The organism is Lentzea rhizosphaerae (genome assembly GCF_042649515.1).
In the GTDB taxonomy this organism is placed as follows: Bacteria; Actinomycetota; Actinomycetes; order Mycobacteriales; family Pseudonocardiaceae; genus Lentzea; species Lentzea aerocolonigenes.
Window position 1 is genome coordinate 99,605 of record NZ_JBHRZI010000044.1, and the last position, 56,431, is coordinate 156,035.

The 56,431-nt window shown below is 70.1% G+C and carries 52 protein-coding genes (1 of these 52 only partly in view); 25 read left to right on the forward strand and 27 right to left on the reverse strand.

The genetic code is table 11. The features are described from left to right. Positions 1 to 16: 16 nt before the first annotated feature. From ACFOWZ_RS41175 to ACFOWZ_RS41185, 3 genes are all read right to left on the reverse strand, one after another. Entirely contained in the window at positions 17 to 1,297 is a 1,281-nt protein-coding gene (locus ACFOWZ_RS41175) for an ABC transporter substrate-binding protein (protein ID WP_382379415.1), read from the reverse strand. Between the two features lie 515 nt (positions 1,298 to 1,812). Beyond that, entirely contained in the window at positions 1,813 to 2,835 is a 1,023-nt protein-coding gene (locus ACFOWZ_RS41180; RefSeq protein WP_382379416.1) for a LacI family DNA-binding transcriptional regulator, read from the reverse strand. Between the two features lie 181 nt (positions 2,836 to 3,016). Beyond that, complete coding sequence (locus ACFOWZ_RS41185) at positions 3,017 to 5,659, reverse strand: glycoside hydrolase family 9 protein (protein ID WP_382379417.1); 2,643 nt, start codon at positions 5,657 to 5,659, stop codon at positions 3,017 to 3,019. 307 nt (positions 5,660 to 5,966) lie between these two features. Between ACFOWZ_RS41185 and ACFOWZ_RS41190 the strand changes: the two genes are divergently transcribed. After that, complete coding sequence (locus ACFOWZ_RS41190) at positions 5,967 to 8,021, forward strand: cellulase family glycosylhydrolase (RefSeq protein ID WP_382379418.1); 2,055 nt, start codon at positions 5,967 to 5,969, stop codon at positions 8,019 to 8,021. Positions 8,022 to 8,031: 10 nt separating this feature from the next. After that, a complete protein-coding gene (mmuM, locus tag ACFOWZ_RS41195; protein WP_382379419.1) occupies positions 8,032 to 8,931 on the forward strand; it encodes a homocysteine S-methyltransferase in 900 nt (299 codons plus the stop codon). A 188-nt stretch (positions 8,932 to 9,119) separates the two neighbouring features. On the opposite strand, the gene ACFOWZ_RS41200 is transcribed toward mmuM, so the two are convergent. Continuing rightward, positions 9,120 to 10,310 (reverse strand): glycoside hydrolase family 5 protein, encoded by a 1,191-nt coding sequence (locus ACFOWZ_RS41200; protein ID WP_382379420.1) that lies wholly within the window; start codon positions 10,308 to 10,310, stop codon positions 9,120 to 9,122. A 185-nt stretch (positions 10,311 to 10,495) separates the two neighbouring features. After that, positions 10,496 to 11,440, reverse strand: a complete 945-nt coding sequence (locus ACFOWZ_RS41205; RefSeq protein WP_382379421.1) for an alpha/beta hydrolase — start codon at positions 11,438 to 11,440, stop codon at positions 10,496 to 10,498. 97 nt (positions 11,441 to 11,537) lie between these two features. Between ACFOWZ_RS41205 and ACFOWZ_RS41210 the strand changes: the two genes are divergently transcribed. Continuing rightward, entirely contained in the window at positions 11,538 to 12,527 is a 990-nt protein-coding gene (locus ACFOWZ_RS41210; RefSeq protein WP_382379422.1) for a helix-turn-helix domain-containing protein, read from the forward strand. Here ACFOWZ_RS41210 and ACFOWZ_RS41215 read toward each other — a convergent pair. From ACFOWZ_RS41215 to ACFOWZ_RS41230, 4 genes are read right to left on the reverse strand one after another with little or no spacing between them, the layout of a single operon-like run. Beyond that, positions 12,475 to 13,623, reverse strand: a complete 1,149-nt coding sequence (locus ACFOWZ_RS41215) for an NAD(P)/FAD-dependent oxidoreductase (protein ID WP_382379423.1) — start codon at positions 13,621 to 13,623, stop codon at positions 12,475 to 12,477. The genes ACFOWZ_RS41210 and ACFOWZ_RS41215 overlap by 53 nt on opposite strands. Beyond that, the gene (locus tag ACFOWZ_RS41220) at positions 13,620 to 13,814 is read right to left on the reverse strand and encodes a ferredoxin (protein ID WP_030468645.1); all 195 of its coding nucleotides are present in this window, start codon (positions 13,812 to 13,814) and stop codon (positions 13,620 to 13,622) included. Before ACFOWZ_RS41220 ends, ACFOWZ_RS41215 begins: the two co-directional genes overlap by 4 nt. 14 nt (positions 13,815 to 13,828) lie before the next feature. Further along, positions 13,829 to 14,488, reverse strand: a complete 660-nt coding sequence (locus ACFOWZ_RS41225; protein WP_382379424.1) for a TetR/AcrR family transcriptional regulator — start codon at positions 14,486 to 14,488, stop codon at positions 13,829 to 13,831. Positions 14,489 to 14,492: 4 nt separating this feature from the next. Next, the gene (locus tag ACFOWZ_RS41230) at positions 14,493 to 15,695 is read right to left on the reverse strand and encodes a cytochrome P450 (RefSeq protein WP_382379425.1); all 1,203 of its coding nucleotides are present in this window, start codon (positions 15,693 to 15,695) and stop codon (positions 14,493 to 14,495) included. Between the two features lie 91 nt (positions 15,696 to 15,786). On the opposite strand from ACFOWZ_RS41230, the gene ACFOWZ_RS41235 reads away from it, so the two are divergent. Then, positions 15,787 to 16,740, forward strand: coding sequence for an MFS transporter (locus tag ACFOWZ_RS41235; RefSeq protein ID WP_382379426.1), 954 nt, complete (start codon positions 15,787 to 15,789; stop codon positions 16,738 to 16,740). Next, complete coding sequence (locus ACFOWZ_RS41240; RefSeq protein ID WP_382379469.1) at positions 16,713 to 17,153, forward strand: MFS transporter; 441 nt, start codon at positions 16,713 to 16,715, stop codon at positions 17,151 to 17,153. The genes ACFOWZ_RS41235 and ACFOWZ_RS41240 overlap by 28 nt, the downstream gene beginning before the upstream one ends. Here the strand turns inward: ACFOWZ_RS41240 and ACFOWZ_RS41245 are convergent. From ACFOWZ_RS41245 to ACFOWZ_RS41260, 4 genes are all read right to left on the reverse strand, one after another. Next, positions 17,134 to 18,075 carry an alpha/beta fold hydrolase gene (locus tag ACFOWZ_RS41245; protein ID WP_382379428.1) on the reverse strand — a complete coding sequence of 314 codons (942 nt, stop codon included), beginning with the start codon at positions 18,073 to 18,075 and terminating at the stop codon, positions 17,134 to 17,136. The two genes, ACFOWZ_RS41240 and ACFOWZ_RS41245, sit on opposite strands and share 20 nt — an antisense overlap. 67 nt (positions 18,076 to 18,142) lie before the next feature. Further along, positions 18,143 to 18,616: a GNAT family N-acetyltransferase gene (locus tag ACFOWZ_RS41250; RefSeq protein WP_382379429.1), complete on the reverse strand. Its 474-nt coding sequence runs from the start codon at positions 18,614 to 18,616 to the stop codon at positions 18,143 to 18,145. Beyond that, entirely contained in the window at positions 18,613 to 19,464 is an 852-nt protein-coding gene (locus tag ACFOWZ_RS41255; RefSeq protein WP_382379430.1) for an NAD(+)/NADH kinase, read from the reverse strand. Before ACFOWZ_RS41255 ends, ACFOWZ_RS41250 begins: the two co-directional genes overlap by 4 nt. 21 nt (positions 19,465 to 19,485) lie before the next feature. After that, positions 19,486 to 20,280 (reverse strand): MBL fold metallo-hydrolase, encoded by a 795-nt coding sequence (locus ACFOWZ_RS41260; protein WP_382379431.1) that lies wholly within the window; start codon positions 20,278 to 20,280, stop codon positions 19,486 to 19,488. 144 nt (positions 20,281 to 20,424) lie between these two features. Here ACFOWZ_RS41260 and ACFOWZ_RS41265 point away from each other — a divergent pair, with 144 nt between their 5' ends. From ACFOWZ_RS41265 to ACFOWZ_RS41280, 4 genes are read left to right on the forward strand one after another with little or no spacing between them, the layout of a single operon-like run. Continuing rightward, positions 20,425 to 21,042, forward strand: a complete 618-nt coding sequence (locus ACFOWZ_RS41265) for a M15 family metallopeptidase (RefSeq protein WP_382379432.1) — start codon at positions 20,425 to 20,427, stop codon at positions 21,040 to 21,042. Then, a complete protein-coding gene (gene alr, locus ACFOWZ_RS41270) occupies positions 21,027 to 22,136 on the forward strand; it encodes an alanine racemase (RefSeq protein WP_382379433.1) in 1,110 nt (369 codons plus the stop codon). The genes ACFOWZ_RS41265 and alr overlap by 16 nt, the downstream gene beginning before the upstream one ends. Before the next feature lie 55 nt (positions 22,137 to 22,191). Next, the gene (locus tag ACFOWZ_RS41275) at positions 22,192 to 23,145 is read left to right on the forward strand and encodes a D-alanine--D-alanine ligase family protein (protein ID WP_382379434.1); all 954 of its coding nucleotides are present in this window, start codon (positions 22,192 to 22,194) and stop codon (positions 23,143 to 23,145) included. Then, on the forward strand, positions 23,142 to 24,134 hold the full coding sequence (locus ACFOWZ_RS41280) for an acyltransferase family protein (protein ID WP_382379435.1): 993 nt from the start codon (positions 23,142 to 23,144) through the stop codon (positions 24,132 to 24,134). The genes ACFOWZ_RS41275 and ACFOWZ_RS41280 overlap by 4 nt, the downstream gene beginning before the upstream one ends. Here ACFOWZ_RS41280 and ACFOWZ_RS41285 read toward each other — a convergent pair. Next, a complete protein-coding gene (locus ACFOWZ_RS41285) occupies positions 24,088 to 25,083 on the reverse strand; it encodes a glycoside hydrolase family 5 protein (protein WP_382379436.1) in 996 nt (331 codons plus the stop codon). The two genes, ACFOWZ_RS41280 and ACFOWZ_RS41285, sit on opposite strands and share 47 nt — an antisense overlap. A 144-nt stretch (positions 25,084 to 25,227) precedes the next feature. Here ACFOWZ_RS41285 and ACFOWZ_RS41290 point away from each other — a divergent pair, with 144 nt between their 5' ends. From ACFOWZ_RS41290 to ACFOWZ_RS41315, 6 genes are all read left to right on the forward strand, one after another. Then, on the forward strand, positions 25,228 to 25,602 hold the full coding sequence (locus ACFOWZ_RS41290) for a MerR family transcriptional regulator (protein ID WP_382379437.1): 375 nt from the start codon (positions 25,228 to 25,230) through the stop codon (positions 25,600 to 25,602). 10 nt (positions 25,603 to 25,612) lie between these two features. After that, complete coding sequence (locus tag ACFOWZ_RS41295) at positions 25,613 to 25,843, forward strand: hypothetical protein (RefSeq protein ID WP_382379438.1); 231 nt, start codon at positions 25,613 to 25,615, stop codon at positions 25,841 to 25,843. A 58-nt stretch (positions 25,844 to 25,901) separates the two neighbouring features. Continuing rightward, on the forward strand, positions 25,902 to 26,288 hold the full coding sequence (locus ACFOWZ_RS41300; RefSeq protein WP_382379439.1) for a hypothetical protein: 387 nt from the start codon (positions 25,902 to 25,904) through the stop codon (positions 26,286 to 26,288). After that, positions 26,281 to 26,751, forward strand: a complete 471-nt coding sequence (locus tag ACFOWZ_RS41305) for a DUF6653 family protein (RefSeq protein ID WP_382379440.1) — start codon at positions 26,281 to 26,283, stop codon at positions 26,749 to 26,751. The genes ACFOWZ_RS41300 and ACFOWZ_RS41305 overlap by 8 nt, the downstream gene beginning before the upstream one ends. Positions 26,752 to 26,808: 57 nt before the next feature. After that, positions 26,809 to 28,803, forward strand: a complete 1,995-nt coding sequence (gene ligA, locus ACFOWZ_RS41310; protein WP_382379441.1) for an NAD-dependent DNA ligase LigA — start codon at positions 26,809 to 26,811, stop codon at positions 28,801 to 28,803. Between the two features lie 1,185 nt (positions 28,804 to 29,988). After that, positions 29,989 to 30,930, forward strand: coding sequence for a glycoside hydrolase family 88/105 protein (locus tag ACFOWZ_RS41315; protein WP_382379442.1), 942 nt, complete (start codon positions 29,989 to 29,991; stop codon positions 30,928 to 30,930). Positions 30,931 to 31,103: 173 nt separating this feature from the next. On the opposite strand, the gene ACFOWZ_RS41320 is transcribed toward ACFOWZ_RS41315, so the two are convergent. Together ACFOWZ_RS41320 and ACFOWZ_RS41325 are read right to left on the reverse strand one after the other, a co-directional pair. Next, positions 31,104 to 33,695: a LuxR C-terminal-related transcriptional regulator gene (locus ACFOWZ_RS41320; protein WP_382379443.1), complete on the reverse strand. Its 2,592-nt coding sequence runs from the start codon at positions 33,693 to 33,695 to the stop codon at positions 31,104 to 31,106. A gap of 22 nt (positions 33,696 to 33,717) precedes the next feature. After that, entirely contained in the window at positions 33,718 to 33,942 is a 225-nt protein-coding gene (locus ACFOWZ_RS41325; protein WP_382379444.1) for a hypothetical protein, read from the reverse strand. 135 nt (positions 33,943 to 34,077) lie between these two features. On the opposite strand from ACFOWZ_RS41325, the gene ACFOWZ_RS41330 reads away from it, so the two are divergent. From ACFOWZ_RS41330 to ACFOWZ_RS41340, 3 genes are all read left to right on the forward strand, one after another. Then, on the forward strand, positions 34,078 to 35,079 hold the full coding sequence (locus tag ACFOWZ_RS41330) for a hypothetical protein (RefSeq protein WP_382379445.1): 1,002 nt from the start codon (positions 34,078 to 34,080) through the stop codon (positions 35,077 to 35,079). Further along, complete coding sequence (locus tag ACFOWZ_RS41335; RefSeq protein WP_382379446.1) at positions 35,076 to 35,780, forward strand: hypothetical protein; 705 nt, start codon at positions 35,076 to 35,078, stop codon at positions 35,778 to 35,780. Before ACFOWZ_RS41330 ends, ACFOWZ_RS41335 begins: the two co-directional genes overlap by 4 nt. Positions 35,781 to 35,886: 106 nt before the next feature. Then, the gene (locus ACFOWZ_RS41340; RefSeq protein ID WP_382379447.1) at positions 35,887 to 37,176 is read left to right on the forward strand and encodes an MFS transporter; all 1,290 of its coding nucleotides are present in this window, start codon (positions 35,887 to 35,889) and stop codon (positions 37,174 to 37,176) included. Here the strand turns inward: ACFOWZ_RS41340 and ACFOWZ_RS41345 are convergent. The 3 genes from ACFOWZ_RS41345 to ACFOWZ_RS41355 are packed head-to-tail and all read right to left on the reverse strand — an operon-like array spanning position 37,142 to position 39,954. Beyond that, complete coding sequence (locus tag ACFOWZ_RS41345; RefSeq protein ID WP_382379448.1) at positions 37,142 to 37,615, reverse strand: potassium channel family protein; 474 nt, start codon at positions 37,613 to 37,615, stop codon at positions 37,142 to 37,144. The two genes, ACFOWZ_RS41340 and ACFOWZ_RS41345, sit on opposite strands and share 35 nt — an antisense overlap. Continuing rightward, positions 37,612 to 38,097 (reverse strand): DUF1269 domain-containing protein, encoded by a 486-nt coding sequence (locus ACFOWZ_RS41350; protein WP_030468670.1) that lies wholly within the window; start codon positions 38,095 to 38,097, stop codon positions 37,612 to 37,614. The genes ACFOWZ_RS41345 and ACFOWZ_RS41350 overlap by 4 nt, the downstream gene beginning before the upstream one ends. 36 nt (positions 38,098 to 38,133) lie before the next feature. Then, on the reverse strand, positions 38,134 to 39,954 hold the full coding sequence (locus ACFOWZ_RS41355) for a glycoside hydrolase family 15 protein (RefSeq protein ID WP_382379449.1): 1,821 nt from the start codon (positions 39,952 to 39,954) through the stop codon (positions 38,134 to 38,136). A gap of 112 nt (positions 39,955 to 40,066) precedes the next feature. On the opposite strand from ACFOWZ_RS41355, the gene ACFOWZ_RS41360 reads away from it, so the two are divergent. Next, positions 40,067 to 40,519, forward strand: a complete 453-nt coding sequence (locus tag ACFOWZ_RS41360; protein WP_382379450.1) for a DUF7144 family membrane protein — start codon at positions 40,067 to 40,069, stop codon at positions 40,517 to 40,519. Further along, positions 40,519 to 41,529 (forward strand): AI-2E family transporter, encoded by a 1,011-nt coding sequence (locus ACFOWZ_RS41365; protein ID WP_382379451.1) that lies wholly within the window; start codon positions 40,519 to 40,521, stop codon positions 41,527 to 41,529. Before ACFOWZ_RS41360 ends, ACFOWZ_RS41365 begins: the two co-directional genes overlap by 1 nt. On the opposite strand, the gene ACFOWZ_RS41370 is transcribed toward ACFOWZ_RS41365, so the two are convergent. Both ACFOWZ_RS41370 and ACFOWZ_RS41375 read right to left on the reverse strand, forming a co-directional pair. Beyond that, positions 41,471 to 42,853 carry an alpha-amylase family glycosyl hydrolase gene (locus ACFOWZ_RS41370; protein WP_382379452.1) on the reverse strand — a complete coding sequence of 461 codons (1,383 nt, stop codon included), beginning with the start codon at positions 42,851 to 42,853 and terminating at the stop codon, positions 41,471 to 41,473. The two genes, ACFOWZ_RS41365 and ACFOWZ_RS41370, sit on opposite strands and share 59 nt — an antisense overlap. After that, the gene (locus ACFOWZ_RS41375) at positions 42,850 to 45,405 is read right to left on the reverse strand and encodes an MGH1-like glycoside hydrolase domain-containing protein (protein WP_382379453.1); all 2,556 of its coding nucleotides are present in this window, start codon (positions 45,403 to 45,405) and stop codon (positions 42,850 to 42,852) included. Before ACFOWZ_RS41375 ends, ACFOWZ_RS41370 begins: the two co-directional genes overlap by 4 nt. 146 nt (positions 45,406 to 45,551) lie before the next feature. On the opposite strand from ACFOWZ_RS41375, the gene ACFOWZ_RS41380 reads away from it, so the two are divergent. Next, the gene (locus tag ACFOWZ_RS41380; RefSeq protein WP_382379454.1) at positions 45,552 to 46,397 is read left to right on the forward strand and encodes a patatin-like phospholipase family protein; all 846 of its coding nucleotides are present in this window, start codon (positions 45,552 to 45,554) and stop codon (positions 46,395 to 46,397) included. Here ACFOWZ_RS41380 and ACFOWZ_RS41385 read toward each other — a convergent pair. Continuing rightward, positions 46,361 to 47,017, reverse strand: coding sequence for a response regulator (locus ACFOWZ_RS41385; RefSeq protein WP_382379455.1), 657 nt, complete (start codon positions 47,015 to 47,017; stop codon positions 46,361 to 46,363). The two genes, ACFOWZ_RS41380 and ACFOWZ_RS41385, sit on opposite strands and share 37 nt — an antisense overlap. Beyond that, the gene (locus ACFOWZ_RS41390) at positions 47,014 to 48,096 is read right to left on the reverse strand and encodes a sensor histidine kinase (protein ID WP_382379456.1); all 1,083 of its coding nucleotides are present in this window, start codon (positions 48,094 to 48,096) and stop codon (positions 47,014 to 47,016) included. Before ACFOWZ_RS41390 ends, ACFOWZ_RS41385 begins: the two co-directional genes overlap by 4 nt. A gap of 132 nt (positions 48,097 to 48,228) precedes the next feature. Between ACFOWZ_RS41390 and ACFOWZ_RS41395 the strand changes: the two genes are divergently transcribed. After that, positions 48,229 to 48,546, forward strand: a complete 318-nt coding sequence (locus tag ACFOWZ_RS41395; RefSeq protein WP_382379457.1) for a DUF6223 family protein — start codon at positions 48,229 to 48,231, stop codon at positions 48,544 to 48,546. Here the strand turns inward: ACFOWZ_RS41395 and ACFOWZ_RS41400 are convergent. From ACFOWZ_RS41400 to ACFOWZ_RS41415, 4 genes are all read right to left on the reverse strand, one after another. Beyond that, a complete protein-coding gene (locus ACFOWZ_RS41400) occupies positions 48,503 to 49,642 on the reverse strand; it encodes an ROK family protein (RefSeq protein WP_382379458.1) in 1,140 nt (379 codons plus the stop codon). The two genes, ACFOWZ_RS41395 and ACFOWZ_RS41400, sit on opposite strands and share 44 nt — an antisense overlap. A gap of 130 nt (positions 49,643 to 49,772) precedes the next feature. Further along, a complete protein-coding gene (gene xylB, locus ACFOWZ_RS41405; protein ID WP_382379459.1) occupies positions 49,773 to 51,155 on the reverse strand; it encodes a xylulokinase in 1,383 nt (460 codons plus the stop codon). A 1-nt stretch (position 51,156) separates the two neighbouring features. Then, a complete protein-coding gene (gene xylA / locus ACFOWZ_RS41410) occupies positions 51,157 to 52,305 on the reverse strand; it encodes a xylose isomerase (RefSeq protein ID WP_382379460.1) in 1,149 nt (382 codons plus the stop codon). 71 nt (positions 52,306 to 52,376) lie between these two features. Further along, positions 52,377 to 52,964: an SGNH/GDSL hydrolase family protein gene (locus ACFOWZ_RS41415; RefSeq protein WP_382379461.1), complete on the reverse strand. Its 588-nt coding sequence runs from the start codon at positions 52,962 to 52,964 to the stop codon at positions 52,377 to 52,379. A 51-nt stretch (positions 52,965 to 53,015) separates the two neighbouring features. Between ACFOWZ_RS41415 and ACFOWZ_RS41420 the strand changes: the two genes are divergently transcribed. The 3 genes from ACFOWZ_RS41420 to ACFOWZ_RS41430 all read left to right on the forward strand — a co-directional run. Beyond that, the gene (locus ACFOWZ_RS41420; RefSeq protein WP_382379462.1) at positions 53,016 to 53,642 is read left to right on the forward strand and encodes a hypothetical protein; all 627 of its coding nucleotides are present in this window, start codon (positions 53,016 to 53,018) and stop codon (positions 53,640 to 53,642) included. A 240-nt stretch (positions 53,643 to 53,882) separates the two neighbouring features. Next, positions 53,883 to 55,868, forward strand: coding sequence for an elongation factor G (fusA, locus tag ACFOWZ_RS41425; protein ID WP_382379463.1), 1,986 nt, complete (start codon positions 53,883 to 53,885; stop codon positions 55,866 to 55,868). Between the two features lie 60 nt (positions 55,869 to 55,928). Then, positions 55,929 to 56,431: the 5' portion of an endonuclease/exonuclease/phosphatase family protein gene (locus ACFOWZ_RS41430; RefSeq protein ID WP_382379464.1), read on the forward strand. 262 nt of this gene lie beyond the right edge of the window; only the first 503 of its 765 coding nucleotides appear in the window; it begins with the start codon at positions 55,929 to 55,931; its stop codon lies off the right edge, out of view.

Here is a 56,431-nt window from a genome sequence, read left to right on the forward strand (position 1 = left end):
GGAAGAACGGCGGTCACTACTTGGCCGCCTTCTGAGCGCCTTCGACGGCGGTCTTCCAGGCCTCGTCGGCGGTCTTGCCCTGCTCGACCGACTGCAGCGCCGGGCTGAACACCGTCTCCTGGATCTGGCCGTCGGCCGGGCCCTTGTACTGCGCGGACGTGACCTTCTTGGCCTGCGTGGCGAACAGCGCGCCGGCCTTGACGTCACCGAAGTAGGCGTTGGTCTGCTCCAGCAGGGCCGGGTCGCTCAGAGCCTTGACCTGGCTCGGGAACGTGCCCTTGGCCTTGAACGCCTTGATCTGCTGCTCCGGAGCCGTCAGCCACGCCGCGAGCTCTGCGGCCTTCTTGGCGTTCTTGCTCTGCTTCGGCACGCTCAGGTACGAGCCACCCCAGTTGCCGCCACCGTTCGGGAACGCGTCGGTGACCGCCCACTTGCCCTTGTTCTCGGGGCCCGCCTGCGACTCGACCACGCCCAGCATCCACGACGGGCAGGTCTTGGTGGCGAACTTGCCGAGCTTGAAGCCGGTGTTCCACTCGGGGCTGAACGCCGCGAGCCGGGCCGACTGCCCCTTCGAGACAGCGGTGGTCACCGCGGTCCAGTCGGCCTTGATGTCGGGGTTGGTGTCCACGACGAGCTTGTCGGACTTGTCGTAGTAGCCGACCTCGTGCTGGTTGTGCATCGCGTTGAAGACCTGGGCGGCGCTGTCGAACCAGGCGACACCCGGAACCTTGGCGATGAACTGGTCACCGGCCGCGAAGTACGCGTCCCACGTGGAGAAGAGCGCCTTCACGCCCTCCGGGTCCGACGGCAGACCGGCCTGCGCGAACAGGTCCTTGCGGTAGCACATCGCGAGCGGGCCGATGTCCGTGCCGTAGCCGATCAGCTTGCCGTCCTTGGTGGTGACGGCCTCGGTCTTCCACTTCAGCCAGCGGTCGGCCTCGACCGCCGGGCCGATCTCCTTGAGATCGTTGAACTGGCTGGACTTCGACATCACCTGGCTGAGGTAGCCCTCCTCGATCGCCTCGATGTCGGCGAGTCCGGAGCCGGCGCCCAGCTTGGTGAACAGGTTCTGGTGGTGCGGCTGACCCTGTCCGGTCTTGCGCTGAGTGATCTTGACGTCCGGGTGGGCCGCCTCGTACTCCTTGAACAGGTCCTCGTAGCCGAACTCGTTGAACGTGGCGATCGTGAGTTCGGTTTTTCCGTCCCCGGACTGACTGGCCCCGCCCGACCCGCACGCAGTGGTGGCGGCGGCGGACACGGCGGCACAGATCAGCACGCTGACCCAACGGTGTCGCACGGGAGAACTCCTCTGGTCTCGGCGGGCGGGTTCTGGGAGCGCTCCCAGATGCGGCAGAGTGTCGCCCTGGATTCAAACGTGTGTCAAGCCACACTCCTGGCGACACCAGGCAGTTTCGGGCCTGGACACCCGGATGACCTCGCCATTCATGGCTCAGGTCACAGTTGGGACAACTGGGAGCGTTCCCGGAAGTGTGTCCGATGGGTTAACACTGAGTGCTTCTTCAGGTACGCACCGCGTCAGTGACGTGTGGTCCAGGCAGCCGAAGGACGGTGTGGACGCACGGACCAACGGGTGACGGCGGCGCTCAGGCCGGCGCGTGGTTCGCCTCGGCGCATGCAGCAACAGTGCCGCGCCGTTCGGCCGCGGCGAGTGCTCCGGGTCGACCTGCGCGCAACCCGGACAGCAGTCTGGTCGCTACGCGACCTCAGGTTGATGAACGGCGCTTTTGTCCACCTCAGGTGGACAAAAGCGCCGTTCATCCACGTCGGGGTCTGGGCCGGCGAGGGTGGAGGTCAGGCGCTCGCGCGACGCACCAAAGAGGTCGGCAGCAACAGCGACGGAGGCAGGCCTTGCTCGCCGGCGAGCTCGCCCAGCAGCCGCCACGTCATCGTGCGGCCGAGCTGTTCGACGTCCTGCCGCACCGTGGTGAGCGGCGGCGTCGCGGTCGAGGCGAGCAGCGAGTCGTCGAACCCGACCACCGCCACGTCCTCCGGCACCCGCCTGCCGCGGGCGTGCAGCACCTGCAACGCGCCCAGCGCGATGATGTCCGCCGCGACGAAGACGGCGTCGATGTCGGGCGCGCGGTCGAGCAGCTCGGTCATCGCCTGGGCGCCGCTCTCCGGCGTGAAGTCGGCCTCCACCACGAGGTCCGCGGAGAGCTTCGCCTCGCCGAGGCCCCGGCGCCAGCCGCTGAGCCGGTCGAGGCCCGCCGCCATGTCGCGCGGGCCGGCGACGGTCGCGATCCTGTTGCGGCCCAGGGACACCAGGTGGCGCACGGCGTCCAGGCCGCCGGTGAAGTTGTCGGAGTCCACGAACGGCACGGAGGCGGCGCCGAGCGGGCGGCCGCCGACGACGACCGGCAGGCCGATCTCGTGCAGCAGGTTCGGCAACGGGTCGTCGCCGTGCAGGCTCACCAGCAGCGCTCCGTCGACGTGACCGCCCGCCAGGTAGCCGAGGAGGTCGTCGTGGTCCTCCGGCCGGCTGAGCATCAGCAGCAGCTGGATGCGCCGCCCGGAGAGCTCCGCGTGCACGCCGCGCAGCACCCCCGCGAAGAACGGGTCGCCGAGCACCCTGCTGCCCTGCTCGGACACGATCAGCGCGATGGCGTTCGCCTTGCTGCCCGCGAGGGACCGGGCGGCGTGGTTCGGGCTGTACTTGAGCCGGGTGATCGCCGTGTGCACGGCGTCGCGGGCCTTGGCGCTCACGTACTGCTCGTCGTTGATCACCCTGGAGACCGTCGACTTGGACACACCGGCCAGCCGGGCGACCTCATCGATCCGCGGGCCGGGTCGTCGCTGCCGGTCAATCTCCGTCATGCCGCACATCGTAGGAGTCAGCGGTCGTCAGTTCGAACTCGACCGAACCTGCCGCGTGTCGGCCGTGAGAGCGCGTCCCCGGTACGCCGCTGTACCGGGGACGCGGGAGGGCCGGCCAGGGGCCGGGGTTGGGCTCGGCGCGGGACGCCTGGGCGCGCAGAACGCCCCGCTCCGAAGATCGTCAGGGCTCGGCACCCCACGCGAGGGCACCGCCGGTGTGCGCGGTGACCCGGTCGAAGTCCGTGAGCCCGTTGCTGATCCGGTAGCTGTGGTCGTCGGACTGGGTGAAACCGGACCAGTCGGACTTCGCGACCCGCACCTGGATCTCGCCCGTGCTCGCACCGGCGGCGAGGCTGCCCGCGGTGAAGGACACCTCGAGGTACGCGTCGGCTCCCGGACGGGCGGTCGAGAGCTTGACCACGCGTGCCTGGACGCCCGCACATCCCATCTGTGCCCAGTCGCACCACACTTGGTAACTCGGGGACGGTGCGTCGCCGGTGAACCAGTACCGCAGCGTCGTCGTGGCGAGGCCGACCGGTGCGGTGCCGCGGTTGGTCAGCTGGAGCGTGGCGGTGATCTGGTTCGACGTGGCCGCGCCGGTGCCCCTGTGCTGCGCCGTCAGCGTGCTTCTCACGCCCGGCAACGTGCGTGTGGTGACCGGTGTGCTCGCGGCCGAGACGTTGCCCGACGCGTCCTTCGCCCGCACGGCGAACGTGTACTGCGTGTCGGGCGTGAGACCGGTGACCTGGAGGCTGGTCGTGGCCGACTGGCCGACGACCGTGGTGCCGGTGAGGACCTCGTACCCCGTGACGCCGATGTTGTCGGTCGACGCGGTCCAGCTCAGCGTGACGCTGGAGCTCGCGGCGTTCGAGGCGGTCAGTCCGGTGGGGACGGTCGGCGGGTCGTTGTCGGTCACGCCGCCGCCGGGCTCGGTGCCCCACACCGTCCTGCCGTCCTGGCGCAGCACGACCCTGTCGGTCTGGACGACCGTGTTGCCGCTGCCCAGCCCGACGTAGGACCAGTCGTTGGCCGGATCCCACGTCCCGGTGCTGGTGATGCGGAACTGGACTTCCTTGCGGTACGCGGACTGCCCGGCCGGAGCCACGCCGGAGCACGGGATCTCGACGTAGTAGATCGAGCCGCGGTGTTGCACGGGTGAGCTTGCCGCGCCGCACTGGTTGTAGTTCGTGGTGACGCTGATCTGGCTCGGCGTGGTGGTTCCGTCGAGCGTGAAGTAGTAGCGCAGGGTGCCGTTGAACGTCCTCGCCGGCCAGGCGGTCCTGTTCAGCACGAACGCCTTCACCTCGGTGAACTGGGTGGCGCTCTGGTTCACCGACGCCTGCACGGTGAGCTCCGGCCCGTCCGGCGTCTCGGCGACCGGGAAGGTCGCGAGCGGGGTGCCGCCGAACTCCTTGTACAGCCGGGCGAGCGCACCGGTGAAGCCCGCGTTGTAGTCGAGCGCGACCTCGTTCATCACGTAGTCGCTGCGGCTGTCGGTGTAGGCGTCGTTGTTGGTGCTGGGGCCGCCGACCAGTGCGCCGTAGAGCACGTGCCTGCTCGTGACGGGTTCCTGGATGCTGTCGGCCCACGACCCGTGCGCGGTGCGGTGGTGCGGGTTGCGCGGCGGGTTCGTGCCGAATCCGACCACGTAGCTGGAGTTGCGTGGGTTGTCGCCGAGCGCGTAGTTGATCTGCCGCACGCCGAAGTCGTGGTAGGTCCTTGCCCTCGCACTGTCGCGTGTGGACAGCCAGTCCGAGTAGGTGAGCGCGGCGAACGCGGTGTTGGCCGCGTAGCGCAGTGAGCCCCAGCTGTCGAGGACCGCCTGGCCGCCGGGGGAGTAGCGGACCTTGTTGCCGTTGTACCCGGTGGTCCAGAAGTCCAGCCAGCGGTTGGCGTCGGTGACGTAGGTCTGCTCGCCGGTGAGCTTGGCCATCAGCACGTAGGCGCCGTAGGACTTGTCGTCCCACGCGATGGTCCACCGGTAGGAGCGTTCCGAGCTCTGCGGTTCGGTGCCGAGCTTCTGGTACTCCGCCCTGGCCTTGGTCAGGTAGCCCGCGTCACCGGTCGCGCGGTGCAGCCAGATCGCACCCCACACGAGCTCGTCCTGGTAGCCGCTCCAGGAGTTGTAGAAGTTCGCGGCGTCGGTGATGCACGAGCTGTACTTGCCGCGGTAGGTGTCGGCGAACGAGTAGAGCTGCTTGGCGTGGGTGAGGAGTGTGGCCGCGTAGGACGGATCGGTGTCCTTGAAGACCATCGACGCCGACGCCATCGCGGCCGCGTACTCGCCGGCGAGGTCGGAGCCGGGGCACGAGGTGTCCACTTTGTACGACGGCCGTGCCATCGGCATGACCTCCGCCGATCCCCACCAGGCGTGGTCGGGGTTGCCCGCACCGACCTGCCCGTAGACGACGTTGGGGGACGGGTGCGCCTTGATGATCCAGTCCGTGCCGTGCCTGAGGTTCGCCATCAGGTGCTGGAGCTGGCCGGAACTCGCGTAGGCGTCCCGGTTCTCGACGGCTCCCCAGGCGAGCATGGACACGCTGAACGCGAAGGGCAGCCCGAACTTCACGTGGTCGCCCGCGTCGTAGAAACCGCCGGACAGGTCGAGTCCGGCGTCCGAGCCGTCGCGCAGCGCCGAGTCCGCGCGCCAGCTCACCCTGTTGTCCGGTGACAGCTTTCCTGACCGCTGCGCGTCGTAGAACCAGATCGACTTCTGCAGCGCCTCGGCGTAGTTGAACGCGGGCGCGGCGGCCGATGGTGACGCGAGTGGACCGGCCAGCCCCGCGACCAGCACGAGGAGGACGGCTGTCACAGCTCTCGACATGCGACTCTGCACGTGAGCCTCCGATGACAGGAGTTCGAAGCGCTGCCTGGGAGCGCTCCCAGGTCCGGGACTGTAACGGTCACGAAAGCGTTCCGACAGGGGGTGGAGCTGAAATGCCGTCATGATTTTTTCCGGTTTCCCACCGGAATGTCGTACGTGTTCGACAATTCGACTCGAATGCCGCTGAACTGCATGGCGAGGTTCGCCCGCTGTTCGACCACAATTCGACGCGCTCTTCCCCGGTTCTCGGTCGTGTCGTTACAGTCCGCCTCATCTGGGAGCGCTCCCAGATTTCGGGAGGTGTCTGATGACCGGACGGCGCAGCGTCGCGCTGGCGGCGGCTTTCGTCTCGGTGGCCGTGACCGTCGGCCTGGCGGTGGTGGCCCCTGCCGCCGCCGCACCGGGCTGCCGGGTGGACTACGCGGTGGCGAGCCAGTGGCAGAACGGCTTCACCGCGAACGTCGCCGTGACCAACGTCGGCGACCGCGTCAACGGCTGGCGGCTGACCTGGACGTGGCCGTCCGGCCAGCAGGTGACGCAGGCCTGGAACGCCACCGTCACGTCGTCCGGCAGTCAGGTCACGGCGACCGACGCGGGCCACAACGCGGTGATCGAGCCGAACGCCACGGTGTCGTTCGGGTTCAACGGCAGCTGGTCGGGCACGAACACAGCGCCGCAGTCGTTCGCCCTCAACGGGGTCACGTGCACCGGCAGCCCCGGCACACCTCCGACGACCACCACGACCACGGGAAATCCGGTGCCGCCGGGCGACGCGATGGCGCGGGTGGCGGCGATGCAGCCGGGCTGGAACCTGGGCAACACGCTGGACTCGACCGGCAGCGACGAGACGTCGTGGGGCAACCCGCGCGTCACGGAAGCGTTGCTGGACAACGTGAAGGCGCAGGGCTTCAAGAGCATCCGCATCCCGGTCACGTGGGGCCAGCACCAGGGACCGGCACCGGGCTACACGATCGAGGCGGCGTACCTGAACCGCGTCAAGGAGGTCGTCGGCTGGGCGCTCGCCGACGGTTTCCAGGTGATGATCAACATCCACCACGACTCCTGGCAGTGGATCGCGGCCATGCCGTCCGACCGGACCGGCGTGCTCGCCCGCTACAACGCGATCTGGACCCAGCTGTCGGCGGCCTTCAAGGACTCCCCGGCGGCACTCGTGTTCGAGAGCGTGAACGAACCGCAGTTCACCGGCAGCTCGGGCGACGCGCAGAACGCGCAGCTGCTGCACGAGCTGAACGCGTCGTTCCGCGACATCGTGCGCCGCTCGGGCGGCACCAACGCGAACCGCTTGCTCGTGCTGCCGACCCTGCACACCTCGTCCGAACAGGCACGGCTCGACGAGCTCGCGACCTCGATCCGCGGCTTCAACGACCCGAACCTGATCGCGACGGTGCACTACTACGGCTACTGGCCGTTCAGCGTGAACGTGGCCGGCGGGACGCGCTTCGACGCGACCGCGCAGAAGGACCTGACCGACTCGTTCGACCGCGTGTACAACACCTTCGTCGCCCGCGGCGTCCCCGTGATCCTGGGGGAGTACGGCCTGCTGGGCTTCGACCGGCACACGGGCACGATCGAGCAGGGCGAGAAGCTGAAGTTCTTCGAGTACTTCGGCCACTACGCGCGCACGAAGAAGATCACGACGATGCTGTGGGACAACGGCCAGCACTTCGGCCGAACGTCCTTCCAGTGGAGCGACCCCGAGCTGATCGCGCAGATCAAGTCGAGCTGGACGACCCGTTCCGGCACGGCGTCGAGCGACCTGGTGTTCAACGCCCGGTCGAGTGCCGTGAGCTCGAAGACGATCACGTTGAACACCAACGGAACCGCGTTCACCTCCCTGCGCCACGGCACGACGGAACTGGTGCGCGGCACCGACTACACGATCTCCGGCGACCAGCTCACCCTGACGGCCTCGGCGCTGACCCGGCTGAGCGGCTCGCGGAACTACGGTGTCAACGCGGTGCTCTCGGCCCACTTCTCCCAGGGCGTGCCGTGGCGGATCAACGTCATCACCTACGACACACCGGTGCTGTCGGCCGCGACCGGCACGACGAGTTCGTTCGCGATCCCGACGGCCTTCCGCGGCGACCAGCTCGCCACGATGGAGGCGAAGTACGCGGACGGCTCGAACGCGGGCCCGCACAACTGGACTTCCTTCAAGGAGTTCGACCGGACCTTCGCCCCGAACTACACCACCGGCGTCACCACGCTCACGCCGGAGTTCTTCGCCGAGGTCAACGACAACGCGCGGGTGACGCTCACGTTCCACTACTGGAGTGGCGCTGTCGTCACCTACTACGTGACTCGCTCGGGCAGTTCGGTGACCGGGAGCTCGGGCTCGTAGGATCGTCCACGTGGAACTGAAGGACGCACTGGCGGACCGGGTCGTCGTGCTCGACGGCGGAATGTCGACGGCACTGGAGCTGGCCGGGCACGACCTGTCCGACGCGCTGTGGTCGGGCAGGCTGCTGCTCACCGACCCCGACGCCGTGCGCGACGCCCACCTGGCGTTCTACCGCGCGGGCGCCGAGGTGGCCATCACGGCGAGCTACCAGGTGACCTTCGAGGGCTTCGCCAAGCAGGGCATCGGTTCCGCGGAGACCGCCCGCCTGCTCCACGCGAGCGTCGCGCTGGCCCGTTCCGCCGCCTCCTCAGTGGACGGACAACGCTGGGTAGCGGCGTCGGTGGGCCCGTACGGCGCCATGCTCGCGGACGGCTCGGAGTACCGCGGCCGCTACGGCCTGAGCGTGGCGGAGCTGGTGGACTTCCACCGCCCCCGCATCGAGACGCTGGTGGAGGCCGCCCCGGACGTGCTGGCCGTCGAGACGATCCCGGACGTCGACGAGGCAGCGGCCGTGCTGGAGGTGGTCAGGGGCAGCGGCGTGCCGGTCTGGCTCTCCTACAGCATCCGCGGCGACCGCACGTGCGCCGGCCAGCCGCTGGAGGAGGCGTTCGCGGTGGCCGCGGGCGTCGACGAGGTGATCGCGGTCGGCGTGAACTGCTGTCCGCCGGAGGACGTCGCCCACGCGGTGTCGGTGGCGTCGGCGACGGGGTTGCCGGTGGTGGTGTACCCGAACAGTGGTGAGGAGTGGGACGCGGCGGAGCGGGCTTGGACCGGGGACGGGACGGGGTTCGCTGGGCTGGCCGGGGAGTGGACGGGGCACGGGGCGCGGTTGGTTGGTGGGTGTTGCCGGACCGGGCCGGACGCGATCGGGGTGCTCGCGGGCGCGTTGGCGGGTGAGCGGAAGGCGTAGTCGCTGTTGTCCGGGGAGCTTCATAGTGATGGCCGTCTCGGACGCGCGACTGTACTGAGGTCGAACGGTCAGGACGCACACGGCGTGTCGCCGGCGTGTCGCCCTCGGCTGTTTGGCGCGAAAAGCACGTCCGGGCCGATAGATGGCCCGAACGTGCTTTTCGCGCCAAACGCGTTCGAGTCGAACGATCACGCGACTCCGCTCAGAATGGCGTTGATCATGCCCTGCTGTGTAACGGTGACGGACGCCCGGTTGAACAACCCGAACCCGTACTGGCCGTTGTAACCGTTGTCCCAGTAGACGGGAGCCGCACCGTACTTCTTGGCCGTGGCCGCGACGGCACGCACGTAGTCCGCGCGGTACCGGGGGTTCGAGGAGTCGGCGAAGGCCTTGTCGATCGCGCCGTACTCACCGACGACCGCCGGGTAGCCCTTGGTGACGAACTTGTCGTAGACCTTCTTCATCTGCGCGTCCAGGAAGTCCTCCTGGCCCCACGTGGACTTCTTGGCCGGATTCGTCGACCCGCGTCCCCACTGCGTGATCTTGGTGCTCTCCTCGCCCGTGAAGTCCCACGGGTCGTAGTAGTGCACGGAGATCATGAGCCGTTGCTCGTTGCTCGGGATCGAAGGCGAGCGGTACCGGTCGGTCGGCAGCACGAAGCCGTAGTTGCCCGTCGTGTAGTCGATGTTCGTGTTCCAGCCCGGCACGAGCAGCCACCGCGAGCTGTTGTTCCCGCCGGTCCTGCGCACGGTGTCCACGAAGATCTGGTTGTAGGCGTTGATGTTCGAGTAGCACGGCTGGGTCGGCGCGCCCCACTGCCCGTCGAAGTTCTCGTTCATCGACTCGAGGATCAGGCGCTGGTCGTAGCTCGCGAACCTGGTCGCGATCTGTTGCCAGACCTTCTGGTACTTGTCCTTGATCGCCGTCTGGTTGCCCGCGTCGCAGATGAGCCACGCGCCGTTGACGGTCTTGTACCCGTCGCCGTGCATGTTGATGAGCACGTGCAGGCCGCGGTTGTAGGCGTAGTTCACGACCTGCTGGATCCGGTTCAGCCACGCGGCGTCGATCGTGTAGTTCGGGCCGGGCCCGATCTTGTTCAGGTAGGACACCGGGATTCGGATCGTCTTGAATCCGGCGGCTTTCACCTTGTCGACGAGTGCCTGCGTGATGACGGGCTGGCCCCACGCCGTCTCGCTCGGAACTCCGTTCGAACTGGCCTCCATCTGGTTGCCCAGGTTCCAGCCCGCCCCCATGTCGGAGACGATCTGTGCCGCGTTGAGCTGCACGTCCGCCGATGCGGGATTCGTCAGCCCGGATCCGGCGATCGCCAGTGCCGCGGCCAGAAGAGCGACTTTGATCTTCCGTGCCTTCGAGACCATGGGTGTTTCTCCCCGGGAATTGGAAAGCGCTTTCCGAAACCGTAGGGCGGTGTTCAGCAGGTCGTCAACATTTCACCAACAATTTCGACCACGGTGTCGCGGAAATCGCGAAACTGGTTCGACGAATCGACTGTCGAACAAAAAGAACCCGCGCGCCCGAAGAGGGCGCGCGGGTACGTGCGAGGTCAGACGCGAAGACCCCGGCGCAACGCCTCCACCTCGTCGGCGAACATCCGGCGGGTGATCGCCGCGCTCTCGATGAACGAGGAACCGTGGAACGTGGCGGGGTAGTGGCGGAGCTCGGTCGGCACGCCGGCGTGCGCGAGGCGGCGGGCGTACTCGATGCCCTCGTCGCGCAGCGGGTCGTACTGGCAGGTCGTCACGAAGGCGGGCGGCAGGCCGGCGAGGTCGGTGGCACGGGCGGGAGCGGCGTAGGGGGAGACGTCACCGGGCTCGGCGCCGAGGTAGCTGGCCCAGCTGAAGATCGCGTTGGGGCGGTTCCACAGCGGGGTGTCGACGTAGTCGCGCATCGACTCCGTGTCGAGGCGGTCGTCCAGCTCGGGGATGCCGAGGTACTGGAAGCACAGCTCGGGGCCGCCGCGGTCGCGCGCCAGCAGCACGGTTCCCGCGGTGAGGCCGCCACCGGCGCTCTCGCCGCCGACGCCGATCCGCGCCGGATCGATGCCGAGCTCCTCCGCCTTGGCCGCGACCCACTTCAGTGCCGCGTAGCAGTCCTCGACGGGTGCCGGGAACGGGTGTTCGGGCGCGAGCCGGTAGTCCACCGACACGATGACGATGCCGAGCTCGTCGGCGAGCCGCAGCACGTGCGCGTGGAACATGTCCAGGTCGCCGAGCACGAACCCGCCGCCGTGGATGTACACCAGGCCCGGCACGGGTGCCTCGAGGTTCGCCGGTGTGTAGATCCGGACCGGCACGTCGGGGGCATCGGACGGACCGGGGACCGTCGTGTCGCGGACGTCGATCGGGTTCGCCGGCTCGTAGGACGGCATCACATCGCTCAGCTGGGCCTGCCCTGCGCGAGCGGTCAGGAGAGCGTCGTAGTCCTCCAGGACCACCCCCGGCAGCATGTCGAGCCAGGGGAGCAGTTCGGGGTCGATGGCGTAGCTCATGAAGCGATCCTCGGCTCTGGACGGCGGGGCGGGCAGCCGACACGTGGCGGGCGTTCGGGGCACCTCACCAGCCACCTGTCGGGGTTATGGTGACGGGATGAGAGGCCTGTTGCTGAGGTTGTCCGGGCTGGACGCCGACGCGGAGAACGCGGTGCGGGTGATCGGGTTCTTCGATCGCCTCATCACCGAGCGCGCGGGCCTCGACACCCTGGTGCGCAGCACGTCCGAGCTCGCCGGCTGCCCGGTCGGCCTGCACGCGCCGGGACAGGGACTGTGCCTGCGGGCCGACGCGGGTGGTGCCGTCACGACGGGGCCGGTGCCGGCGCGCGCGGCGGTGCGGCCGTTGGAGGGCGGCGTCGAGGTCTGGGTCGCGCGCGCGGGCTCGCCGGCACCGCTGGACGACATGCTGCTCGAACGGTTCGCGATCGCCGCCGCCGTCCTGCTGGAGCACTCGAGCGTTCCGCTGCCGGAGCTCGGCGATCCCGCGCTCGTCGAACTCGTTCTCTCCGAGGGCGTCGGCACCGCGGAACGGTCGCGCGCCCTGCACCTGCTCGGCATCGGCGCCACGGCACCGTTGCGGGTGCTCGCGACGACCGGTGAGGTGGCCGGGCGGTCGGTGCAGCTGGGTTCGGTCAGAGCGGTGCTCACGACGGAGGTGCCGGACGTGACCGGGCGCCTCGGCATCGGCCCGCTGCTGCCCGCGATCGACGCCGCGAAGTCGTGGCAGGCCGCGCGCACCGCGCTGCAGTACACATCGGACGGTGAGCCGGTCGTGTGGTGGGAACGGCTCGGCAGCCTCGCCCTGATCGCCGAGCGGGTCGACCGCGCGGACATCGCCGCACTTCCGGACGTCCGCGCGCTCGACGGGCTGGCCGCGGAACCAGGCATGATCACCGTGCTCGACGCGCTCTGCGTCACCGGCTCGGTGCGACAGGCCGCGGTCGCGTTGCACCGCCACCACAGCACGATGACGGCACGCCTGGCCCGCGCCGAGTCGGCACTCGGGTTCGAGCTCGACTCGGCGCCGGGACGGTTCAGGCTCCACCTGGCGTTGATGCTGCGACGGGTGCGCGACAACTCGGAGTGATCTCCTGGCGGTGCAGCCTGGCTTGCTTGGGCATGTTCCAGCCCAGCACGCCGACCACCTCGCCGCCGCGGTGGTACCGCACCACGAAACGACGTTCGGCCAGGCTTCCCTCCACAACGGACGCTCCCGGCGCGACGAACCCGTGGACGTGGATCTTCGCGTCGAACTGGTCGGTCCAGAAGTACGGCACGGGTGTGTAGGGCTGGTCGGCGCCGAGGACGTTGCCGGCGACGGCGATGGCCTGCTCGGTGGCGTTCGTCCGGTTCTCCAGCCGCACCAGCCTGCCGAGCGTCTCGTGGTGCCAGCGGGCGACGTCGCCGACGGCCCAGATGCCGTCGGCGGCACGGCAACGGGAGTCGCACACGACGCCGTTGCCGAGCACGAGTCCGCTGTCCTGCAACCAGTCCGTCGCCGGAGCGGAGCCGAACGCCACCACGACGAGGTCGGCGGGCAGCACCTCGCCGGTCTCCAGCAGCACGCCGTCGTCCTCGACCCCGGTGACGGCGGCGCCGAGCCTGAGGTCGACCCCGTGCGCGGTGTGCAGTTCGGCGAGCAGTTCGGCGACCACGGGCCCGAGCTGGAGCGCCATCGGCGCCTGCTGCGGGCCCGCCAGCGTCACCGCGACGCCCATCTGCCGTGCGGTCGCGGCGATCTCCGCCCCCAGCACACCGTCACCGACGACGACCGCGCGCTTGGCTTTCAGCAGGTCTGCGCGCAACGCCACCGCGTCGTCGAGCGTCCGGAGCGTGCGTTGGCCCGGCAACGTGCGCGGACGCAGACCCGTTGCCAACACGACGTTTTCGGCCTTGAGCACGCGCCCGGAAGCCGTGTGCACCGCCCGCTCGGCGACGTCGAGGTGTACCGCCGGGTCACCGAGCACGAACTCGGCGTCCAGGGCGGCGAGCGCTTCGGCCGGCCGGAGCTGGGCCTTCGCGGGCTCCCACGTGCCGGACAGGACCTGTTTGGACAGCGGCGGCCGGTCGTACGGCAGGTGCGGCTCGGCGCCGAGGATCGTCAGACGGCCGGTGTACCCCTTGCGGCGCAACGCCTCGGCGGTCGCGAGACCGGCGGCCGAGGCGCCGACGATCAGCGTCATTCGCTCACCGCGATGGCGGAGGCCGGGCACACGCTCGCGGCCTCATGCACGAGCGCGTGCAGCCCGGCCGGTGGCTGGGAGTCGAGCAGCACCACGATGCCGTCCTCGTCGCGCTGGTCGAAAACGTCAGGGGCGAGCAGCACGCACGTTCCGGCGCCGCAGCACTTGTCCTGGTCGACGGTGATCTTCACGTTCGATGTTCCTTCTACGAGTCGTTGGTGACCGGCGCGAGCCACATCCCGACGAGGGCGTCGACGAGGCCGGTCGCGGCGTCGTGCCAGCTGGCACGCGGCGTGGGGGTGTTCTCGGCGAGGGCGCGCTCGCGTTCGGCGATCATGTGCACGAGCAGCTGCCGGGACATGTCGAACCGCTCGGCCCGCACGTCGTCCGGCAGGTGCCGCAGGCAGGTCTCCAGGCCCGCCAGGACCCGCACCATCGACGGCGACGACTGCGTCTCGTCGACGATGATCGGCCGCAGCGTCGGATCCGTCATGACCTGCGCGCCGAACCGGGCGAACCAGGTGGGGCTGCCCACCTCCGCCAGGTGGTCCGTGACCGGCCGCACCAGGCAGGACAGCCAGTCGCGGACGTCCGTGCTGTCACCGATCTGAGCGAGCACCTGCTGCCGGCGCTCCTCGATCTGCGCCAGGTGCTTGCGGGCGATGGCGCGCACGAGGTCGGCCTTGGTGCCGAAGTGGTAGCCGACGGCCGTGTTGTTGCCCTGCCCGGCGGCCTCGCTGACCTGCCGGTTCGAGACAGCCAGCACCCCGTGCTCGGCGAACAGGCGTTCGGCCGCGGTCAGGATCAGCTCACGCGTGGCGTGCGCCCGCTCCGCCCTCGACGGGTTGTCGTCGACCTTGTTCATCACGTCACCATCGCACCGGTAGTTCCACGAGCCCGCCGACGACGAGCCCCTCGACTCGACGCAGATCATCCACTCCGACGGCCAGGTCGAGCGACGGGAGCTTGCGGAGCAGCACCTCGAGCACCACCTGGAGCTCGGTGCGCGCCAGCGGCTGACCGAGGCACGCGTGGGCGCCGGCGCCGAACGCCAGGTGCTGGTTGGGCGTGCGGGCCAGGTCCATTTCGGACGCCCGCTCGAACGCGTCCTCGTCCCGGTTCGCCGCGGCCATGCTGCACATCGCGGTGGTACCGCGCGGCAGGACCGTGCCGCCGATCTCGACGTCCTCGGTGATGTAGCGGGCCATGCCGAGACCGGCGTTGGCGTCCATGCGCATCGACTCCTCGACGGCGGTGCGCACCAGCGCCGGGTCGGCGAGCAGCGACTCCCACCGGCTGCGGTCCTCCAGCAGCATCGCGACCATCTTCGTGATCATGTTCGCGGTCGTCTCGTGGCCCGCGACCAGCAGTCCGATACCGGTGGCGATCAGCGTGACGTCGGACATCGGCTCCGGGTCCGCGATCAGTGCGCTGAGCAGGTCGTCGCCGGGGTTCTCCCGCTTCGCCGCGATGTGCGCGGCCATGTACATCCCGAACTCCAGCTCCGCGGCCTTCATCTCCTCCGCGGAGAAGCGGGTCATGCTGAGCATCGCGTCCGACCAGTGCGAGAACCGGTCGCGGTCGGCGTCGGGCACGCCGAGCATGTCGCAGATGACCCAGACGGGCAGCGGGAAACCGAGGCTCGCCTTGAGGTCCGCGGGCGCGCCCTTGGCGACCATGTCGTCGATCAGCTGCTCGGCCATCGCCGCGATGCCGGGGCGCAGCGCGTTCATCCGCTTGGCGGTGAACCACTTGCCGATGCTGCGGCGCCACGCCAGGTGCGCCTCGCCGTGCTGGGGGATCACCGCCGACATCTCGCTGTTGAAGATGCCGCCTTCCTCGGTGTCGGTCATGCGCGCGGCGTCGTCGCCGCGGGTCGGCCTGGTGAACCGCGGGTCCGACAGGATCGTCTTGACGTCCGCGTGCCGGGTGATCAGCGCCGCCTCGTCACCGCTGGCGAGTTGCACGTGCGCCACCGGACATTTCGCGCGCAGCTCGGCCCACTCGGCGGGCGGCTCCAGCGCGGCGTCGACGGGAAACGGGAACCGGGGCAGTTCGTCTACTTCGGACATTCGGGAGTTCCTTCGTGGTGGGAGCTGTCTCTCTTCTTCCAATCTGCCGACGCAGGTGAATTAAGTCAAGCGACTGACTTAGACTGGTGACGTGCTCCTCGAAGAAACGCGTCCGGTGACGCGCCCCAACGTGGTCGTGGCCGTGCTCGCGATGGGCGGCATCGTGGTGTCGCTGATGCAGACGCTGGTCATCCCGCTGCTGCCGCGGTTTCCGCAGCTCCTGGGCTCGTCGCCGGGGGACACGACCTGGCTGATCACCGCGACGCTGCTGGCCAGCGCGGTGGCGACACCCGTGGTCGGCCGGCTCGGCGACATGTACGGCAAGCGCCGCATGCTCCTCGTCAGCCTGGTCATGCTGGTGACGGGCTCGGTGATCGCGGCGCTGAGCCACTCGCTCGTCCCGCTGATCGCCGGGCGCGTCGTGCAGGGGCTCGCGGTGGGCGTCATCCCGCTCGGCATCAGCATCATGCGCGACGAGCTGCCTGCCCAACGACTCGCGTCGGCGACCGCCCTGATGAGCGCCTCACTGGGCGTCGGCGGCGCCCTCGGCCTGCCCGCGGCGGCGTTCCTGGCCGAGCGGAGCGACTGGCACCTGCTGTTCTGGACCTCGGCCGCGGCCGGCGTGATCGTGCTGACGGCGGTCCTGATCTGCGTGCCGGAGTCGGCGGTGCGCAGCGGAGGCCGCTTCGACCTCGTGGGCGCGTTGGGTCTCTCCGTCGCGTTGGTCTGCTTGCTCTTGGGCGTGTCCAAGGCCTCGACGTGGAGCGGGGCCGCCACAGCAGGGTTGTTCGTCGGCGCGGCGGTGGCGCTGGGGTGGTGGGGCTGGTGGGAGCTGCGATCGGCCCAGCCGCTCGTCGACCTGCGCACCACGGCCCGTCGTCAGGTGCTGCTGACCAACGTCGCGTCGGCGGTGTTCGCGTTCTCGATGTTCGCCAGTCACTGGTGCTGCCGCAGATCCTCCAGCTCCCGGCGTTCACGGGCCACGGACTCGGCCAGTCGCTGCTGGTCACGGGCCTGGTGCTCGTCCCGTCCGGCCTGGTCATGATGGCGATGGCACCAGTGTCCGCGCGGATCACGACGGCCCGCGGCCCGCGCGCCACGCTGATGCTCGGCACAGTCGTGGTGGCGCTGGGCTACGGCACGGGCGTGGTCCTGATGTCCGCGGTGTGGCAGCTCGTCGTCGTGTCGGCGGTGATCGGCGCCGGCATCGGCTTGGCGTACGGCGCGATGCCCGCGCTGATCATGGCGGCTGTGCCGACGTCGGAGACCGCCGCCGCGAACAGCCTGAACACGCTGATGCGCGCGATCGGCACCTCGGTGTCCAGCGCGGTGGCGGGCGTGGTGCTGACGCAGGTGACGGTTCCGTTCAGCTTCAAGCTGATCATGGGGCTGGGTGCCGCGACCGCGCTGGTCGCGTGCGCGGTCGCGGCCTTCATCCCTAGGAGAAGAACTGCGTGAGCTCACGGGCCACGGCGTCGGGTTGCTCCTCAGCGAGCCAGTGCCCGGCGCCGTCGATCTGCACGGCCTTGAAGTCGATCGCCAGGTTCGGCAGCGCCGCCTTGAACTGCTCGAAGGACAGCACCGAAGCCAGCCCCAGCACCGGCGGCGTCAGCTTGGCGTAGGTCTTGCCGTCGGCGATGTCCTGGTGGAACGCCTGGTACCACCCGTTGCTCGCGCGGATGGCGTCCGGCGAGTTGTAGGCCCGCGCGTAGATCTGGCGCGACCGCTCGTCGATCGCGTCCGGGTTGAACGCGGTGTTCGCGAACAGCCAGTCGATCAGGTAGCGGAACCGTCCGGTCAGCAGCTGTTCGGGCAGCGTCTGGATCTGGTTGAACGCGAACCACCAGAGGCTGAACTGGCCGGGCGGCGGCAGCAGCGGGATCTGGTAGTAGCCCTCGTCGGGGTGCAGCACGTCCATGAACGCGACCTTGCGCGTGGCGGTCGGGTGGTTGGCCGCGAAGCTGAACGCGACCTGGCTGCCGATGTCGTGCCCGGCGATGCCGACCTTCTCGTACCCCAGGTGCTTCACGAGCGCGTGGATGTCGGCCGCCATCGTCTTCTTGTCGTAGCCGCCCGCCGGCTTCTCGGACCCGCCCATGCCACGCAGGTCGACCGCGATCACCCGGAACCTCGTGGCGAGCGCGGGCATGATCTGGTGGTACTCCCACCACGTCTGCGGCCAGCCCGGCAGCAGCACGAGAGGCTCGCCGCGCCCGCCCGTGACGTAGTGCAGGCGCACACCGTTGACCTGCGCGTGGTTGTGCTTGAAACCGGGCAGCTCCGCCTCGCGGTTCGTGTCGGCGGCGGCGACACCGGTGCCTGCTCCGAGTGCGACGCCCGCGCCCAGCGCGAACACACCGCGTCTGCTCAACTCTGACATTCTCAGACCCCCATCTGACGCCCGGCGCTCGCCGGGCAGGGGTGCAGCCTAGGTCGAGAAGCCCACCTCAACGAGTGAGTTGGTAGGCCACAGTTGGCCAGACGGCTCCCTTGATCTCCCGGTCCTGATCGCGTGCGGGATCACGGACGAACCCGGCGCGTTCGGCCACCTTGCGCGAGCCCGCGTTGTCGCGGTGGGTCCACAGCCGCAGCTCGGTCACGTCGTGGTTGGCGAAGATCCACGCCACGAACTCGGTGAGCGCCTTGGTGGCCAGCCCTCTTCCGCGTGCGTGCGCGGAGACCAGGTACGACACGTGGCCGATGCCGTCCTCGACGTCGACCGCCACGTTGCCGCAGCGCTCACCGGCGTCCTCGATGCAGAACGACGCCATACCCGGATTGCCTGGCAGCGCCGCGATCGCCTGGGCGACCTGTTCCTCGGTGATCGTGGGCGGGTCGCTGGTGTAGCGCTGCACCTCGGGGTCCTTCGTGACCTCGGCGTACCAGGCCGCGTCGTCGACGGTCCACTCGCGCAGCCTCACGTCAGCTCCGCCGAGTCCGTGAGCTGCAGCTTGCGCCGCGCCCGCTGGTAGAACGTCGTCATCCCCAGCCGCACCACACGGGCGGCGGCGGGGCGGGCGCGCAACGACACGCGGTCGCCCGGTGAGACGTAGCCAGCGACCATGCCGTCCACCTCGACCGCCAACCGGCCGCTGGACGGCAGGAGGTCGAGCTCCACGTCATCGCGCACGGACAGGACGACGCCCCGGCTGTAGGCCGAGTGCGGAGCGGCGGGCGTGACCAGCAGGGCCTCGACGGACGGGCTCGTGATCGGGCCGCCCGCGGAGAAGCTGTACGCGGTCGAGCCGGTCGGGGTCGCGACGATGACCGCGTCCGCGGCGTAGCTGACGAACGGCTGGCCTGCCACGCGGACGGCGACCCGTGCGCTGCCCTCGCCGGGGATGCGGACGACGGCGATGTCGTTGAACGCCGTCACCTTCTCGTCGCCGAAGATCGCGTCGACGGCCAGGCGCGGTTCGACGGTGAAGTCGTGGGCGTCGATCGCACTCAGAGCGGCAGGCAGGTCCGGGACGTCGACCTCGGCCAGGAAGCCGAGTTTGCCCAGGTTGACGCCCAGGACCGGCGCTCGTTCGCCGTCGGCCAGGCGCATGGCGCGCAGCATCGTGCCGTCGCCGCCGAGGCTCACGACCAGGTCGGCGCGTCGGCCCAGTTCCTCCGCCGAGACCGGGGTGGCCTCGCAGCGGAGTCGCTGGATCTCGTCGGAGATGCCGAGGATCTCGACACCGCGGTTCGTCGCCCAGCCGAGCACGGCCTCGACGGCGGCGGCGGAGTCTCGTTGCGGGTGCAGCACCAGGCCGGCGGCGTGCACGTCAGTTCGTCCTCTGTCGAGTCACGACGCCAGTCTGCCGAATTCCCACGGGTCGTGTGCGCTGAAGATCGTCACCTCGCTCGCGTGGTCGCGGGCCAGCGCCCTCAGCCGGTCCTGGGTGCTCACGCGCTGGTCGTGGTCGACTTCGGACCCGGTCTGCACGATGTCGAGAATCGGGTGCGGTTCGGGGTTTTCGTCCAGTTCGCGGTGGTAGTAGTAGGCGTCGCCGCAGTGCAACAACCAGCGCGAGCCGTCGTGCACGGCAACGCCGGTGTGGCCCGCTGTGTGGCCGGCCATCGGGACGAGCTTGATGTTCTCGGGCAGGCCGTCGAGCCGGATCGACGGGAAGCCGAACCACTCGCCGTCGGTGGATTCGTAGGTGCGCCACTGTGGACCGTGCGCCCAGTGCGCCGGGCGGTAGCGGCGGCTCGGTGCCTCCGCGATCGCCGCGCGCAGTTCGGCGGCCAGCACGTGGACCCTGGCGTGCGGAAAGTCCGGGAGACCGCCGCAGTGGTCGACGTCGAGGTGCGTGACGATCACGTCGCGGACGTCGGCGGGGTCGTACCCGAGCCGTTCGATCTGGCGGATCGCGGTCTCCTGCTCGTCCAGCACCGGCTGGGCCATCTCCACCCAGGCCGCGCCGAGGGTGTCGTCCGGGGTGCGGACGTCGTCGAGGCCGAGTCCTGTCTCGACGAGCACGAGTCCGCTGTCCGTGTGCACGAGCAGGCAGTGGTTCACGGCGTGTGCACTCGGCAGGCCTTCGTAGGTGGGGTCGATCTGGCGCACGGAACCGCAGTTCAGGTGGTGGATCTTCATGTGCGGAGGATGCGACTTGAATCGCGGTTCAAGTCAAGCCCTCAGCCGAACGGCCGATGTGGACGCCGCCGAACCGGCCGTTCGGCGTCAGGGGGTGGCCGCGAGGACGAGTTCGCCGTGGCCGCGCGTTCCTAGTTTGGCCACATGACCATCCTGCTCGCAGATCCGGTCGTGCGCGCCGTCCGCGTGCTCGACAACGGGGATCCGTTGGTACCACTGGACTTCGCGCCCGGCGTGCTGGTGCGCGAGTGCGTTGCGCGGCGGCTCGACGTGGCACGTGCGCTGCTTCCGTCCGGTGTGGACCTGCGCGTGATCGAGGGACACCGCAGCAGCGCCGACCAGAGCGCGATCATCGAGCGGTACACGGCGGAGCTGCGTGAGCTCCACCCCGCGGCCGACGCGGTCGAGCTGGATCGGCTCTCCAGCCGGTTCGTGGCGCCGTTGGCCGTCGCCCCGCACGTCGCCGGTGCGGCGGTCGACCTCACGCTCGTCACCACGTCCGGTGCCGAGCTGTGGATGGGTACGGCGGTCGACGCCACGCCCGAGGAGAGCGACGGCGCGTGCTTCTTCGCCGCGCCGGTGGACGCCGAGGCGCGGCGCAACCGGACGGTGCTCGCGGACGCGTTGAGCAGCGCCGGCCTGGTCAACTACCCGACCGAGTGGTGGCACTGGTCCTACGGCGACCGCTACTGGGCGTTGCTGAGCGGCGCTGACAACGCTGTCTACGGACCGGTGGAGGTGCCTGCGTGGGCGCGCTCGTGACGCGCCTGCACCAGGCGTCGGCGTCACCCTCGCTCTCCGTCGATCTCGCTGCGGTGGCGGACAACACCCGCCGGTTCGTGGCGCTGGCTCGCGGCGAGGTCATGGCCGTGGTGAAGGCGGACGGGTTCGGGCACGGTCTCGGCGACGTGGCCCGCACGGCGGTCGCCGCCGGCGCCACGTGGATCGGCGTCACGTCGCTGGCCGAGGCGGTGGCGGTGCGGGAGTCCGGTGTGGACGTTCCGGTGCTCAGCTGGCTCAATCCGGTCGACGTCGACGTCCGCCAGGCGGTGCGGTACGGGATCGACCTCAGCGTGCCGGGCCTCGAGCACCTGGCCGCGGTCGAACGGTCCGGTCCGGTGCGTGTGCACCTGCAGCTGGACACCGGGATGGCGCGTGACGGCGCCGCGCCGGAGGAGTGGCTGGCGTTGATGTCGGCCGCTCGTCGTGCGGAACTGGCCGGGAACGTCTCGGTCGTCGGAGTGATGGGACATCTGCCGTGCGCCGACACGCTTGGAGCGAATGAGCCCGGGAAGCGCGCGTTGCTGCGTGGCGTCGAGATGGCGCGCCAGGCCGGGTTGCGGCCGTCGGTGCGGCACCTGGCAGCCACGAGCGCGGCGCTGACGGACCCCGGAACACACCTGGACGTCGTCCGGATCGGGGCCGGGCTGGTGGGGATCGACCCGTCCGGGACCACCCCGCTGCGTTCGGCGTTGCGGTTCACGGCGCCGGTGGTCCAGGTGCGGCGCGTGGCCGCGGGCACCGGCGTCGGCTACGGACATGCGCACGTCACGGACCGTGCGACGACGTTGGCGCTGTTGCCCGTGGGGTACGCGGACGGGCTGTCGCGGGCGGCTTCGGGGGCGGCGGAGGTGTGGCTCGCGGGACGGCGCCGGCCGGTCGTCGGGGTGATCTCGATGGACCAGGTCGTGGTGGACGTCGGGGACGACGCCGTGGCGCCGGGGGACGAGGCCGTGGTGTTCGGGCCGGGGGAGCAGGGCGAACCGACGGTCGCGGACTGGGCCCGGTGGGCGGCGACCATCCCGCACGAGGTCGTGACCGGCATCGGCCCGCGGGTGCGGCGGTCGGTCGGATGATTGGCTCTATCACTTCAGTGTTGACCGAAATCAAACCTGAATCCGGGGTGCAGCTGTGAGGGGAATCCGCGTTGCCGTGATCGGCGGCGGACGGAACTGCGAGCACGACGTGTCCGTGGCGTCGGCGGCGTCGGTGCGGGCCGCGCTCGATCCGGCGAGGTACGAGGCCGTGGCGCTCACGATCGGCCGCGACGGCCGCTGGTACGGCCAGAACGGGCAGGTGCTGGACACCCTGGCGTCCGGCAGCCTCGCCGCCGCGCTCGACGTGCTGGCGAGCTGCGACGTGGTGTTGCCGCTGGTCCACGGGCCGTTGGGGGAGGACGGCACGCTGGCGGGGTTGTGCGAGCTGGCGGGGATTCCGTATGTGGGATCGCCGTTGCGGGCCGGTGCGCTCGCGATGGACAAGTGGGCCACCAAGCTCGTCGCCGAGGCCGTCGGGGTGCGGACGGCGCGGGGCAGGCTGGTGACCAGCGCGTCCACTGTGGACTTCACCGGCCCTGTCGTGGTGAAGCCGGTGGCGGCGGGGTCGAGCTTCGGAGTGCGGCTCGTGGAGCACGAGGGAGAGCTCGAGCCCGCCGTCCGCCAGGCGTTGGAGCTCGACGACCGGGTGCTCGTCGAGGAGGTGCTCGAAGGCCGGGAGATCGACATCGCGGTGCTCGACGACCCGGACCAGGGGCGCAGGACGGGGCCACCGCTGGAGATCCGGGTTCCCGGTCTCTTCGACACCACCGTGAAGTACGACGGCAGTGCCGAGTTCCTCATCCCGGCGCCGTTGGCGGACACCGAACTGAAGGCCCTGGAGGACGCCGCGCTCAAGGTCTACGAGGCGCTCGGGTGCCGCGGGCTGGCGCGCGTCGACTTCTTCCTCACCGACGACGGCCTGGTGCTCAACGAGGTCAACACCATGCCGGGCATGACGGCGGAGTCGCAGGTGCCCAAGATGTTCGCGGCCGCCGGACTGTCCTATCCGGACCTGCTGGACAAGCTCATCAGGGGAGCGGTGCGGTGAGGCGCATCGCCGGGCTGGACGTGCTGCGCGGCGTCGCGATTCTGCTCGTGATGCTGCGGCACGCGTTTCCCGACGTGTTCCCCGGTGCCGGTGTGGTCGGGGTCGTCGTGTTCTTCACGTTGAGCGGCTACCTGATCACCGGCGTGCTCAGCAGGGAGCTGGAGAGCAAGGGGCGCGTCGACTTCAAGCGGTTCTACCTTCGGCGGGCGCGCAGGTTGTTGCCGGCGTTGGTGGCGCTGACGGTTGTCTTCGTGGTGGTCACGCTCGTGTTCGATCCGTTGGGGGAGCGCGACGAACTGGTGCGGACGGTGGCGGTGCTGCTGACGTTCACGGGCAACCTGCCGATCGGCGGGGTGAGCCCGGCGGCGTTCCACAGCTGGACGCTCGCGACGGAGGAGCAGTTCTACCTGCTGTGGCCGGCGTTGCTGGCGTTCGCGTGGGTGCGCAACCGGACGGGCGCGGTGCTGGTCGTGACGGCACTGGGAGCGCTCGCGGCGTGCACGGCGACGCTGGTCTGGCTGTGGCCCGACGCCGACAACGCCTACGCGCTGCCGACGTCGTGGTTCGTGTGCTTCGTGATCGGCGCGGCGACGAGGCTGAAGCTGACCCGCGTCCCGCGCTGGGCGGTGCCGATCGCTTTGGCGGGCCTGGCGGTGCTGTCGGTGATCCCGCTGCGCGGCCACGTGCTGACGTACCTGGTGGCGGGTCCGGCGATCGCGGGCTGCACGGCGGTCTTGCTGCTGGCGTGGTCGAAGTGGGAGGAGGTGGCGACATCGGTCCGTCCGCTGGTGGCGCTGGGCGTGCTGTCCTACGGCGCCTACCTGTGGAACTACCCGCTGACGTTGTGGCTGCGGCCGGAGCTGGGCGCCGCCGCCGGGCCGATCGCGGCGGTCCTCACGATCGTGGCAGCGGCGCTCAGCTGGCGTTACGTGGAAGAGCCGGTCATGCGGCGAGGTAGCCGTTCACCAGCTTCAGCCAGTCCTTCTTGACCGCCCAGCCGTCCGGGGCGTTCGGGTCGAGGTAGTAGATGCCGTGCGTCAAGGCGTTGGTGCCGTTGAGCCGGTAGGTCCACCACGCCCAGCCGATCCGGTTGGTGTCGAAGGCCCCGAGCACCTCGCGGGCCTTCGCCTTGGCGTCGGTGTCGCCGCTCTCGATGCCGACCTGGTTGATCCACACCGGGACAGCGTGCCTGGCGCGGAAGCCGGTGATCTGGCCGATCCGGTTGAGCGCGTTCTCGAAGATGAAGTAGTTGCAGGTGTAGATGACCTTCGGGTCGACGGTCGTGAAGGCTCCGTCGAGACGGCTGCAGCTGTAGTTGTCGTTGGACCCCACCACGACCGGCGTCCTGCGGTCGACCACGCGGACCGCCGCGATCATCTCGTCGTAGAACGCCTTCACCTCGCCGTCGCCCTGCCCGATCGGCTTCGGTTCGGGCAGGATCTCGAACGCGCCCATGTGCGGCTTGGTCTTGTAGCGCCGCACGAGGAACTGCCAGACCTCCTTGAACTGCTGCTTCATCACGGGGTTGGTCCAGAAGTTGTCAGGCCGCCCGCCCGCGCCCTGCCCGTGGTTCGAGTCGACGAACAGCGTGATCCACATGCCAGAGGAGCTCGCCTGGTCGATCATCTGGTCGAGCACGGCCAGGTGTCCTGGCTTGATGTGGCTGGGATTGCCCGGATCGGGGTCGCGGCTGTCGACGTCGTCCTTCCAGACTCCCCACCACCGCAACGGGATCCGGACCGAGTTGACGCCCGCGGCGACGTGGTCTGCGGCGTCCTGCGGCCCGACCGTGCCCCAGTGCCCCCAGTTGTAGCCCCGCAGCACGATCGGGTTCCCGGACGGGTCGATCACCTCGGCGCCGGACACCGAGAGACGCCCCGGCGCGGCGGTTGCCGACGCCGGGACGCTGCCTAACAACAGCGCGACTGCTGTCGTCACACCGAAAACCACGTGTCTCAGCTTCACGGAAGCCCCCTCGCAAGATCGGAAGAACGTTCGGGGCGATACGGTGCCGGACCCGGAACCGGGCGTGGTTCGGGAAATGTTCGAGGAACATCAAGATCGCGGACTAGCCTCGGAGGCGTGCTGGACATCGCCGAAGTCGCGGAGAAGTCAGGGCTCGCACCGTCGGCTCTGCGGTTCTACGAGAAGAAGGGCCTGCTGACGTCGAGCGGCCGCAACGGGCTGCGCCGCACGTACGAACCCGAGGTGCTGCAACGGCTGACACTGATCAACTGCGCCCGCCGCGCCGGTTTCTCGGTGGCGGAGATCAGGCGGTTCCTGGTGGCGAAAGCCGGAGACGCCGCGTTGGAGGCGACCATCGCCGAGAAGGTCGCGGTGCTCGGCGAGGACATCGCTCGTCTCCAGCGGATGCGTGAGAGTCTCGAACACGCGTCCACGTGCACGCACGAGCCGTTGGTCGAGTGTCCTGACTTCAAGAGGATGCTCGCGCCGTAGGAGGTGACCGGTGACCGATGACGAGCTGATCGTCGAGTTCGCGTTGACCCGCCTCGACAATCCGGGCCTCGACCTGGAGGAGGTCGCCGCGCTCGTGGTCCGCCGGGTGGGGCCGGAGCGCATGCTCGAGTTCGCCGGGCTGACGCTCGCGCACCGCGACGAACTGAGAGGCGCGGTGTTCCCCGCCGCCGTCGAGCACGTGCTGCGGGTGGTCCTGACGCTGCGGGGGCCGCGGGACTGACCACTTCGGGTCGAAGGACGGGCTCAGGCAGGCGTGCGACGAGTACGCGCTGGAAGGCTTGGACTCCGAGGCCGATCTCGCCGAAGTCCTGCAGGCCGCCACGCCCGTGCGCCGCTACCTGGCACGTTCGCTGCTCGACGGCACGGAGAGCGCGTCGGCGTTGTTCGACTCGATCGTCGCGCGCACCGAGTCGTGGCTGGTGAAGGGTGAGGCGGAGGGATGGGTCCGGCCTGGCTCGGACGCGCGCGCTCGCGCCGTGACGTACGTGGCCTGGCTGTTGGCGCCGTTGGTGCTCAGTGGACACGTCAGCCGGCACCTCGGTGGTGATCCGGCGGAGACCTCCGTGGCTGTGCGGGGTGCGGTGGCCGGGCTGGAGATGCTGACGCACGGGCTGTTCGCCGACGACAGGTTCCTGTCCGCTTTCAAGGGGGTCGGGGATGGTTGAGTCCGTGGCTCGTGCGTTCCGGATGGACGACGAGGCGTGGCGGCGGCACGCGAACCCGTGGAGCGTGTGGACCCGGTTCGCGGCGATCCCGGCGATGCTGCGCGCGATCTGGAGCCGGACGTGGATCGGCGCGTGGTGCCTGGTGCCGATCTTCGCCGTGGTCGTGTGGCTCTGGCTGAACGTGAAGGTGTTCCCGCCGGTTTCGGCGCCGCGCAGCTGGACGGAGCGCGGGATCTACGGCGAGCGCGCCTGGCTGGAGAAGCGGACGGCGGTACCTCCTGACCACCGCGCGGTGCTGCGGCTGCTCGTGGCCGCTGGATCGGTGGGGTTCGCGCTGGTCATCTGGGGTCTGGTGGCGCTCCAGGTGTGGCCGACGGTGTTCGGGGCGACGCTGATCGTGGGCGCGCAGCTGTGGCGCATTGACCGGTTCGGGTGGCTCTGGGAGCGCGTGAACGGGGCTTGAGCAGCGCTCGATCGCGGCTGCACGAAATTGTCGGTGCTCCCCGGTAACGTCCCCTCCATGAGTGCAGCTGGGGACCGGATTCAGGAGCTCGCCGCGCGGATCGTCGAGCTGCGTGACGCGTACTACCAGGGCGAGCCGCTGGTGGCGGACGCCGAGTACGACGTGATCGAGGACGAGTTCCGTGCGTTGGTCGGGCAGCACCCGGAGCTGGCTCCGGAGGACAACCCTCTGGACCACGTGGGCGCGCCGTCGGTGCTGCACGCGCCGGTGCGGCATTCACGGCCGATGCTGTCGCTGGAGAAGGCGAACAAGCCCGAGCAGGTCGAGTCGTTCTTCTCCCGGTTCCCCGGCCAGCCGGTCGTGGTGATGCCGAAGCTGGACGGACTGTCGCTCGCGCTGGTGTACGAGAACGGCCGGTTGGCTCGCGCGGTCACCCGCGGCGACGGCACGACGGGCGACGACGTCACGTTCCTCACGCGCGCGTTGTGCGACGGCGTGCCGGACAAGGTCGACGCGCCCGGCCGGGTCGAGGTGCGCGGCGAGTGCGTGATGCTGCGCTCGACGTTCGACGCGTACAACAAGAAGAACCCGGACAAACCGCTGATCAACCCGCGCAACGCCGCCGCGGGCACGTTGCGCGCGAAGGACCCGAAGGCGGTCGAGGGCCGGCGCATGCAGTTCTTCGCGTTCGACCTGACGACGGATCCCGAGACCGCCGACGCCGACCTGGACGCCGGCCTGCGCAAGCTCGGTTTCAGCGTGGCGGACATGAAGCACTGCTCCTCCGCGGCGGAGGCCCAGGAGCTCATCGGCGCCATCGAGCAGGCGCGCAACAGCCTCGACTACGACCTCGACGGCGCCGTGCTGCGCCTGGCCAACCGCGACGCGTTCGCCGCCGCGGGCACCCGTTCGAGCTCCCCGCGCGGCGCCATCGCGTACAAGTTCGCCGCCGAGGAGAAGACGACGGTGCTGATGGACGTCGTCTGGGACGTGGGCAAGACCGGCAAGATCGCTCCCGTGGCGTGGCTGGAGCCGGTGTTCGTCGGCGGCACCACGGTGACCCGAGCGACTCTGGCCAACCAGGAGGTCATCCGCTCGCGCGGCATCAAGATCGGCGACACGGTCCTGGTCCGCCGCGCGGGCGACGTGATCCCGTTCGTCGCGGGCGTGCTCGACGAGTCCAAGCGCACGGGAGCCGAGCGCGAGATCGTGCCGCCGTCGGAGTGCCCGTCGTGCGCGCAGCCGCTCACCGAGCAGGGCAACAGCCGCGAGCTGTTCTGCACGAACGCGGTCTGCCCCGCCCAGACCGTGCGCCGCCTGATCCACTGGTCCTCGCGCGCGGCCGCCGACATCGACGCCATCGGCCAGGTCTGGATCGAACGTCTGGCCGAGACCGGCGACCTGGTGAACCCGTCGGACTTCTACACGCTCACCAAGGAACGCCTGCTGGAGTTCGACCGCGTGGGCGAGGTCTCCGCCACCCGCATGATCGAGTCCATCGAGCGCAGCCGCTCCGTGGGCCTGCGCCGCGCCCTCATCGGCCTGTCCATCCCGATGGCCTCCGAGGGCACCGCCGCCCGCCTGTGCCGCGCGGGCTTCGGCTCGCTCGAAGAGGTGGCCGACGCGGGCGTGGAGAAGCTCGTGGCCGTGGAGGACATCGGCCAGAAGGTGGCCGAGTCCCTGAACCAGCACCTGGCCCGCCTGCGCCCGGAGATCGAACGGCTCCGCGAACGCGGCGTCTCCCTCGACGTCCGCGAGGAGGACCTGCCACCCGTCGTGGTCGCCGGCGCACCCCTGGAGGGCAAGTCGGTCGTCATCACGGGCTCGATCAGCGACCCGCGCTCCGGCGAGAAGGTCACCCGCCCGACGTTCCAGAAGATGTGCGAACGCGCCGGCGCAACGGCCGCGTCGTCGGTGTCCTCGACCACGGACATGCTGATCACCGGCGAGGGCGTCGGCGCGAGCAAGCTGACGAAGGCGGAGAAGCTCGGCGTCGAGGTGGTCGACCAGGGTGAGATCTGGAAGAAGCTGATCGCCGCCGGGGTCGCCTGAGGAGTGGGAAGCCCCCACGCTGACCGGGGGAGAACGGCAGCCTGGGGGCGGGTTTTGGTGGTCGGTGCGGCGGTCGCCTCTCGGCGGGTGGCTCGACGCGGCTCCAGCCGGACGGTGTTCCGCGAAGGCTTGTGTGTTGGGGCCCGGGGACTCGTTCCGCACCGACCATGGTGTTCAACGGTGCAGGGATCCGTTGTGTTTCCAGGTGTTCTGTGTGCTCGCTCACCCGTGTGATGCAGGAAACCTTGGCTGTGCAAGGGAAGTGGGTTGCCCTCAAGCCGTCTGGGGGTAGGCGGCTTGAGGGCGGCGTGCCGCCAGGTCGTTGAGGGGGTGTGACGGCCTGGGGGCGGGTTTTTGGTGGTCGGTGCGGCGGTCGCCTCTCGGCGAGTGGCTCGACGCGGTACCAGCCGGACGGTCTTCCGCGAAGGCAGTTGTGTTGGGGCCCGGGGACTCGTTCCGCACCGACCATCTCGTTCAACGGCGCGGGGTTCTGTTGTGTTTCCAAGTGATCTGTGTGGTCGATCACCTGCGTGAAGCGAAAACCACGGCGGTGCAAGGAGAACAACCCGAGCGATCGGAGGAAGGGGGCCCGCAGGCCGTCCGTCGGGGGAGTGACGGCCTGCGGGGCTGGGAAGCCCTCGGGCTGCCTGTGGGAGGCCGGCAGCCCGAGGGCGAGTCGGTGGTGCGTAAAGGTGTTCGTGATGCAGGGGCAAGTGGTTCGGGGGTGTTTCAGGACGCCCTCAGGCCGCCCGTCGGGGGAGAATGACGGCCTGAGGGCGAGTGTGGAGAGGTCGATGCGGCGGTCGCCTCTCGGCGAGTGGCTCGACGCGGTACCAGCCGGACGGTCTTCCGCGAAGGCAATTGGGTGAGGCCCGGGGGACACGGACCGCACCGACCAACCTTTACAACGGCACCTGGGCCGCCGGTGTTTCCGGATGATCTGTGGGCTGCCTCACCGGTGTCGTCGTGTGGCTGGGACGTACTGCGCTCACCGGTACCGGGATCTCGCGAAACCCTGGCCCCGCACCGCAGGTCCCCGCTCTAATGGGCGATGACGCCGCCCATGTCACATGGTTGGAGAACCTGATGGTGAGGCGGCGTTCGTTCCTGCTCGGGGCATCGGCCCTGCCACTCCTCGCACAAGCAACAGCACCCACGACCACGGCACACGCGACCACAGCGTCGATGGCCCCGCTCGACGCCGGTCGCGCGGCCGCGGACTACTGGATCCGCACCACGAGCCTCGGCGGCAACGACTGGCAGGACGCGACCCTGCACAGCGGCGTCATGGCCCTCTACAAGGCCTCCACCGACACGAAGTACCGCGACTACTCGCTGAGCTGGGCGAACCGGTACAACTTCGCCCTCAAGAGTTCGCAGAGCAACCCGCACTTCGCCGACCACCAGGCGGCCGGGCAGCCCTACCTCGATCTCTACGAGGACAACCCCGAACCGCGCAGGCGGACCGCGATCGTCAAGGAGATCGAGGCCACGATCGCCACCGGCCGGACGGACTACTGGTGGTGGGTCGACGCGCTGCACATGGCGTTGCCGATCTTCGCCCGCCTCAACCGAATGCACTACGGCGACCGCCTCTACCGGTACACGCGGGAACGGCTGTGGAACAACGGTCTCTGGTGGCGGGACAGCAGGTTCGTCGGCAGGAACGTCTACTGGTCGCGGGGCAACGGGTGGGCCATCGCGGCGCTCACGAAGGTCCTCCAGGTGCTCCCGCCGGACTCGCCCCACCGGGCCGGCTACCTCAACGACTTCAGGCAGATGGCCGCCAGGCTCGCGCAGGTGCAGCGGGCGGACGGGTTCTGGAACGTCAACCTCGGTGACCCGAGCAACTATCCCGGCCCGGAGACCAGCGGCACGGCGTTCTTCACCTACGGGCTGGCATGGGGTGTGCGGGCGGGCGTGCTCAGCGCGGCGACGTATCGGCCGGTCGCGATGAAGGGCTGGGACGGGATGGTGCGCGTGGCGCTCCAACCCAGCGGCCGGCTCGGGTACGTGCAGGGCGTGGGGCAGCAGCCGTCGGACCACCAGCCGGTGGGGCGCAACGACACCTCCAGCTTCGGTGTCGGCGCGTTCCTGCTCGCCGCGTCCGAAGTGGCGAAGCTCTAGCAGGTGGCGGCACCCCGCCCGGTCGTGCGCGGCTTTGAGCAGCGCACGGCCGGGGGTGCCGTTGGCGCGGAATCGGCTCGCGATTGCGAGTGAGGCGAACCTGGCGATCGTGTCGGCGGGGTTCGCGTGGATCAAGTGTGGCGCTCAGGGCCGCCTTGCCCCAAGGGGCCAAGTCAGATCAGGCCCAACCGCCTGGCCGCGAGCACCGCGTCGCGGCGCTGGTTCACGCCGAGCTTGCGGTAGATGCCGCGCAGGTGCGTCTTCACCGTGTTCACCGACACGAACAGCGAGTCGGCTATCTCCTCTGTCGTGCGCATCGACGGCAGTTCGAGGAGCAGGTCGCGTTCACGGCTGGTCAGCACGTCGGTCGAGGCCGTCGACGCGGCCGGCAGCGCCGTCATCGTGGTGGTGGCGAACGACTCCAGCCTGCCGAAGCGTCCGGCACCGCGCGCGAGCAGGTCGCGCACGGGCTTGCCGGCGTTGAGGAACGGGCGCAGGGCATCGACCGGTTCGGCGGCGGCCAGCGCTCGGGTCACGGCCTCGTGCGCCCGTCGCTGGTCGCCGGAACGGTCGACGAGCACGGCCTCGAGCAACCAGCCGTCGACGACCGTCGGGACCGCCAGTGCCGGCAGATCGCCCGCGAGCAGCGGTTCGACGGCCTTGCGCGCCTGGGACACGCGGGCGTGGTGGGTGTGCACGACCGCGCGCAGCAACGCCTGTTCACCGCACGGGCCGAACATCGCCTCCACCTGTTCGGGCATCGCCGACGCCCACTGCTCGTCTCCTGAGCGCAGGGCGATCCGTTGCACGGCGGGGGCGATGTGCGCGATGACGGGTGGTACGACTTGTCTTCCGGCGACGTCCTGCCACTGCTCGCGGACCCGGCCGACGACCGCCCGCGGGTCGCCCGCCGTCGGGAACGACACGGCGGCGTCCAATGTGGACACCGCCAGTGACGTGGCCGGGTCGGGACGGTCGCCCAGCGCGAGTACCGCGCGGCCCGCGAGGTCGACGGCGCGGGCGTCGTCCAGCCTCAGGTAGGCCTGCACCCCGACCAGCGTGTAGGCGAGCGCGCAGACGAAGTGCGACTGCCAGCCCTTCTCCTCGGCGAACTCCAGCGCCTCACCCGCCTGCCTCGCCGCGGCCAGGATGTCCCCGGACGCGCTCGTCAGTGCCGCCAGATGGACCTGGCAGTCCAGCACCGCGTGGTCGAACCGCTCCTGCCGCGCGATCGCCGACGCTCGCACCAGATCGTGTTCCGCGCCCGCGTGATCACCCGACAACATCGCCGCGACCCCGCGGTTCATCAACGCCGCCACCTCCGCGTCGGTGCCGCCACGCCCCGCCGCCGTGCGTGCCATCACCCGCAACGCCTCACCCAGCCGCGCGTCGAACCGGCCCCGCCGCAACAACGCCGTCGCGTGCAGCACCCGCACCCTGTCCTGCCGCAACGCGAGCGACTCGCCGCCGAGGCCCGTGAGCACCCGGTCCGCGGCCGCGACGTCACCGGCGTCCATCGCCACCAACGCCGCGACGACACCCACCTGAGGCCGCGCGAGCACGTGGACGGGCACCGCGTCGACCACCGCCCGCAACCGACCGCTGCCCTCCCTCAGCACCTCTTGCAGCACGGAGTGCTCGACGATGTCCGCCGTCAGCTGGTCGTCGCCCGCCCGCAACGCGTGCCGCAACGCCACCGCCGGTTCGTCGTTGTGGTGGTACCAGTGTGCCGCCGTCCGGTGCAGCGGCATCTCGTCCGCCGGACGGGACCGGCGCAGCTCCGCGGACAGGTGCGCGCGGAGCACCGGGTGGCAGCGGTACCACTCCGGCGCCTCCGCGAGCCTGCTGACGAACGAGTTGGTGCGCTCCAACGCGTCCAGCACCACGCCGGGGCTGGGGTGACCGGTGAGCGCGCCGGCCAGGTCCGCGCTCACCGTGTCGCACACGCTGGTCGCGACGAGCAGGTCCCGCACCCGCTGCGGGTGCCGCGCCAGCACCTCCTCGCCGAAGTAGCGGCTCACGACCTGGTCCAGACCTGCGAACATCAGCAGGTCGTCCGGCTTGGCCGGCCCCGCGGCCAGGCTCATCACCGCGAAGCGCAACCCGCCGATCCACCCTTCCGTGCGTCGGAGCAGCAGATCGACATCACCCGGCGAGAGCTCCACGCCGTGCGCGGCGAGCAGTGCTTCGGTTTCGCCGCGCCCGAACGCGAACTCGTGCGGCAGCACCTCGCGCAGCCGTCCCTCCAGGTGCAGGCGGCCGAGGTGCAGGGCAGGAGGGAAACGGCCCAGCAGCACGAGCCGCAACCGGTCGGGTGGTCGGCGGGTCAGCAGGTCGATGCTCGCGAGCGCCTCGGCGTCACGGATCTCGTGCACGTTGTCGAGCACCAGGCACACCGAAGCGGGCACCTGGTCGAACGCGGCGACGACGGCGGAGGAGAAAGCCGGTTCGGTCAACGGGATCGCGTCCGTGAGTCCGAGAGCGTCACGGATGGCGGCCCGCAGCCGCGCCGGTTGGTTGTCGTGCTCGTCGAGCGTCAGCCACGCCACGCGGTCGCCACGGCGGCGCGCCCACTCGGCGAGCAGCGTCGTCTTGCCGCACCCCGCAGGGCCTGTCACCACCGTGACCGGCGTGGACGACACGTGATCGTCCACTGTGGATAGCAGAGCGCCGCGTCGGACGAGAGGTGTCGCCGCCGTGGGCACGCGCAGCTTCGCCTGGCCGGTCTCGGGGCTGTGAGGCTCGCACTCCGAACTGTCGGACATCGCGTTTTGTCTCCCGATGGGATTAGTCAGGGCATGATCGCGTGATCGAACCGCTGGAAACGGAAATCAGCCACAGCCCCCGTCCCAGTACGCCCATCAGCCTGGGGAGCAACGACAGCGTCGCGAGCGTCCCGGTCGTCCTGGGCGGGCCGCACTCCTCCTTGCTGCCGGTGGCGACGACGGCGAGGAGAACGGCGACGACGAACACGATGCGCCGGGAACGGGAACGGTCGGGTTGACGGCTCAAGATCGGTCACCTCCAGCACCGACGTTGCTCGCCCGGACACGTGTGCGGCCTCCCCCTCCGCGGGCGGTAGCGGCGTGGGGGTTCACCTGCGGCGGGTGAAGCAGCGGATGTCCCCGCTCACAGAACCTGTGCCCCATGAGCCATCGACTCGCGCTGCGCGACCTGATCGACGTCGTCCGTCCCGCTCGTCCCGTCGCCTCCGTCTACCTGGGATCGAGCCCGCTGAGGTCGTGGCGGGCACGCTGGCTGCGCCTGGCGGACCAGCTGCGCAGCGACGGCGCCGGCCCGGAACTCGTCGACACGATCGGCGAAGTGGTGCACCGGGCCCGATCCCTGCACCCGACGGCCGACACGCTCGTGGCGTTCGCGGGAGAGGAACTGCCGCCGCGCGTCTTCCACACGCCGGGCCTGCGCCATCTGGACCTCGCCTGGTTCAGCTCACCGGCCCACGTCCTGCCGGTGCTCGCCTGGTTGCAGGAACGCCCGCCGCGCGTCGCCGTGACCGCCGGGCGGTGCAGCGCGGACCTCGTGGGCGGCACCGAACGGATCTCGCTGAACTACCCGGAACCGCAGTGGCCAGAAGGCGTGCGGTCCGCCGCCGCGGCGTGCGCGGAGATGCTCGACCGCCAGGAGGCCAGGCTCCTGGTGGTCGCGGGGGAGGACGAGGTGGTGGGCACGCTGTGGGAGGCGTTGCCCGCCCCCGTCCGCCGCGACGTCGTGGTTCGCTGGACCGGCCGCGCCCTCACGCCGAACCGCATCGCCGCCGAGACCCGCGCGGCCGCCCGGTCGTCCGTCGAAGGGGTGCTGGCCGACTTCAACGAACGCGGTCGTGTCCGGCACCTCTCGGTGGAGGGCGTCGAGGACACGCTCAACGCGATCGCCGCGGGCCGTCTGGACGATCTGATCGTCGGCTACCCGGAGGACGTCACGGCCACCGCCTGGTACGGCCCCGCTCCCACCGACGTCGCGAGGGGATGGTCCCCGTCCCGCCGCTGCGGCCTGCTCGCCGACGTGGCGGTCCGCGCCGCGCTGCTGAGCGGCACGCGGGTGCACGTGATCACCGCAGGCGTCCCGTCCGCGCCGTTCGAGAACATCGGCGGCCTGTGCCGCGCGCGCCTGGCCCTGGTGCGCTCATGACCACCGAGCTCCTGCCGCTGCGCACCGGGTTCGACGTCGCGTGGCTCGGCTACCGCCGCGACCAGGTCCAGTACTACGTGGGCGAGGCCGAACGCGACTTCGCGCTCCTGGCAGCCGATCGCGACGCGGCGGAGGCACGAGCCGCGTCGCTCGCCCGCAACCTGGAGGCGGCGCGCGAGGAGAACCGCGCGTTGCGCGACCGCATCGACCGCCTGTGCCGTCAGCCGCTGTCACCCGAGTCCGTGGGCGAACGTCTCCGACACGCCGTCGACGCGGCCCTGACGGAGGCCGCCGCGATCGTCGAACGGGCCGGCGCGATCGAGGACCATGTCTGGGCTTCCGCGCAGCAGACCCACGCCGAGCACCGCGACCTGCTCGCCACCACCCGCGAACGCATGACACGGCTGGTCCGCGAGGGCGAGGCACGGCGCCTCGCGCTCGACGAGGCCGCGGCCAGGCAGCGCGCCCAGGTCCAGGAGGACTTCGAACTGGCGCTGGCGTTGCGGCGCAAGGAGTCCCTGCGCGACGCCCAGCTGATCGAGGAGACCGCGCGGATGCGGGCGGACCGGATGCAGCGGGAGGCGGCACGGCAGGTGGAGGTGCTGCGGGAGCACCGGGACCGGGTGGCGGACGTGCTGCGGGTCGTGCACTCGTTGCTGGGCAAGGCCGCCGGGCACCTGCGGGTGGGGGAGGGCGTGTGACGGCGCCCCCCGAGCGGACCGGCACCAACCTTGATGAAGGGAACCTTCATCAACCTCAGGTTGATGAAGGTTCCCTTCATCAAGAAAGTTTCGCGGGCGGTGGCCGGTGAAGATCCTGCCTTTGGCGCTGGCCCAGTTCATCGCCAGCTACGCCGCCACCAACATGAACGTCGCCATCAGCACCATTGCGCACGACCTCGGCACGACGATCACCGGCGTCCAGACCACCATCACGATGTTCACGCTCGTCATGGCCGCGCTGATGGTGCCGGGCAGCAAGCTCACCGATCTGTGGGGCCGCCGCCGGTGTTTCGTGCTGGGCCTCACGATCTACGGCACCGGCGCGCTGCTCGCCGCGTTCGCCCCCGGCCCCGGCCTGCTGTTCGTCGGCTACGCGCTGCTCGAAGGCGTCGGGTCGGCGTTGATGATCCCGCCCATCTACATCCTCGTCACCGCGCTCGCCACCGACCCGACCGCTCGGGCCAGGGGGTTCGGCGTGGTGTCCGGGGCGGGCGGGCTGGGTGCGGCGGCGGGACCGTTGCTGGGCGGGCTCATCACGAGCACGTTCAGCTGGCGGGCGTCGTTCGGGGTGCAGGTGCTGGTGGTGGCGGTGATCATCGTGCTCGCCAGGAGGCTGCCGAAGACCGCGGGCACGCCGGGGAAGTTCGACCTCCTCGGCGCGTTCCTGTCGGGGGCAGGGCTGTTCCTGCTCGTGCTGGGTGTGTTGCGCACCAACGTGAACGGCTGGCAGGGCATCACGTGGCTGCTGATCGGGTCGGGCGCGGTGGTGCTGGCCGCGTTCGCCTGGCACATCAACCGGAGCAGCAACCCGTTGTGCGAGCCGAAGCTGTTCAAGGACCGCACTTCGAACCTCGGCCTCGGCACGCAGCTGGTGCAGTGGCTGGTGTTGCAGGGGACGTTCTTCGTGCTGTCCGTGCACCTGCAGCAGCAACAGGGCCTCAGCGCGATCGAGACCGGCGTCGCCCTGCTGCCCGCCACCGCCGGCATGCTCGTCACCTCGGCCCTCGCGGGCCGGTTCGCCCGCAAGTACGCCCAGCGCACGTTGATCCGCGCGGGGTTCGTGCTCACGATCGCCGGCACTCTCCAGCAACCGGTCGGGCTGTTGCTGCTCGGCGCGGGCATCGGGATCATGCTGACCGCGTCGGTGAACGTCGTGCAGTCGCGGTGGCCCGACGCCGACCAGGCGGACGTGTCCGGGGTGTCGCGCGCGGTGTCGAACCTCGGGTCCTCGTTCGGCACCGCGCTCGTCGGCTCGGTCCTCACCGGCGCAGGACACCCGTACCGGGCAGCGCTCACGTTGCTCGTGCTGTTCTCCGTCGTCGGGCTCGTCTTCGCGCTGTTCATCCGGAGCGACGGCGAACCGCGGCGAGGATGACCTTCAGCGCCACGCCCACCACGAGCAGGTTCAGCACCATCTGCACGGTCAGGAGCACGCGGGCGGCGGACGAAACTGGTGTTATGTCACCGAATCCGACCGTGGCGAACACCGTGACGACGAAGTACAACGCGTCCGTCCGGTCCAACGGAACGGTGAAGCTGCCGGGCTGGTGCCTCTCCATCAGGAAACACGCCTGAGCGAACACCAAGAGGTACAGGGGAATCACGAGGGCGAGGGCCTGCGCACCCTGCCAGCCGGGGAGCGCGGACCGCCCGATCGTCCGCACCTGCCACCAGAACACCACGCCGACCAGCAGCAGAGCTGCGACCAGCCGGAGCACGCTGTACGCGTCCTCCGGCTGGTCCATCGGCAGGCGGTAGTAGACCAGCAGCAGCACCCCGACAGTCGCCGCCGGTCGCAGCACCGCCCAGGTCACGAGGTGAACGTCTCCTTCAGCAGCTTCTCCTGCTCGGTCGAGAGGTTCGTGGTGATCAGCGTGGCTCCCGTCTGCTTGAACTGGTCGGCCACCCGGTCGACGACCGCGTTCTCCGACATGACGAACAACGCCGACGTGCCCGGTGTGACGCTCTCTCTGACGTCCTGGACGAAGTCGTCGTCAATGCCCGCGCGGGACAACGATCCGGCCAGTGCGCCGACGCCGGCACCGATCGCCGCGCCGAGCACCGGGATGAAGAAGATCAACCCGAACAACAGACCCCAGAACGCGCCACCGAGCGCACCCGCGCCGGTGAGCTTGCCGAGCTCCTTGGTCTTCGGGCGCTTCGCATCGGCCTCCCAGTAGACGTACGCGGTGTCGCGGATGGTGATCAGTTGCTGCTCCTGGAGTTTCTGCAGGAGGTCGAGCGCGTTGCGCGCCCCGTCGGAGGTGTCGAACTTCCACACGGTCAAAGTGGCCATGGCCGAAACTGTGCGAGACAACAACGGTGGCAGTCCTCACCCGCGCCGGGTGAGCTGCTCGTCGAGGGTGACGGCGGCGTCGATGAGGGCGAGATGCGTGAACGCCTGCGGGAAGTTGCCCAGCTGCTCACCGTTCAGGCCGATCTCCTCGGCGAAGAGCCCGAGGTGGTTGCCGTAGGTGAGCATCTTCTCGAACACCAGCCGCGCCTCGCGGGTTCGTCCGGACAACGCCAGCGCGGAGACGTAGTTGAACGTGCACAACGAGAACGTGCCCTCCGACCCGCGCAGCCCGTCCGGCGCGGCCTCGGTGTCGTAGCGCAGCACGAGGCTGTCGTGGACGAGGGACTCCATGGCCGCCAACGCCTCCAGCCACACCGGGTCGCGCGGCGCGACGAACCCGACCTGCGGCAGCCGCAGCAACGAAGCGTCCAACGCGGATGCTCCGTACCGCTGCACGAACGCACCCGTCCGGCGGTCCCAGCCGCGTTCCCAGACCTGGCCGTAGATCCGGTCGCGGATCGAACGCCACCGCTCCACCGGCCCCGGCCTGCCCTCCGCGCACGCGATGCGGATCGCCCGGTCGAACGCCACCCAGCTCATCACCCGGCCGTAGGTGAAGTCGGCACGGCCCGAGCGGGTTTCCCAGATGCCCTCCTCCGGCTGGTCCCAGTTCTGCGTCAGCCAATCCAGCTGCTCGACCACCGCGTGCCAGCCCCGATGCGACACCCGCACACCACAGAGATGCGCCGCGTAGACGCTGTCGAGGAACTCGCCGTAGATGTCGAGCTGCAGCTGGTCGGCCGCACCGTTGCCCGCCCGCACCGGTGACGACCCGCGGTACCCCTCGAAGTGCTCGAGGACGTGTTCTTTGAGATCAGCCGACCCGTCCACCGCGTACATCACCTTCAGCGGGCCGCCCTCCTCGCACCGCTGGGTGAGCCACCGCCCGAACGCCGTCGCCTCCTCGGTGAAACCCAGGCGCAGCAAGGACGACACCGCGAACGACGCGTCACGGACCCACGTGAAGCGGTAGTCCCAGTTCCGCTCACCGCCGAGCTGCTCGGGCAGACCGGCGGTCGGTGCCGCGATCAACGCTCCGGTCGGCGCGTAGGTGAGCAGCTTCAACGTGATCGCCGAGCGGTCGACCGCCTCGCGCCACCGGCCGCGGTAGGCCGACTGGGCGAGCCAGCCGTGCCAGAACATCACGGCCGCGTCGAACAGCTCGCGCGCCTGCGCGGAGGTGACGGCACGCGGCGGACCCGCGGCGCCGGACTCCAGCACGACACCGCGGGTCTGCCCCTCCACCAGGGAGAGGGTCGCGTGCAGGTCCTGCGTCGCGGTGATCTCCCCGGACACCAGCCGCGGATCGCCGGGTTCGCGCACCGCGTGCAGCACGAGACCGGACCGACCGGACTCGAAGACCACCCCGTCGTCGGTGATCCGGGCGCGGTGGGCGCGGCGGCCGTAGTCGAACCGCGGCGCCACGTCCACCTCGAACGTCATGCGGCCGCGCACGCACCGCACGATCCGCACCAGTCGGTGCCGTTCGGTCGCGTCGTGGTCGGGCAGCGGCGGCATGAAGTCGACGACTTCACCGGTGCCCTCGTCGGTCATGAACCGGGTGATCAGCACCGCGGTGTCGGGGAAGTACAGCTGACGTCCGGTGCGACCCGCGGGCGCGATGCGGCAGAACCCGCCGCGCTGCCGGTCGAGCAGCGAGGCGAACACCGCCGGCGAGTCGAACCGCGGGCTGCAGAACCAGTCCACGGTGCCGTCGGTGGACACCAGCGCGGCGGTCTGCAGGTCGCCGATCAGGCCGTGGTCGGCGATCAGCGGGTACGGGGGTTGTGTCGTCATGGGATCGACAGTCACCGGCGAGGCCACGACAGGTCTTCACCCGCCGGGACGGAGGACCCCGCCGCCTCTCGCGCGGAACGGGTGAAGATCCGCACCGCGCGCCGGTGTCACGGTGACCGCACAACCCATTCCGGACAACGGAGGCACGATGCGGGAGACAGGCTGGCTCGGCTGGATCTGGTTCGCGGGCATCATGATGATCATCATGGGCTCGTTCAACGCCGTCGAGGGGTTGGTGGCGTTGTTCCGCGGTGAGTACTACGTCGTGACCGAGGAGCAGGTGCTCGTCTTCGACATCACCGCGTGGGGCTGGATCACCCTTCTGATCGGGATCCTGGTGGCGCTCGCGGGCGGCGCGTTGATGTCCGGTGCCGCGTGGGCGCGAGTGGTGGCGGTGGTGCTCGCGGTCGTCAACGCGGTGGCGCAGCTGATGTTCGTGTCGGTGCACCCGGTGTGGTCCACGATCGTCATCGCCCTGTGCGTCACGGTGATCTGGGCCGTCGTGGTCCACGGTTCCCAGGCGAAGTCCATGACAACGACGACGTACGAACCGTCACGGCATTGATGCCACGCGCACTCACGATCCTGCTCGGTGGCGCGGCCGCGGTCGTCGTGGTCGCCGGTGTGCGGGCTGTCGCGTGGCTGGTGGCGCCGGCGATGCTGGCGCTGCTGGTCGTCATCGCGATCAGTCCCGTGCACCGGTGGCTGCGCGGGCGCGGCGCGCCGCCGTGGCTCGCGACGCTCACCGTGGTCGTGCTGGTCTACGGTGTGCTGGCGACCGTGGCGGTCACGGTCGCGGTGTCGGGCGCGCGGCTCGCGTCGATGCTCCCGGAGTTCGCGCGCGACGAGCTGGTCGTGCGCGCCGAACGGGCGATCAACGGCCTCGACCGCGGCCAGTTGATGGGTGCGATCGGCGGACTGCTCTCCGAGCTGACGAGCCTCACCACGAGCCTGGTGTTCCTGTTGGCACTGCTGCTGTTCCTGGGTGTCGAGGTGGGCTGGGCGAACTCGCGGCTGGCCGACATCGCGGTGGACCGGCCGCACCTGCGGGAGGCGTTCACCGAGTTCGTCCGCCGCAGCCGCCGCTACCTCGTCGTCACGACGGTCTTCGGGCTCGTCGTGGCGGTGCTGGACACGGTGGCGCTCGCGTTGCTGAGCATTCCCCTCGCGCTGCTGTGGGGCGTGTTGTCGTTCGTCACCAACTACATCCCCAACATCGGGTTCCTCCTCGGCGTCGCACCACCCGCCGTGCTGGCACTGCTGCAGCACGGCCCGCGCCGGGCGGTGGCCGTGCTGGTGTTCTACGGAGTGCTGAACTTCGTGGTGCAGTCGCTGATCCAGCCCCGGTTCACCGGGGACGCCGCCGGGCTGTCGACCACCGTCACCTTCCTGGCCCTGGTGTTCTGGGCCTGGGTGCTCGGCCCGCTCGGCGCGTTGCTCGCGGTACCGCTCACCGTGCTGGTGAAGGTGCTGCTGGTCGACGTCGACCCGGCGGCGGGGTGGGCGGCGGCCCTGCTCAGGCCGCCGCGAAGAGATGACATCCCCAAGGCTCCAGCGCCACGTACAGGGGGCTGAGATCGTCGTCCTGCTCGTAGACCATGCCGTCGAGCAGATCGGTGTACCGGTGCAGCTCCACCGGGAGCAGTCCCTGAGCAGGACGATCGGAGAAGTTCACGACCACGACGTGCCGGGTGCCGTCGGCCGCTGTCCACGTCCACGCCAGCAGCTGCCGGCACGACTGGTTGTCCGGCCAGCCCTCGGTTTCGAGCAGGCGCCAGTCACCGCGCCGCACCCGGTGGTCGTGCACGATCGCGAGCAGCCGCCTGTACCAGGCGGCGAGGTCGTGGTCGAGCGGCTCGTCCGGTCGCCGGGTGAGGAACACCGGCGGCCGGGCGCGCCTGCCCTCGAACTGGCCCTCGTGCCACAGCGTCGCTCCCGGCAGTGTCGCGATCGCCACCGCCGCGGCACGGGCGGCGGCGGGCGGCAGTTCGTGCGCGATGCGCGGCTCGTCCTGGTTCTCCAGGAACCGCAGGAGCCGTGACTGGTAGCCGGTGTCGGCCTTCAGGTGGTCACGAATGCCTTCGCCGCTGATGAACCGGTCGTAGAGGCGTTTGTCGTAGCAGAAGTTGAAGCCCTGCTGCTGCAGCGCCCACTCCATGTCCCAGTAGGCCTCGGCGATCAGCACGGTCTCCGGGTGCTCCGCCCGCAGCCCGCCGATGATCTCCGGCCAGTAGTCCTGCTCCGGCGGCGTCCGGTTCCAGGTGCGGGCGAAGACCTCGTTGGTGACGAGCATGGCCATGTCGCAGCGGATGCCGTCGCACCGGGCGGCGACGGAGCTGAGCGTCATCGTCGCCGCGGACCGCAGCGCGGGGGAGAAGGCGTCGAGCTGCACGACGTCCGGCCAGGCGGGGAAATAGGGGTCCCGTCCCCGTTCCAGATCTCCGTTGTCGTTGCGCACGAAGAACTCCGGGTGATCCAGCACCCACGGGTGGTCCGGCGCCACGTGGTTCGGCACGTAGTCGAGCACCAGCCGCACACCACGCGCCGCGAGCTCGGCCCGTGCCTTCGCCAGGCCCTCGTCGCCGCCGAACGCCTCAGCCACCACGTACCGTTGCACGCAGTACGGCGACCCTGTGACGTCCTCCGGGCGCAGGTCCGGCAACACCTCGTGGAACGACGCCCGCAGGCCGGGGTTCGCGTTGGCCATCGCGAGCCCCAGCAGACTGCGTTCCCACACGCCCATCAGCCACACGGCGTCCACCCCGGCCGGGGTGACCTCGTGCCAGGCGGACGACGGCACCTCGCCGAGCGTGATCTCCCTGCCCGCTGCCCGTGAGAGCTCTCGCAGCCACACCGCGGTGTTGATCTCGTAGATGACGGGTTGGTCCGGCCAGCTCATCGCGCCACCTCCCGCGGCAGCAGGGCGATCAGCGCGGTCCACCCGGTCTGGTGGCTGGCGCCGATGCCCGCGCCGTTGTCGCCGTGGAGGTACTCGTAGAACAACGGCAGGTCCCGCCAGTGCTCGTCCCGGTACCTGGTCTGTCCACCGTGGACCGGACGACCGTCCACTCCGAACAGGAACGTGTCCAGCAGCCGTTCGCCGATGTCCCGCGCCACCTCCCGCAGGTTCAGGTGACGCCCGGACCCGGTCGGGCACTCGACCGTGAAGCCGTCGCCGAAGTACTCGTGCAGGTGCAGCAACGCCCTGATGACCAGCACGTTGATCGGCAGCCACACCGGTCCGCGCCAGTTGGAGTTGCCGCCGAACATGCCGCTGTCGGACTCGGCGGGCAGGTAGCCGACGCGGTGCTCGACCCCGTCGACGGTGAGCTCGTACGGGTGCTCGGCGTGCCAGCGCGACAGCGAGCGGATCCCGTGCGGGCTCAGGAACTCCTCCGGGTCGAGCATCCGCGCGAGGATCCGGCGCAGACGGCTCTCGTCGAACAACGCGAACAGCACCGGGCCCTCCGCGTCGGCCTGCGCGCCGTGTCCCCACAACGCGGCCCGCACCGCCGGGTGCCGGTCGAGGAACTCCCGCATGCCGTCGATCAGCTCGGGGTGCTCGCGACGCACGTCCGCACCGATCACGGTCGCGGCGGCCAGTGGCAGCAGCCCGACGGCGGACCGGATCTTCAACGGCGTGGAGGTGCCGTCCGGGTGGCGCAGCACGTCGTGGAAGAAGCCGTCTTCCTCGTCCCACAAGCCACTGCCGACGTGACCGGTGGCCGCCGCGATCCACGCGAGGTTCTCCAGCAGCATCGCGGCCTGCTCGGTCTCACCCAGCTCCAGCGCCATCTGGATGAGGTTCTGGCAGTACAACGCCATCCACGCGGTGCCGTCGGCCTGGTCGATGCGCCCGCCGGTGGGCAGCGGTGCACTGCGGTCGAACACGCCGATGTTGTCGAGCCCGAGGAACCCGCCCTGGAACAGGTTCCTGCCGTCGGCGTCCTTGCGGTTGAGCCACCAGCTGAACGCGCGCAGCAACGGCGGGAACACCCGCGCCAGGAAGTCCTTGTCGTGGTCGTACTGGTAGACGAACCACGCAGCCCACGCGTGCACCGGCGGGTTGACGTCGCCGAAGTTCCACTCGTAGGCGGGGATCTGGCCGTTGGGGTGCAGGTAGCGGCGGGTGAGCAGCAGCTCGATCTGCTCCTTCGCGAGCTCCGGGTCGACGATCACCAGCGGCACCGCGTGGAAGGCCAGGTCCCACGCGGCGAACCACGGGTACTCCCACTTGTCCGGCATGACGATGACGTCCTCGGCGGCGAGGTGCCGCCAGTTCTGGTCGGCGCCCAGGGGATCGGTGCCGCGTTCGGTCAGCCAGCGCTCGACGTCGAACGCGTAGAACTGCCGCGACCACAGCAGTCCCGCGAGCGCCTGCCGGCACACGAGCCGTTCGTCGCTCCTGGGATCGCCGCCGAGGACCTCGTCGTAGAAGTCGTCTGCCTCGTCCCGCCGCTGCACGATCGTCGCGTCGAAGCCGTCGAACGGGTCCTGGAGACTGGTGTCGGTCAGCCGGACCCTGATCGTGGCGCTGCGCCCGGCGGGGATGTGCAGCTCGTGGTGGGCAGCGGCCTTAGTGCCGACACCGTCGGGCGTGACCGCGGTGGTGTCGCCGTGGACGACGAAGCGGTCGATGCCGTCCTTGACGTGCGGGGTGGCGTTGGGCGAGCCGAACACCCGCTCGTTGTCGGTCTCGTTCTCCGTCACGAGGATCGGCGCCGGCGGTGCGACGTACCACCACCGCACGCCGAGGTCGGGGTGCTCCGCGCGGACCGTGCCCGGTTCGCAGACGTGCAGCGTCGGCTGCCGGATGTCCCCGCCCCACGACCACGTGTGCCGGAACCACAACGTGGGCAGGACGTGCAACGAGGCGTCCTCGGGCCCGCGGTTGTGCGCGGTGATGCGCATCAACACGTCCTCGGGACCCGCCTTCGCGTAGTCCACGACGACGTCGAAGTAGCGGTCGTCGTCGAACACCCCGGTGTCGAGCAGCTCGTACTCGGGCTCGAGCCGGGTGCGCGCCGCGTTGGTGGCGACCAGGTCCTCGTAGGGGAACTCGGCCTGCGGGTACTTGTAGAGCATCCGCAGGTACGAGGACGTCGGCGTGGCGTCGAGGTAGTAGTAGCACTCCTTGACGTCCTCGCCGTGGTTGCCCTCGCCGTTGGTGAGGCCGAACAACCGCTCCTTGAGGATCGGGTCCTTGCCGTTCCACAGCGCCACCGCGAGACAGACCCGCTGCCGGTCGTCGCTGAACCCGGCCAGCCCGTCCTCACCCCACCGGTAGGCCCGGTACCGCGCCTGGTCGTGGGTGAACGACGTCCAGGCGTCACTCGGGTCGTGGCCCTCCCTGACCGTGCCCCACTGCCGTTCGCTCAGGTACGGCCCCCACCTCCGCCACGGACCGGCCTCGTTGAGCCTCTGCTTCTCCGCGCTGACCACGTCGCCCACCTCTCGTCTCCGCTGGGGTGTTCAGGCTCGCCGGAAGATCGGGTGCGCCGGTTCATCCGGTGCGGATGGTTCGGGGCCGTGCCGCCACCCGTCGCGGAGGAGTTGGCCCCTCGCTTGTTCCCGTGCCCGGCGGGGAGGATGAGGACATGGCGACCGCGTTCGTGCTCGCAGGCGGTGGGAGCTTGGGCGCGATAGAGGTCGGCATGCTGGCCGCGCTCACCGAAGCCGATGTCCGCCCGGACTTCATGGTCGGCACCTCGGTGGGCGCGGCCAACGCCGCGTGGTTCGCGCTACATCCGTCCGATGTGGACTCTCTCGTGTCTTTGTGGGTGTCGTTGAGGCGGACGGATGTCTTCCCACTTCGGCCGGTGCAGGGCCTGCTCGGGTTGCTGGGGTTCCGCGACCACCTGGTGCCGCAGTCCTCTCTGCGCCGGTTGCTGGAACGGTCGCTGGGCTCGATCGACCTGACCGGCACGGTGATCCCGGTGCACGTGGGCGCCACGGACGTGTTGTCGGGCGCGGAAGTGCTGCTCTCCAAGGGAAACGCGGTCGACTCGGTGCTCGCCTCCACCGCGATTCCCGCGGTGTTTCCGCCACTGCTGCTCGACGGCCGCTACCTGATGGACGGCGGCGCGGTGAACAACAATCCCGTGTCGCACGCGGTCGAGCTGGGTGCCGATCGGGTGTGGGTGCTGCCGACCGGGTACGCGTGTGCGTTGACGTCGCCGCCGCGCAGTGCGATCGGGGTTGCGTTGCAGGCGTTGACGTTGCTGGTCAACCACCGGTTGGCGCTGGACGTGGAGCGGTATCGCGACCACGTCGATCTGCGGGTGGTGCCGACGTTGTGCCCGTTGCGGGTGTCACCAGGGGACTTCGGGCGGGCGCAGGAGTTGATCGACGCGGCGTTCGTCAGTACGCGTGACTGGCTGGCCGCGGGGTGTCTGCCTGGGCCCGTTCATCCGGCCTGCGGCACCACCAGGCCCGACTCGTAGGCGATGACCACGAGCTGCGCGCGGTCACGGGCGTGCAGCTTCGTCATCGCGCGGTTCACGTGCGTCTTGGCGGTGAGCGGGCTGATCACCATGGCCGCCGCGATCTCGTCGTTCGACAGACCACGGGCGACCATCACGACGGCTTCCCGTTCGCGGTTGGTGAGCTGCCCGAGGCTCACGTTCTGCCGCGGCGGCTGGCTGACGTACCGGTCGATCAGCCGGCGGGTGATCGACGGGGCGAGCAGTGCGTCACCGCGGGCCGCTACCCGGACGGCGTGCAGGAAGTCCTCCGGCTGCACGTCCTTCACGAGGAACCCGGCCGCGCCTGCCTTCAGCGCGTGGAAGACGTACTCGTCGAGGCCGTAGTTGGTCAGGATCACGACGTGGACGGCCGCGAGGGCCGGATCGGCGGCGATGCGCCTGGTCGCCTCGATGCCGTCGACCTCCGGCATCTGGATGTCGATCAGCGCGATGTCCGGGAGGTGCCGCCGGGCCTGGTCGACGCCTTCGGAGCCGTTCGCCGCCTCGGCCACGACCTCGATGTCGTCCTCCGCGTCGAGCAACGCGCGGAAGCCGCTGCGGATCAACGGCTGGTCGTCGACCAGCAGCACGCGGATCACGGCTGTGCCACCGGGAGTTCGGCCTGCACGGTGAACCCGCCCTCGGTGCGCGGTGCGGCCTGGAGGCTGCCGCCGAGCGCCGTGACGCGTTCACGCATGCCGAGCAGCCCGACGCCCGGTTCGGAGGTTTTGGGGGAGGCCTTGCCGTCGTCGTCGACTCGGATGAGCAGCGCGTCGGGGCGGAAGTCGATGCGGACCTGCGCGGTCGCGGCGGCGGCGTGGCGGGCGATGTTCGTCAGCGACTCCTGCACGATCCGGTACGCCGTGCGTTCCACCGCGGCCGGCACGTCGGTGTTGCGGCCCTCGATGGTCAGCTGCGCGTCGAGACCGGTGGCTCGCGCGCGTTGAACCAGTTCGGCGACGTCGTCGATGCCGTGCGGCGGGTTCTTGTCGTCGTCCCTGAGCGCTTCCAGCGTCGCGCGGAGTTCCCTGGCCGCCTCCCTGCCCGCGTCCCGGATGGTCACGAGCGCTTCCGGCACGTCCTCGCCGCGCTTCTGCGCGAGGTGGACCGCGACCTCGGCCTGGAGCTTGATCACGGAGATCTGGTGGGTGAGCGAGTCGTGCAGCTCGCGCGCGATGTGCAGGCGTTCCTCGTTGGCACGGCGGCGCGCGGTCTCCTCGCGGGTGCGCTCGGCCTCGTCGGCCCTGCGCTCGGCCTGCCTGAGTGCTTCACCGGCGGCCGCGGCGGCGATGAGCCACGCGATCTGCAGGACGTCCCGGCTCTGCGCGAACGCCTCGTAGGTGGTGAGGTCGCGGGGCGAGAGCAGCGCCGCGACGGGGAGCGCGGCGAGCATCAGCACCGAACCGGCGACCGTGACGACCCGGTGGCCCGCCCTCATCGTCGAGTAGACGGCGAACAGGAACGCGATCACCGGCACGTCGGCGCCGGTCGCCTGGTAGCCCAGCGCGAGGAGTCCCGTGGCGGCCAGCACCGCGACCGGCGCCGTCCTGCGTGCCGCCAGCGCGAGCCCGCTCGCGGCCAGCAACGCGTAACCGGGGCCGGTGGCGGGGTGTCCGGCGCTCACGAGGCTCGCCGCCACCCCGATGGCGATCACCCAGTCCAGCCAGCGCGCGTTCATGGGTGCACCTTAATCCGATGTTCGCGCTGGTAGATCCTGCACGGGGAGGACTGTTGATCTACTACGAGCGCAGTAGTGGTTGTCTGCGCGCGCACGACGACTCGCGGTGGGCGGCGAAGACATGCTCTTGCCATGACTCTTGCTGTTGCTGCATATGAGATGACCGCGGGACGTGCCTGGTCGCTGGTGGGCGCCGCGATCGGAATCGTCGGTGTTGTGCTGGGCGTGCTGGCGGTGAGGCGTGGCCGGGGTGGCGTCGCGGCCGTGGGCGCGGGTGCCGTCGGGGCGGTGATCGGCCTGCTGGTCGTGCTCATGGCCGAGGGCGGTCCCGGCACCGGCTACGGCATCGTCGGCGGCTACCTCTCCCTGCTGGTGGGACTGGCCGCCGCCGGCCTGGGCGGACTGGCTATGCGAAAAGGCGTTCGGGCTGGTGCACGGCGCGCCGGGTGACCAGTCCCGCCGCACCCCGCACCACGGCGAACTCGCCGAGGGGTGAGGCGACCAGCCGGGTGTGGCGCTCTCCGCCGGCGAGCACCCGGCCGTCCATTTCGGACTGAACGGCGGCGCTGAGGTGCTCGTGCAGCACGGCGTAGCTGCCGCCGAGCACGACTGTCGGCACGTCGAAGAGGTTCATCAGCGTCGCCAGCCCGACCCCGAGCGCCTCACCGGCGTCGCGGACCGCCTTGAGCGCCTTGGGATCGCCCGCGTCGAGTGCTTTCTGGAGCGAGTCGAGCCGGCGCCGTCCCGCCTCGCGCAGGATGACGTCGAGGCCCGCGTACCGCTCGACGCAGCCCCGGCTGCCGCACGTGCAGCGGACACCGTCGCGTTCGATCACGACGTGCCCGAGCTCGCCCGCGAACCCGCTGACCCCGCGGTACACCTCGCCGTTGAGAACGACGCCCGCACCGATGCCGACGTCGGCGGAGACGTGCACGAAGTCCTCGCCGGCGAGGTGGTGCGGCCACAGGTGTGCGAGCGCTGCGACGTTGGCCTCGTTGTCGAGCTCGACGTCGAGGCCGAGGCGGCGGCCGAGCCCTTCGGCGAGTGGCACGCCGACGAGTTTCGGGAGGTTGGGGGCTCTGACGACGACACCGTCGTGCACCACGCCGGGGATCGCGAGACCGACGCCGAGGTGCTTGCGCGGGCCGGAGATCTGGTTGATCAGCTCGGCGACGCGGTCGAGCACCTCGTCCGGCGTGGCCTTGCGGATGTCCGTGGGCACGAGGTGGCGCTGGAGGGTCTCGCCGTCGAGGCCGAGGGTCTCGACGGCGAGGTGGCTGACGTTGATCTCCGCGCCGATCGCGACCGGGCCGTCCGGGTGGAAGCGCAGTGGTTTGGACGGCCTGCCCATGCCGGTGAGGGCCGCGGGCTCCTCGAGGAGGATCCCGTTGGCCAGCAACGGTTCGGTGAGGTTGGAGAGGGTGGCTTTGGTGAGACCGGTGCGGGCCGCGAGGTCGGCCCGCGAGCCGGGACGGTCGACGAGTGCGAGCAGGACCGTTCGCAGGTTGCCGAGGCGAACCTGTCGCAGGTGGTCGACGGTGGTCATCGGCCCCAGTATCGCCGAATGCTGGTGCCCGAGTTCGGGATGAACGGCTCTTTTGTCCACCTCAGGTGAACAAAAGAGCCGTTCATCCCGCTCGCCCCCGGGCCCCACACCCCGCCGGTCCTCCGCGTGCTCATCGGCTCAGGTACTTCTGCGCCGCGTCGGCGTACCGAGCCCGCACCTCCGGCACCGCGTCCGCCTCGTACCGCCGGCTCTCCGCGAGCGTCCACTCCGGCGGTGTCGCACCACCCGTGAGCGTCCACGCCGCCTGCCGGGCCGCACCGTCCGCGACGTACTCACCCGGCGCCGGCACGGTCACCGGCACCCCGAACACGACCGGCGCGATCTCCCGCACCGCGGGCGAGACCGCCGCACCGCCCACCAGCCGCACACCGGTGACGTCCGCACCCTGCCCGGCCAGTGCGTCGAGCCCCACCGCGAGCCCGCACAACATGCCCTCCACGGCGGCACGCGCGATGTTCGCCGGTGTGGCGTTCGTCAGCGTCAAGCCGTGCAGCGCACCCGTCGCGTCCGGGAGGTTCGGCGTCCGTTCTCCCTCCAGGTACGGCACCATCACCACGCCTTCCGCGCCCGGCTCGGCGGACAGCGCCAGCGAGCTGAGCGTCGCGAGGTCGACGCCCAGCATCCGGGCGGTCGCGTCCAGCACGCGGGCGGCGTTCAACGTGCACGCGAGCGGCAGGTACCGGCCCGTGGCGTCCGCGAAGCCCGCCACGATCCCGGACGCGTCCGACGCCCGCACCTCGCTCGTCGCCGTGACGACGCCGGACGTGCCCAGCGACACCACGACGTCCGCGCCGCCGCCCACGCCCAGCATCGCCGCCGCGTTGTCACCGGCACCCGCGCCGAGCCGCACCGGACCGTCGACGAACTCGGCAGGACCGAGCACACGCGGCAGCGCCACGTCGGAACGGCCCAGCGCCAGCGACACCAGGTCCGGCACGTACTTGTCCGTCACCGAGTCGAAGTAGCCGGTGCCGGACGCGTCCGAGCGGTCCGTGACCAGGTCGCCCAGGTCCCCGGTGCCGCGCAGCCGCCACGTCAGCCAGTCGTGCGGCAGGCAGACCGCCGCGGTGCGCGCCGCGTTGGCCGGTTCGTGCTGGGCGAGCCAGCGCAGCTTGGTGATCGTGAACGACGCGACCGGCACCAGTCCGATCCGCTCCGCCCACTGCTGCGCGCCCAGCTCGTCGGTCAGGGAGGCGGCCGCCGCCGCGGAACGGGTGTCGTTCCACAGCAGCGCTTCCCGCACGACCTCGCCGTCCTCGTCGAGGCAGACCATGCCGTGCTGCTGGCCCGCCACGCTCAGCGCCGCGACGTCGTCGAGCCCTCCGGCGTCCGACAGCGCGGACTGCAGCGCGTCCCACCAGTGCGACGGGTGCACCTCGGTGCCGTCCGGGTGCGTTGCGCGGCCCTCCCGGACGAGCTCGCCCGTCTCCGCCTCGCGCACCACGACCTTGCACGACTGCGTCGAGGAGTCGACGCCCGCGACGAGCGTCATGTCAGCGCGCTCCCGCGAGGTGCTCGAGCGCGAGCTGGTTCAGCCGCACGAACCCGAAGCCGCGCTCGGCCGCCTTCTCCGGGTCGAAGCTGTCGTCGGCCAGCAGGTCGTCGTAGGACTCGCCGTCGTTGAGGGTCGGCTTGCCCAGGTCGGCGACGCCGGCGACCTGCAGCGCCTCCTGCACCTCGGGGTCGGCGCGGAACGCGGCGGCACGTTCCTTGAGCAGCAGGTACATCCGCATGTTCGCCGCGGCGGAGTCCCAGACGCCCTTGATGTCCTCGGTGCGCGACGGCTTGTAGTCGAAGTGCCGCGGACCCTCGTAACCGCCGGTCTCCAGCAGGTCGACCAGCGCGAACGCGTTCATCAGGTCACCGTGGCCGAACACCAGGTCCTGGTCGTACTTGACGCCGCGCTGACCGTTGAGGTCGATGTGGAAGAGCTTGCCCTGCCACAACGCCTGCGCGATGCCGTGGACGAAGTTGAGGCCGGCCATCTGCTCGTGCCCGACCTCGGGGTTGAGCCCGACGAGTTCCGGCTTGTCGAGCGTCGAGATGAACCCGAGCGCGTGCCCGATCGTCGGCAGCAGGATGTCGCCGCGCGGCTCGTTCGGCTTCGGCTCGAGCGCGAACCGGATGTCGTAGCCCCGGTCCGTGACGAACTGGGTCAGCAGGTTCATGGACTCGCGGTACCGGTCGAGCGCGGCCCGCACGTCCTTGGCCACGTCGTACTCGGAGCCCTCACGGCCGCCCCACAGCACGTAGGTCTTCGCGCCGAGCTCGGCCGCGAGCTCGATGTTGCGCAGGATCTTCCTCAGCGCGAACCGCCGCACGCCGCGGTCGTTGCTGGTGAGGCCGCCGTCCTTGAACACCGGGTGGGTGAACAGGTTCGTCGTCATCATCGGGATGACCAGGCCGGTCTCGTCGAGCGCGGCCTTCAGCCGGTCGATCTGCTGCTGCCGGTTCGTCGCCGCGAACCCGAACAGGTCGTCGTCGTGGAACGTCAACCCGTAGGCCCCGAGCTCGGCCAGCCGCTGCACCGCCTCGACCACGTCCAGGTCCGGGCGCGTGGCGTCGCCGAACGGGTCGCGACCCGGCCAGCCCACGGTCCAGAGACCGAAGGAGAACTTGTCCGCCGGAGTGGGCGCCGTCATGATCCACCTCATTCGTTCAATGCTTGAACTTAGTGCGGACAGTACGACGCGCGTGCCGTGATCGCAATCGGTCAGGCTTGAAGAACTGCCTCGACCGCGGGCGCGAGTGCCTCGGCGATGACGCGGTAGCCGGCGGCGGACGGGTGGAAGCGGTCGGCGGCGAACAACGCCGGATCAGCGGCGAACCGGGCCGAGACGGCACGTTCGACGTGCGCGACGACTCCGCCCGCCCGGATGACGGCCTGCAGCTGTGCCTGGGCGTAGTCGCGGCTCACGGTCGACACGATGGTGCGCAACGCGGGCGGTACGTGCGCGACCACGCTCAGGTCGGGCGCGGTGCTGACGACGACCTGCGCACCCGCACCGCGAAGGTCCGCGACGGCGTCGTGCAGCTGCTGCGCGCCGACGTGGGCGGGGACGAACCTGGTCAGGTCGTTCGCGCCGATGACGATCACGGCGAGGTCGACTCCGCCCGCGATCGCGGTCCGGACCTGCGCTTTCAGGTCGGCAGAGCGGGCACCGGGTACGGCGTGGACCCTCAGGTCGACGTGATGTCCTGCCGCGCGGAGACGTGCGGCGAGCAGTGGGCCGAGAGTGTCCTCTTGACGCGTGCTGCCGACGCCCGCGGCGATGGAGTCACCGAGCAGACGCAGACGCATGTCCCGTAAAACGGCGAGCGTCGGGACGGTGTTCCGCCGCAGACTGTGACGGTGGACGAACTCCTGGGGTGGTGCGTTGTCGCGAACGTCGCCGCCACCGATCTGAAGCACTTCTCGGCCGGCACGAAGGTGTGGGTGCTGCCACCGCAGTGGGGTGACGGCGGGCAGGACGTCGTCGTGGTCGGCCGGCACCGCGGCAGCCCCGGACCTGTGTCCCAGATGGTCCTGGCGCGCGTGCACCTGACGAACTTCCGCGTGCGCGGGGTCTACCAGCCGGCCGTGCAGCGCCAGCTCACCAAGCCGTTGAAGCGGCGCGAGCTGCGGCAGTGGGAGTCGCGGGAGGAAGCGGAGAAGGTCGTCGAGTGGTGGGCACGTGACGCCGCCATCCACGCGGGAGTGCGCCGGCCGTTGCAGCGCGCCGACTTCTACTACCGGCTCGCTCAGGTGACGCCGGGACACGTCCTGCAGCAGTGGGCCGTCCAGGACGTCATGAACCCGCGGCTCTCGTTCGAGCTCGGCGACGTGTTCCGCGACCAGCAGGAGGTGGACGCGGTCCACGAGCTGCGCGAGCTCCTGGACACCATCGCGACGGCCGGTGTGGCGAACTGGCTGAACAACGAGCTGTGGCCGGTTGTTCGCTCTGTCGCGGGGAAGACCCAGGCGCTGCTGAGTCGATAAACCGCTGTCGTGGCAGCGTTCGTGTGTCTACACTCCACGATCAACATCACCGAGCGACGAGGAGGGACCGGCCGTGCGTACCGCCGTTGTCGTCCTCCCGTCCCGCTTCGACGTGATCCTCGTGTCCTCGCACCCCGGCTGCCCGCTGCGCGCCGGGCACCGGAGCGTCTGACGAACACGCCGTTCGTCGGCTCATCGCGCTGACCTGCACGTCCTTTCACCACGAAAAGGCACTCAGCCATGCGCACGACCACGTTGAACGCCGTCCGCAACCTGGGCATCCTCGCCCACGTCGACGCGGGCAAGACCACCCTCACCGAACGGGTTCTGTTCGCCACCGGCACCACGTACAAGCGCGGTGAGGTCCACGACGGCACGACCGTCACGGACTTCGACCCGCAGGAGCGCGACCGCGGCATCACGATCTTCGCCGCGGCCGTGAGCTGCACGTGGGACGGTCACCGCATCAACCTCATCGACACGCCCGGCCACGTCGACTTCTCCGACGAGGTCGAACGGTCGCTGCGGGTGCTCGACGGCGCTGTCGCCGTGTTCGACGGTGTCGCGGGCGTCGAGCCGCAGAGCGAGTCGGTGTGGCGGCAGGCGGACCGGCACGGCGTGCCGCGGATCGCGTTCGTCAACAAGCTCGACCGGCCCGGCGCGGACCTCGACACGGTCGTGGAGTCGCTGCGAACGCGGCTGCACACCGTGCCGCTCGTCGTGCAGCTGCCGATCGGTGCCGAGGACGGGTTCGCCGGCGTCGTCGACCTGGTGCGGATGGTCGCACTCACCTGGGAGGACTCCCTGACCGAAGGGCCGGTGCCGGAAACGTTGCTGGCAGAGGCACAACGGCGCCGTCACCTGCTGGAGGAGGCGGTGGCGGAACTGCATCCCGAGGTCGTGGAGGAGTTCTTCGCGGGAGGACTGTCCGAGCAGACGCTGAGAGACGCGCTGAGGGAACTGACTCGGCGAGGTCTCGGAACCGTCGTGCTGTGCGGCTCGGCGTACCGGAACCGGGGCGTGGAACCGTTGCTGGACGCGGTGATCGCGTATCTTCCGTCCCCTGTGGACGTTCCGGCGGTGCGCGGCGTCGACGGCGAGGAACGGGAACCGGATCCGGACGCGCCGTTCGCGGCGTTGGTGTTCAAGGTGAACGCCACCGCCACCGGGCGGCTGACGTTCGTCCGCGTCTACTCGGGCACCCTCCACAAGGGAGAGACGGTCCAGGTGGGCGGCAGGAACGAACGCATCGGCAGGATCCTGCGGGTGCAGGCCGATCGGCACACGCCGGTCGACTGCGCCGTCGCGGGTGACATCGTGGCGCTGGTGGGGCTGAAATCGGCTCGCACGGGAACGACCCTGTGCGCGCCAACGGCTCCGCTGCTCCTCGAACCGCCGGTGTCGGCCGACCCCGTCGTGTCCGTGGCCGTGGAGACGCGGACCAGCGCGGACAACGCGAGGCTGACCGAGGCGCTCGCGCACCTGGTCGACGAGGACCCGTCCCTGCGCGTGGCGACGGACCCGGAGACCGGCCAGACGGTGCTGTCGGGCCTCGGCGAGCTGCACCTGGAGGTCGCGGTGGAGAAGGCGCGCACGACCCACCGCATCGAGATCACCACGGGACGCCCGCGCGTGTCCTACCGCGAGACCGTTGCCAGCGGTGTCAAGGGTTTCGTTTACCGGCACGTGAAGCAGGACGGAGGTGCCGGCCAGTTCGCTCACGTCGTCATCGACACCGAGCCGCTGGAGACCGGGTTCGAGTTCCGCTCGGCGGTCACCGGCGGGCGCGTGCCGCAGGAGTTCGTCCGCGCGGTCGAACAGGGCTGCCGCGACGCGCTGGCCGAGGGACCGCTCGGCCACCCGGTGATCGGGCTGCGGGTGACGCTCACCGACGGGTCCACGCACGTCAAGGACTCGTCGGAGATGGCGTTCCGCACGGCCGGCCGGCTGGGCCTGCGCGAGGCCCTGAAAGCCGGCGCGATGACGTTGCTCGAACCGATCGCCGAGGTCACGGTCACCGTGCCGGAGGAGTACCTCGGCGGCGTGCTGGGTGACCTCGCTTCGCGCCGGGGCCGGATCCTCGGTTCCGTGGCGAGGGCCGGTACGACGGTGGTCACGGCGAGCGTGCCGCTGGCCGAGATGTTCGGGTACGTGACGAGGTTGCGCAGCCGGACACAGGGCCGCGGCACGTTCTCGGCCCGCCCGACCGGTTACGCGGCCGCATAGGTGGAACGCAGGCCGGCTGTGTTGAATTTTTGACAGCCGGCCTGTGCCATGCTCGGTCAAATGTCGACCTTGAACGTCATGTCGTTCAACCTGCGCTACGCCTCGGACGCCGAGCCGAACTCGTGGCGTGCCAGGCGACCCGTGATGGCCCAGCTCCTGCTCAACGAGCTGCCCGCGGTGCTGGGCACGCAGGAAGGCCTCTACGGCCAGCTGCTCGACATCGCCCACGACCTGCCCGACCACTACGACTGGGTCGGGCTCGGCCGCGCGGGTGGCAGCCACGACGAGTTCATGGCGGTCTTCTTCGACACGCTCCGGCTGGAACCGCTCGAGTTCGACCACCACTGGCTGTCCGCGACGCCGAACGTCGTGGGCTCGCGCTCGTGGGGCAACAACGTGATCCGCATGGTGACGTGGATCCGGTTCGCCGACCGCGCGACGGGCAGGCAGTTCGTCGTCGTGAACACCCACTTCGACCACGAGTCGGAGAACTCCCGCCTGCGCAGCGCGGAGTTCGTCCACCAGCGGATCAACACGCTGAAGCTCCCGGTCGTGCTCACCGG

Coding starts and splice junctions, on each gene's coding strand:
- ACFOWZ_RS41215 (WP_382379423.1), bottom strand. CDS start 13,623: ATGACGCTGATCGTCGGCGCCTCGGCCGCCGGTCTCGCGACCGCCGAG.
- ACFOWZ_RS41245 (WP_382379428.1), bottom strand. CDS start 18,075: ATGTCAGAGTTGAGCAGACGCGGTGTGTTCGCGCTGGGCGCGGGCGTC.
- fusA (WP_382379463.1), top strand. CDS start 53,883: ATGCGCACGACCACGTTGAACGCCGTCCGCAACCTGGGCATCCTCGCC.
- ACFOWZ_RS41365 (WP_382379451.1), top strand. CDS start 40,519: ATGCCACGCGCACTCACGATCCTGCTCGGTGGCGCGGCCGCGGTCGTC.
- ACFOWZ_RS41230 (WP_382379425.1), bottom strand. CDS start 15,695: ATGTCCGAAGTAGACGAACTGCCCCGGTTCCCGTTTCCCGTCGACGCC.
- ligA (WP_382379441.1), top strand. CDS start 26,809: ATGAGTGCAGCTGGGGACCGGATTCAGGAGCTCGCCGCGCGGATCGTC.
- ACFOWZ_RS41260 (WP_382379431.1), bottom strand. CDS start 20,280: ATGAAGATCCACCACCTGAACTGCGGTTCCGTGCGCCAGATCGACCCC.
- ACFOWZ_RS41225 (WP_382379424.1), bottom strand. CDS start 14,488: ATGAACAAGGTCGACGACAACCCGTCGAGGGCGGAGCGGGCGCACGCC.
- ACFOWZ_RS41395 (WP_382379457.1), top strand. CDS start 48,229: ATGACTCTTGCTGTTGCTGCATATGAGATGACCGCGGGACGTGCCTGG.
- ACFOWZ_RS41210 (WP_382379422.1), top strand. CDS start 11,538: ATGAGAGGCCTGTTGCTGAGGTTGTCCGGGCTGGACGCCGACGCGGAG.
- ACFOWZ_RS41355 (WP_382379449.1), bottom strand. CDS start 39,954: ATGACGACACAACCCCCGTACCCGCTGATCGCCGACCACGGCCTGATC.
- ACFOWZ_RS41335 (WP_382379446.1), top strand. CDS start 35,076: ATGACCACCGAGCTCCTGCCGCTGCGCACCGGGTTCGACGTCGCGTGG.
- ACFOWZ_RS41380 (WP_382379454.1), top strand. CDS start 45,552: ATGGCGACCGCGTTCGTGCTCGCAGGCGGTGGGAGCTTGGGCGCGATA.
- ACFOWZ_RS41370 (WP_382379452.1), bottom strand. CDS start 42,853: ATGAGCTGGCCGGACCAACCCGTCATCTACGAGATCAACACCGCGGTG.
- ACFOWZ_RS41400 (WP_382379458.1), bottom strand. CDS start 49,642: ATGACCACCGTCGACCACCTGCGACAGGTTCGCCTCGGCAACCTGCGA.
- ACFOWZ_RS41185 (WP_382379417.1), bottom strand. CDS start 5,659: ATGTCGAGAGCTGTGACAGCCGTCCTCCTCGTGCTGGTCGCGGGGCTG.
- ACFOWZ_RS41390 (WP_382379456.1), bottom strand. CDS start 48,096: ATGAACGCGCGCTGGCTGGACTGGGTGATCGCCATCGGGGTGGCGGCG.
- xylB (WP_382379459.1), bottom strand. CDS start 51,155: ATGACGCTCGTCGCGGGCGTCGACTCCTCGACGCAGTCGTGCAAGGTC.
- xylA (WP_382379460.1), bottom strand. CDS start 52,305: ATGACGGCGCCCACTCCGGCGGACAAGTTCTCCTTCGGTCTCTGGACC.
- ACFOWZ_RS41350 (WP_030468670.1), bottom strand. CDS start 38,097: ATGGCCACTTTGACCGTGTGGAAGTTCGACACCTCCGACGGGGCGCGC.
- ACFOWZ_RS41330 (WP_382379445.1), top strand. CDS start 34,078: ATGAGCCATCGACTCGCGCTGCGCGACCTGATCGACGTCGTCCGTCCC.
- ACFOWZ_RS41180 (WP_382379416.1), bottom strand. CDS start 2,835: ATGACGGAGATTGACCGGCAGCGACGACCCGGCCCGCGGATCGATGAG.
- ACFOWZ_RS41305 (WP_382379440.1), top strand. CDS start 26,281: ATGGTTGAGTCCGTGGCTCGTGCGTTCCGGATGGACGACGAGGCGTGG.
- ACFOWZ_RS41190 (WP_382379418.1), top strand. CDS start 5,967: ATGACCGGACGGCGCAGCGTCGCGCTGGCGGCGGCTTTCGTCTCGGTG.
- ACFOWZ_RS41320 (WP_382379443.1), bottom strand. CDS start 33,695: ATGTCCGACAGTTCGGAGTGCGAGCCTCACAGCCCCGAGACCGGCCAG.
- ACFOWZ_RS41200 (WP_382379420.1), bottom strand. CDS start 10,310: ATGGTCTCGAAGGCACGGAAGATCAAAGTCGCTCTTCTGGCCGCGGCA.
- ACFOWZ_RS41315 (WP_382379442.1), top strand. CDS start 29,989: ATGGCCCCGCTCGACGCCGGTCGCGCGGCCGCGGACTACTGGATCCGC.
- ACFOWZ_RS41265 (WP_382379432.1), top strand. CDS start 20,425: ATGACCATCCTGCTCGCAGATCCGGTCGTGCGCGCCGTCCGCGTGCTC.
- ACFOWZ_RS41205 (WP_382379421.1), bottom strand. CDS start 11,440: ATGAGCTACGCCATCGACCCCGAACTGCTCCCCTGGCTCGACATGCTG.
- ACFOWZ_RS41415 (WP_382379461.1), bottom strand. CDS start 52,964: ATGCGTCTGCGTCTGCTCGGTGACTCCATCGCCGCGGGCGTCGGCAGC.